We start from the raw sequence: 57,671 nt of genomic DNA, 5'->3' as shown, positions 1-57,671 counted from the left end.
TATGTTAAATGAAAATGAACTAAAACAATTCGATTGGATTTCTCTTTCATACAATCAAGCATGGTCACACTTAAGCAAACCAAATGGCTTGTTGGGCAGAATTAAATATTACTTCAAAAGCAAACGAAGACGCCTTGTTTGGTTGTTCATTGTTATCATTCTGAGTGCTATGTTCATTCGTGTACCACAAAGCGTTTTAGCACCTGCTTCTATTATTGCCAAGGATCCTGCAATTATTACTGTACCAATGGAAGGCGTAATTGAAAATATTGCTGTCATGCCTGAGCAATATGTGCGTAGAGGCGAAATTTTGTTTGATATGGATAAGCGTGATTTAGTCAATGCTAATGAGCTTGCTCAAAAAGAACTTGCCACTGCAACAGCAAAATACAAAACAGCTGTTCAAAGTAGTTACCAGGACATAGAAAAACGTGCTGAAATTCAAGTTTTACAAGCTCAAATGCAAGAAAAAGCATTAGAGGTTAATTATACGCGTCATTTGATTGAAGAATCTTATGTAAGAAGCACAATAGATGGTATCGCTATTATTGACACTCCCAATCAATGGATTGGTAAACCAGTTGTCACGGGTGAAAACGTTATGCAAGTTGCTATTCCTAATCAAATCGAAATCGAAATTTGGTTACCTGTATCTGATGCAATTAACTTTCAAAAGGGTGATAAAGTTAAGCTATTTTTAAATGCTGATCCACTTAACCCTGTTTATGGCATAATTGAATATTCAAGTTTCGAAGCTACTATTACACCTTCTCAAGTGCTTGCTTATCAAGTCATTGCTTACCTTGATTCCAATCAATCACTTCCTAAAATTGGTAGTCAAGGAACCGCCAAGTTGATGGGGGAAAATGTAAGTTTATTCTATTACTTATTTAGAAAACCGATCACAACGCTAAGACAATTCTTTGGGTGGTAACACTATGCAAATGCAAAATATGACAGAACTACCAGAAATACTTCCACCCCTTCGCTTAGGAGTTACCTTAGAGAAAGGAGGTATGGATTTTAATAACAGCCCAACTTGGATTGTTCAAGACACATTAAATAATCGCTTTTTTCATTTAGGTTGGAAAGAACATGAAATTTTACACTATTGGCAAAGCGTCCCACCTGCTGAGTTTATTAAAGATATAAAAAGTAAATCCTTAGCACAAATTTCTGAAGAAGATTTAAGTCAAATGCTTAAGTTTTTATCACAAAACTGCCTAATTGAGCAAAACTACCCCATATTAAAAAGTATCAATAAAATTCAATCTCTTAAAAAGAGTAACTGGTTTTTATGGCTTGTTAAAAATTATTTATTCTTTCGAGTTCCACTTGTTAAACCTAATAAGTTTTTAGATAGAATCTATCCTTATTTTCGCTTTATGCTTGGTAAAACGTTTGCTTTTATCATGACATTTCTTGGAATATTTGCACTTATCTTTACTTTGCGCGAATGGGATCAGTTTACCAATACTTTTTTTGCTTTATTTTCAATTGAATATATTTTACTTTATGCCATTGCGTTAATTTTTGCCAAAAGCTGCCATGAACTAGGTCATGCTTTAATGTGTAAAAAATTTGCTCTTAACGTGCCTGTAATGGGAGTTGCCTTTCTTGTTATGTTCCCTATGCTTTACACTGACACAGGGGAAAGCTGGAAAGTCAACGACCCGAAAGAACGTATTACGATTGCACTAGCTGGCGTTATTACAGAAACTTATATAGCTATTTTTGCTTTGTGGGCATGGCTTCTATTTCCAGAAGGCGCACTTAAAAGTATCTGTTTCTTTCTTGCAACATATAGCTTAATGACAACCTATTTGATCAATATCAGTCCTTTTTTAAGGTTTGATGGCTATCATGTTCTATCTGATATTTTGAGTATGCGAAACCTTCAAACCAGAAGTTTTGCTCTAACAAGATGGAAAATCAGAGAAATACTCTTTGGACTAAATGCACCGATGCCAGAATATTTTAATATCTCTAGGCAACACATCCTCATCACTTATGCAATTCTAAATTGGATTTATCGTTTTTTTCTATTTTTTGGTATTGCTTTAATGGTTTATCACCTATTTTTTAAAGCACTAGGGATTATCCTTTTTGCAATTGAAATCATTTATTTTATCTTACATCCTATTTATCGTGAATTAAAGGTTTGGTGGACCATTAAAAGCAGAATTAAACTTAATAAGCATACTATTATTTTAACTTCTATCCTATTGTTACTCATATTGATTTTTTTCACCCCTTGGCAAAGCCAAATTTCCTTACCTGCTACCATGTCATATCAAACACAAACCCTCTACACTGAGATAGGTGCAAAAGTCGTCAATATATACGTTAAAAAAGGACAAACAATCAAGAAAGGTGAGCTTTTAGCAGTTCTAGAATCTGATAAGTTAAATTTTAAAATTGTACAAACTAAACAAAAGCTTATACAACTTAAGTGGCAACAACGTAATATCGTCCATTTTCAAACTCAGCTTGAACAACAACAAGTTCTTATGACTCAAATCAGTCAAACTCAAACAGAGCTTAATCAATTACAAAAAGAACAGGAAAAATTGTACTTTTATGCACCATTCGATGGGGTTGTAGAGTCATTATCTGAAGATTTACAAATTGGAGCATGGCTAAAAGCCAAACAAGCACTAATGATGCTTGTCAATAAAGATCAAATTCAACTTCATGCTTATATCGATACCAAAAAATACGATAAACTCACCAATAATCAAAGCGGATATTTCGTACCTGAAAACATCGATTTTACTAAAACTCCTGTGATTATTACGCAAATCATAAGCTCCCATGCAAGTCTATTACTGTCACAAAATCAAAATAAGGCTAACCTTAGCTATATTCATAAAGCAGTTCCTCTTAGCACATATCACGCTTCAATCTTTGGTGGTAGCATTGCAGTAAAGCCTGACAATGAAGGAAAACTGACTCCTCAGGAAAGCATTTTCCTTTTATTATTAAAGCCAACGGCTTCACCTCAATATAATTTGTCCCACGTCATTCGAGGTAAAGTCTTTATTAATATTGCAAGAAAGTCTTTAGCTGCAAGTTTATGGCAACAAATCCTTATTTTATGGGTCAAAGAAAGTGGGTTTTAAGAGAATCACCACGATGGGATTAGTCTTATTTTATCTCGTTCTCTAGTTTTCTTGCTCAATAAAAACAGGTTGTCTATACGTTAAAATTCAAGTGCTTTTAATTGAATAGGGGCGTACTTAAAAACGTGTCTGAGTGCGAGTAAAGGATTGGACAGGGCGGCAGATACGTTATTGTTTAAATGACTTTTTTTACAATAACCAATTTCCACAGCAAGTTCATTTCTGATTTGATAGTTTGTACATTTTATAAAATATGTGACAAATACGTTACAACTATAAATTATAACACAGTCATATGTTAAGCTACTCTGTACACGAAGACAGAGCTCCCTCATTAAAAAAACCAAAGATTATAAGCAGGAAACCTCTTTGCCGTCATAGATATAAGTTAAATAAGAATCAAGTGTATAACCTTGAGAACGCACAGCCTTAATCGGTGAGCTTGAGTTGTGTCCTTGAGTCAGTTTATTACGTAAACGATGAACGTGGATATTAACATCACGTATCATGCTTTCTTTTATGTTAAGGTTCAAATATTTGGCAATTTCTTCGCGCATAAAAGTTTTGCTTGGATCAGAAAGTAATAACTTAAGCAGAGCACCTTCTTTATCAGTTAAGTAAATTTCATCTTGATCTGGATGGGTTACCAAAGATTTACGCGGATAGTAAGCCCATTTACCAAATTGAATTTGCATATAATCATTAATGTTAAGCTCATCAATTTTGACAGAACCAGTGATTGCATAAGGTGTATGATGTGTATTGCGGTCACGGAGTTTTGATTTAATGCGTGCCATAAGTATATGCTGATTATAAGGAGTTTCAATATAGTCATCAGCTCCTGCTTCAAAGCATAAAACAACTTCTGTAGCATCTGTTATTTTTGAAACAAAAATAATAGCCATATTAGGATTGCGTTCACGAATGTTTTTGCAAACTTCGATACCATACATATCTGGTAATAAGACGTCCAATATAACAAGTTTAATATTTTTGTGAGTGCTCAAGATTTCTAGGGCATTAGCGCCCGATGAGCATGCTATTGTTTGGAACAAATAACGTTGAAGTAAATTTTCTAGCGCTATTATATCATCTTGATTTGTACTAACTAATAAAATAACATTGTCTTCTTTCATTTTTCTCTCTCATCACCGTTTATTAATGGTTCTCCCAAAAAATCACAAAGCAATTTCATAAATGCTTAATGATCACTTTAAAGCCGATTATATTTAAAAAGTTGCAGTATTTCCATGCTAAAAACATATTTATCATAAAAAATGGTAATTAATTCTATATTTTAGCTTTAATGAAATTAATAAGTCGATGTTTTCTTATTTTGGCAATCCATTTTGTAGCCTTTAAAATTAGGATGAAATTAAAGCGTTTAAATTTTATTTAAAAATTAAAGATAGAATTAATAAGCAATACAGTTATTACCTCGAAAGGTTGTATTGACAATTTTTTTTGTTTTGTTATCAAATACAATCCACGTTGTACAGGATAAGGAATAGGTTTGACCTCCAATAATCGCACCAGGTGTTGAAATTATGGTTGTATTATTTCCATTTTGAACAGTTGTAATATTTGTTGGCATTTGGTTAAGAGGGGTACTGACAATTTGTTTGTCACTATAGACATAAGCTGTCTTATTATCCTCAAGTTTAAGTGTATTATTTGGATAACCCCACATGTGAACAAAATCATCAATAGACTGTTCATGCCATTGATCTAAAATGGCCCTGTATTTTGCAGTTGTAGCACAGCCTATAATAAGTAAAATCATACTGGCAACAAGAATACTTTTGATACTGAGTTTTATGTTTTGCCAGATCATTGTTTCTCCCTAGATAGTTGGTATGTCTTGTTTTTTTATGAAACCAAGTTTTTTCATGTAAATCGTTAACAGTGAAATTGCGGCTGGCGTTATACCTTGAATACGAGATGCTTCTCCTAAAGTGGATGGGCGTTGATTGTCTAGCTTTTGCCTGACTTCATTAGATAGACTTGAAACTTTTTGGTAGTCGAAATCTTTTGGAATATGTGCGTTTTCTAGTGCTTGCATTACTAGAATTTCTTCATTTTGTCTATCAATATAGCCTGCGTATTTAGCTGAAATTTCAATTTGCTCAATTGCTTGGGTGTGATCTATAAACTCACCTAACTCGGTAATATTAGTAAGACTTTGATAGTCAAGTTCAGGACGCTTTAATAAGTCAAATAAATTACTTTCTTTACTCATTGGCTTACCTAATAACACTTCTAGTTTTTCTGCTTTAGTACTCTTAGGCGAAATCCATACCGACTTTAAGCGTGCAGTTTCTACTTCAATTGTTTGTAACTTGGCTAAAAAATTACGCTTGTCTTCTTCACTTAATAAACCAAGCTCAATGGCTTTTAGACATAAACGTGCATCTGCATTATCCTCACGCAAAACCAAGCGATACTCGGCACGTGAAGTAAACATGCGATAAGGTTCTTGTGTCCCTTTTGTTATTAAATCATCAATTAGCACACCTATATAGGCATCATTTCTTTTTGGTGACCAGCTTGGTTTTTTTTGGACTTTTAATGCAGCATTTAATCCTGCGATTACGCCTTGAGCAGCAGCTTCTTCATAACCTGTTGTGCCATTAATTTGTCCTGCGAAAAATAAATTTTCAACACGTTTGGTTTCCAAACTTGGTAGGAGTCCACGAGGATCAAAAAAATCATATTCAATAGCATAACCTGGACGCGTGATATAAGCGTTCTCAAAGCCTTTAATACTTCGGATAAACTCAAGTTGCACATCAAATGGTAACGACGTTGACATTCCGTTTGGATAGAGCTCAATACTGTCTAAGCCTTCTGGCTCAACAAAGATTTGATGTCGATCTTTATCAGCAAAGCGCACCACCTTATCCTCAATAGAAGGGCAATAACGGGGTCCTATCCCATCGATCATTCCACCATACATTGCGGAGCGATCTAGGTTTTTAAGAATAATGTCATGCGTTTTAAGGTTAGTGTAGGTGATATGACAAGGCACCTGTATGGGGTGTTCATCACCTTTACTAAAAAATGAAAAATATGGAATAGGATCATCTCCAGCTTGAATCGCCATAACAGAAAAATCAACTGTGCGCTTATCAATTCTAGGAGGGGTGCCTGTTTTAAGACGCGCAACATTAAACGTTAAAGCACGCAATTTTTGTGCTAATGCGTTAGCTGGTTGGTCACCAGCGCGTCCACCTTGGTAATTATTAAATCCAATATGGATCTTTCCACCTAAAAACGTACCAACAGTTAGAATAACAGTTTTGGCTCGAAAGCTTAATCCCATTTGGGTAACAACACCTGTCACTTGATCATTTTCTATGATTAGGTCATCAACAGGTTGTTGGAAAATGGATAGGTTTTTTTGATTTTCAAGGATGTTGCGTATGGCTAACTTATAAAGTGTTCTATCAGCTTGAGCACGTGTTGCACGCACAGCAGGACCTTTACGGGCATTTAAGGTACGAAATTGAATACCAGATTTGTCAATTGCTTTAGCCATGATACCGCCTAAAGCATCGATTTCTTTGACAAGATGTCCTTTCCCAATGCCCCCAATTGCAGGATTACAGGACATTTGCCCTAGTGTTTCAATATTATGCGTTAGCAATAAAGTAGTTGCTCCCATACGAGCAGCAGCAGCAGCAGCTTCCGTTCCTGCATGTCCGCCACCAACGACGATGACATCAAAAGTGTGTGGATAAAACATCATAAGAATCTATTTTTCTTTCAATTTTGGTTGCTTGAAGTTTAAGCTATAAAGACATAAACGTTCATAAAATAATCTAGTGCACATCATATAAAAAAAGCAGAAGAAAGTCTATTAACTTTCCATTTTGGAATGCTCTATTATTGGAAGCTTGCTTATACCTAATGGTTAAAATGATTAATGGCACTTATAGAAAAACAGGTAACACCTGAAAGAGTTTTTCAATAGTGCGGATATGATCCATATCTGTGATGATCACAACCACATGATCACCTGATTTGATTACATAATGGTCATGGGCAATCAGGATATTATCCTCACGCACAATTCCACCAATAATAATCGACTTTGGTAAGTTCAGTTCATTAATAGCTTTGCCAACAATTGGTGAGCTATCTACTGTACCATGAACAACGATTTCCATTGCTTCAGCTTGACCGCCATAAAGTGAGTAAATATTGAGCATGTCTCCTTTACGCAAATAAGTTTGAATAACACCAATAGTGATGCGCTGGGGCGAGATGGCTCGATCAATCGTCTGTGTTTCATCAACCAATTCAGCATAACTTAGGCTATTGACTAATGCAATTGTGCTTTTAGCTCCCATTTTTTTTGCCAACATTGCAGACATAATATTTGCTTCATCATCATTGGTAACAGCACAAAACAAGTCAGTATCATCAATGCTTTCGGCATTTAAAAGTTCAGCGTCAGAAGCATCTCCTGCTAAAACGGTTGTATTATTTAAAGTCTCGGCAGCAAGATGGCATTTTTCATAATTGTTTTCAATAATTTTAACTAAATAATCATTTTCTAGTTTTTTTGCAAGTCCCATACCAATGTTTCCACCTCCTGCAATAAACAGCTTGCGGCAGGCAGTTTGGTGTGGTTGAAACTCACGCAAAATTGCAGGAATGTTAATACGTTCAGCAATGAAGAAAACGTCATCATACTTCTGTAATATAGTATCAGCTGAAATGAGAATATTCTGTTTTTTGCGATAAATGGCAACAATACGTGCGTCAATATCTGGCAGTTCTTGACGAAATTCTTTAATACTCATACCATGCAAAGGGGAGTCTTCAGAGATTTCACTACCTGCAAGTTGTATGCGCCCATTGGCAAAGTCAACGATCTGGAAGCTTCCAGGGTGTTCCACTAAACGTACTAAGCGTTGAGTAACGAGCTCAGAAGGATTGATGATCATATCTATAGGAATATTATCATTATTGAAAATTTGCGGATAACGTGCATAGTTTTTATTGCGAAGACGTGCGATTTTCGTTGGAATTTTAAATAAGCTATATGCAATTTGGCAAGCTACAATATTAACTTCATCATTATTGGTGACAGCAATAATCATATCTGCATCATTAGCACCTGCCTCTTCAAGGACGTTAGGATGAGAGGCAGAGCCGCATACGGTTTTAACATCAAAATGGTTTTGGATGTGGCGTAAGCGCTCAGGTCTATCATCAACCACACTGATATTGTGATCTTTTTGTAAGTTTTTTGCTAGAGAGCTTCCGACTTGTCCTGCACCTAAAATAATGATTTTCATTATTTGTCCTTTTTGACGTTTGATTGTGGAATTAACATAATTTCATTATCTACTTGTGGTTGACTTCTATGACTTTGCCATAGTATTTCGTTGTGATTATCCTTAAGGTTAAGAAAACGTGCAAGTACAAATAAATAATCCGATAGGCGGTTTAAAAATTGTAAAATCAATGGATTTGTAAATTTAGGTTCATTTCTACTAAGTGCAACATAACAACGCTCTACTCTTCTGGCAATAGTTCGTGCTTGATGACAAAGTGCAGAAGCCTTAGAGCCACCTGGTAGGATAAACTCTTTAAGTGGTGTGAGATGGCTGTTAAAGTTATCTATGTAGTGTTCAAGTATTGTTATATTCTCAGCCGCTAATTGGCTAAATTGAGGATGTGATAACTCACCACCAATATTAAAAAGCTGATGTTGAATGTTTTGTAATTGTATATTGATATCGTTGTGATGAGAGAAGGATACCACAACACCAATAGCGGCATTTAGTTCATCTAGTTGACCAATTACTTCAATAATAGGTGTACATTTATCAATCCGCTTATTATCTGATAAAGCGGTTTTTCCTTTGTCACCTGTTTTGGTATAGATTTTTGAAAGTCTGTAACCCATCTATATTTCTCTTAACATTTATTAAATCCAATTACATAAACTTCACGCGAGCGAGTCCGTGAAGCATCTGGTTTACGAATGACAACTTTTTGGTATTGTTGTTGGACGTTTTTGACAAACATTTCAAAACCCTCACCTTGAAAGACTTTAGCTAGAAAGTTACCTTTGGGTTTTAATACACTTTGTGCAAAATCTAATGCAAGTTCAACCAAATACATAGCATTAGCTTGATCGGTACTTCGATTACCACTCATATTAGGTGCCATATCTGAAACCACCCAATCGACAGTTTGCCCTTTAATTAAGTTCATAAGTTCTTCGTATGACTCATCTTGGGTGAAGTCTCCTTGAATAAACACTACATCTGGTAAAGGGTCCATTTCCAAAATATCAAGTGCAAATACTTTCCCTTTTTCACCGACAAAGCTTGTTAATACCTGTGACCAGCCTCCTGGTGCTGCACCTAGGTCAACAATTTGCATACCTAATTTAAAAAGTTTATCCTTTTCTTGTAATTCAATAAGTTTGTATGCTGCACGTGAGCGAAAACCTTCTTTTTTGGACTGGCTGACATAATAATCGTTATGATGTTCATCCAGCCAACGTTTACTACTTTTACTATGTTTATTTTTTGACATTATAACCATTATTAAGAAATAGTTGCTTATTCGTACGTTAGTATATACTGATACGTTTGACATGAATAGCTGAAATACTCCAATCAAAGTAAAGCGTATATAGTTTAAGCAAAGGGTTGAGCGGTATCAAAAATTAAAGCAAAATAAATGGCAAATACAGTTAATAGTACCACGCCGTTAAATACACTTGTTCTCCTTGAGGTAAAAGTGATAAGGCTAATAAAAAAAGTTAACATTAAGATAACGATGGATGTACTATTTAAACCTAATATAAGTGGGTGCCCTAGAATTAAATTTATGACAATTACAGATGGCACAGTTAAGCAAATAGTTGCAACAGCTGAACCCATACACAGGTTAATCGAGCGTTGTAGTTGATTCTTGTAGGCAGCTTGAATGGCACTGACACCTTCTGGTGTCAACACTAAAAGAGCGATGATAAAACCACCAAGTTTACTAGGGAGACCTGCTTCTTGAATGCTATATTCTAAAAAAGTTCCAAGATTTTTAGATAGTGCAATCATCACAATAAGACCGATCAAAAGTAAAGTAACGTGATAACATACCGATCTCATCGAGCTATGCTGCTCACCTTGTTGACTTTTATGATCAAGCGAAAATTGAAAATAATCACTGTGAGTAATCGTTTGCATCACCAAAAAATTAGCGTACAAAATAACACATACCACAATGACAATAATGGATTGACTTAAATTGAAGGTGCCTGCATCTGTAGCAACAGTATAATTGGGTAAAATTAGACAAATGCTAAGCAGTAAAATTAATAAAGATATATAGATACTTGCACCTTCAATATTATACATTTGAGTGTTGTGTTTGATTCCTCCAGTTAGTAGACTTAAGCCTGCAAACCCATTGACGGCAATCATGATAACAGCAAACATCGTATCCCTTGCAAGTGTAGAATCTCCTTTTCCTATGAGCATCATTGTAATAATAAGCGCTACTTCAATTGAGATGACCGAAAGCGTCAGAATAATCGTTCCATAAGGCTCACCAAATTTATGAGCAAGTCGATCAGCATGTTTAACGACGTTAAATGCACAAATTAGCATTACACAAAATATAGTAAACGTTGTAACTGCAGTTACAAAGTGACTAATATTTTGTGGATTGAACGTTGTAAAAATAAAATTGATCAAAATAAAAAGAATAATCGGTAGCACAACTCCGTATTCAGCTTTGATAAAAGCAGATATTTTTTGCATTATTTTCTCTTCTTATTCAGTTTATTCAGTTATTTTCAATATGAATGGATAAGGCATGGATTTGATCTTTCATCAGATCTCCTAAACAAGTGTAGATTTCCTGGTGTGCTTTAATGGTGCTAAGTGTAACAAATTTTAGGCTAGCTATCCGTAGTTTAAAATGAAATTTTCCGCTTTGAAAGTGTTTGTGTTTTTGGTGTTTGTGCGTTTCATCAATCAGTTCAAGTATAGAAGGGTCAAATGCTTTGGTAAGTCTGTCGATGATGAGCTTTTGTAAGTTAGAATTAGTGTTCATCAATTGATAATTTTAGTTGGAGTAATAATAGCATCCATTGTAATATCCCAAGAATTCATTGCAACACTATCATGCTGTTGTTCATCAAATGCAATACCAATAAATTGAACATTATTGAATTTTTTACAGTAGCGTAGTGTTGTGTCATAAAAACCGCCACCCATTCCAATACGTTGTTTGTGTTTATTAAAGCCAACCAAAGGAATAATAATAATATCAAGTTCCCAAGGTGCAAGTATGTTGTTAGCATAAAAAATAGGCTCTAATAGTTGATATTTATTTCTTGCATATTTTTGTGTATCCACACTAAACCATAAGTGACGAGTATGAAACGAGTGAAGGATAGGGTAGTAAAGTAGGTTATTTTTAGCCTTAAGCCTCTGATTAATATAATAAGGCGAAATCTCTTCGTCTGTGGCAAAATAGCTTGCGATGTTTTTGTTTGTAAGCTTTGGGAAGTATATTTCAAACTGCTTGGCAAGCGCTAATGCCAAGTGATTTTTTTGTATACTTGGAATAGATTTTCTGATCTGACGTAACACTTTACGGATAGAAGTTTGCATGTGCTTAAATAAAGATAAGTTATATATATTGTCATTATTGAATTTTAAATAGAATTAGTCGACAGTATAGCCTGCTAAATTAAACTTTATTCTCTTTAGTTTTAAAAGAAGTGCTAAATCGTAAACTAGTAAGGTAATTTATTTTTCATTGTATACAGAGGTTTTTTATATCAAATGATTGCTGCTATAAATCAAATTGTTAAAATGAACTTTCACATCTAACTAAGAGACTAGTACATGTCTGATAAAAAAGTTACAATAAAGACATTACAATATAAGCAAGACGTTTACGTTAGTAGATGTGGATATGGTGATGCAATTTTACAAGAAATGACACTTATGGGGCAGATATGCAAAGTTATCGAATAAGTGGTGCAAAAATTGTCACTAAATCTGAAATCATTGAAGGTGAGCTCGTTGTTGAGTATGGTAAAATCGTATCATTCGGGGAAATAAATACACGATTTAAATATTTACCAAAAGTTAATTACCATGCAAGTGATATAATCATGCCAGGTTTTATCGATATCCATATTCATGGCTCAAATGGTTGTGATGTAATGGATGCTGAAATAGAAGCACTTAAAGTCATAAGTTCATCACTTTATCGTCAAGGTGTGACAAGTTTTTTGGCAACTACGATGACACAAACTGAAGAAGCTATTGAAAATGCGTTATCGAATGTAGCTGATTTTGGTTATCAATATTCACATGAGCACCACTTTGCTAATGTTCTGGGGGTGCATTTAGAAGGACCATTTATCTCAGCTTTAAAAATTGGAGCACAAAATCCCGTATATTTACAACAAGCCTCATTAGAAAAATTAAATCATTGGCAAAACTTATCACGAAATGCGATTCGTAAGGTTACACTCGCACCTGAAGTTGAAGGTGCCAACAACATTATTGACTGGTGTAACACACATGGTGTGATTGCTTCAATTGGACATACTAATTGTAGTGTTGCATGTGCGCTTGATGCTATTGACAAAGGCGTTACTCAAGCAACTCATTTATTTAATGCAATGAGTGGAGTGGATCATCGGCAACCAGGTGCTGCAACTGCGATTTTGATGTCAAATAAAGTGATTGCTGAGCTTATTGTTGACGGAGTACATTTAGCACCTGAAATTGTCAAGATGACATTTTGTATTAAAGAGGCAGAGGGAATTATTTTAGTTACCGATGCCATGTCTGCCCAGGGATATGGTGAAGGTATTTTTGAACTTGGGGGACAAAAAGTCATTGTTAAAAATGGTGAAGCTCGTTTGGAGAATGGGGTGCTTGCGGGGAGTGTACTAACTATGAATATCGCTTTAAAAAATATGTTAAAGTTTAGTGCATGCAGTTTGCAAGAGCTTGTTAAGATGTCGAGTTTTAATGCAGCAAAAAGTTTAAATTTTGATAAACGGAAAGGCGACATTCAAGTTGGCATGGATGCGGATCTTGTTGTGCTGGATAAGTCGTTTCAAGTAAAGCAAGTTTTCAGAGCGTGATTATAGTAAATAGTTTTGAACAGGCGTTTATTAATGTCAGATAGCTAATGTGAAATAAGACAAGCTAAAAATCACGTCGTTTTTGTCTTTAAAACGTGTTAGGCTTCTGTTTATATAGTCAATATTAAGTATGATGTAGAAATATGATAGAAACAGATCGTATTATCTCTGGTAATAAGCAAATGGAAGATAATCAAATAGATCGTGCAATAAGACCAAAAACATTACCAGATTATCACGGTCAACCTGTTGTTAAAGAACAAATGGAGATATTTATTGCTGCTGCTAAAAAGCGCAAAGAAGCGTTAGATCATGTATTGATTTTTGGTCCTCCTGGCTTGGGCAAGACAACACTCTCACATATTATTGCCAATGAAATGAACGTTTCACTCAAACAAACCTCAGGTCCTGTGTTGGAGAAAGCAGGTGATTTGGCGGCACTGTTAACGAACTTAGAAGCAAACGATGTTCTTTTTATTGATGAAATTCATCGTTTAAGTCCTGTGATTGAAGAAGTGCTCTATCCTGCAATGGAAGATTATCAACTGGATATCATGATCGGAGAAGGACCAGCAGCACGTTCCATTAAAATTGACCTTCCACCTTTTACTTTGGTTGGTGCAACAACAAGGGCAGGACTTTTGACATCACCCTTAAGGGATCGCTTTGGGATTGTACAACGCTTAGAGTTTTACTCAGTTGATGATTTAACTGAAATTATTATGCGATCAGCCAAACTTATGCAAATAAGCATCAAAATAACAGGAGCTAAAGAAATTGCGAAACGTGCGCGTGGCACACCAAGAATTGCTAATAGGCTTTTACGTCGAGTTCGAGACTATGCAGAAGTGAAAGCGCATGGAGTTGTTGACCATAAAGTTGCCGATAAAGCTTTATTACTTATTAATGTTGACCCTGTTGGCTTTGATCAAATGGATAGGCGTTATTTATTAGCATTAATTGACAAGTTTTCAGGAGGACCAGTAGGTTTAGACACCATTGCAGCATCTATATCTGAAGAGCGAGGAACCATAGAAGATGTGATTGAGCCTTATTTGATTCAACAGGGTTATATTATGCGTACTGCAAGAGGGCGTGTAGCAACTTTGCACGCTTATCGTCATTTTGACATTGAAATGCCAGATAAATTAGAAGATTATCAACGTTTACCTGGCAACGATGAAGGTTAATCTAGGGGGGAGGTTTTGGGAATTATTATAGGAATTATTTCAGGTATGCTTTGGGGGTTAAATGATGTTTTAACCAATATTTACTCAGAGCAAGCTTTGTTTAGTACAGCTACTTTTGCAGTTTTAGTTTTTGCATTAGCGTTGTCGCTTATGCAAGATAGTTTTTCTTGTTTGGGTATTTTTGTTTATCATCATATACGTGGTAGCTTAATAAAAAATTGGCGTAAAACAACATTGCAAAACTTTTGGCCACTTGTGATTGCAGCAATGTGTGCAGGACCCTTAGGAATGGTCGCGGGTATTATGGGTATAGCATATGCAGGACCTGTTTACGCTGGTGTGGTCACATCTTGTTACCCTGTTATCGCCTTATTATTTGCCATGATTTTATTACGTGAAAAACCAACCAAAGTAAAAGTCGTTGGTATTATTTTATCTGTCATTGCTGTCATGTTTATCTCAATTACAGGTGTACGCTCAGGTGCAGAGCACATCCTAATTGGTTTAATCTTTGCAAGTTGTGCGATGATTGGTTGGGGTATGGAATCAATCTTATTTTCAATTGCACAAAAATCCTCAACTCAAGATGTTTCCTGGTTGTTAGCCATTCGTCAAAGTACTTCTGCTTTAAGTTATTTATTGATTTTGATCATATTATTGATTGTGGACTATGTACAGACGTGGCAAGTGATGAGTCATTTATTTTTACCATTACTTATGATTGGTTGTGTGTTGTCAGCTTCTAGCTCTTATTTGGCATATTATCATGCGATCAAACGCATTGGAGCAAGCTTGGGAACAACGTTTAATGCAAGCTTTATCTTTTGGGCAGGTATTTTCAGTGTAATCTTTAATATCACTCATGTTGAGCACTCATTTGTAGTGTGGAGTATTATGCTTATTATTGGTATTTACTTTGCATCTAAAGGTAATATTAAATACTCTTAAATTGCTTGTTAAAGACGATGTTTTTTATAGCAAACTGCTGAAACTTAAATTCAATATAAATAATTAAGAAGAGAGATTAATGATCAATTTAAGCCCGTTATTACAGGCATTTATTGCTGTTGAAAAAGCTGGTACGGTGCATAGTGCAGCAGATGTATTACACTTGACACAAACAGCGGTTACTCAACGTATAAAGTCATTAGAAGAAAAGCTTAATGTGTCACTTTTTGTTCGTTCACGCAAAGGCATGCAATTGACATCAGAGGGGCAAATATTATTACGTTATTGTCATGATATCCAAAAGCTTGAGAATACTTATTTACGTAGTCTAAATATGCACCAGAGTGAAAATATTATTCCGATTAAAATCGTATCGTCCTCCACACTTATGAAAACGCGTATTGTTGAGCCTGTTGCAAAAATTGCCAAAGCTTATCCACAACTTCGCTTTCACTTACAAATTCAAGATATTGAAAATAGACATGATTTATTAAAAACAGGAAAAGTTGACTTAGCAATCGTTAATAATAATTTTGTTTCAAAGGAGATGTGTATAAAAACATTGCAACCTGAGCGCTATGTGCTAATCGTGCCTAAAGAATGGCAATCAAGGACTGTGAGTGATATTATTGCAAGCGAAAATATCATCGATTTTGATCCCAGTGATACCATTACTTTTTGCTATTTGGAAAAGTATCAACTATTGACCTTAGCACGTAAAGATCGTCACTTTGTCAACTCTCCTGACCAGCTAGCACAATTAGTTGGATTGTCGTTAGGTTATACAGTTGTAACTAAGCAGTTTTATCAGCAATATTGTGATCCAGGAAGGATAATTGTTTTGAATCCTAATGACTACTACGATCATGAGGCATCATTATGTTGGTATGATAGAGGCATTTTGCCCAATTACTTTCGTCAATTGATTGATTTGATTTGTTAGTGAATTTAAGCATTTTTTAGTTCGCATTTCGTAAGAAATCATATAGAATAAGCCGAAATTTTCATAAATAAAATTTCACGTCAAATGCCACAAATCACACCTCATTTCATTAAAGAAGTTTTTGATGCTTCGAATGTAGTTGTTTCTAAAGAAGAACTTGAACTTGCATTTGGTAAGCTTGCAAATGGAATTACGCAAGCACATATTAAAGATAATCCAATTGCAGTGTGTGTAATGAATGGAGGATTGTTTATCACTTCTGAAATTGTTAAGCGTTTAAGGTTTCCTTTGCAGGTTGACTATATTCATGCCAGTCGTTATGGTAATGAATATACAGGAACTAGCATGCTTAATTGGGTAAAAACACCTAATATTGATCCATTAGGGCGTACGGTTATTTTGTTTGATGATATTTTAGATGGTGGTTTGACTTTGTCTGAAGTTAAGCGTTATTACGAGGATCGAGGTGCTGCACGTGTGCTGACTGCTGTTATGCTAGATAAGAAAGCTCCACGTGAGAAAGGAGGTCTTTTAAAAACAGATTATTGTGGTACAGAAGTTGAAAACGAATGGGTGTTTGGTTTTGGTTTAGACTATTATGGGTATATGCGTAATGTACCTGAAATTCGAGCCGTTGATAAAAAGCACATGATCTAATTTTCATATGCTTATTGATTCACATTGCCATTTAAACCACTTAAGGTTAGATGATGGTTTAACAATAGAGAAAGTCGTTCAAAATGCTAAATCTAAAGGCATTAATAAAATTATCTCAATTTCGACAACACTAGAAGAGGTTCAAACCATAGCAGATACGGCGTCTGCATTTCAAAATGTGTATTACTCTGTCGGTGTGCATCCTAGTGAAACAGAAGGTGTTCAGCCTGTAGACGCACAGACGATTATTGATTATATAGACGCAGATAAAGCCCATAAATGCGTAGCTATAGGTGAAACTGGGCTTGATTATTTTTACAATGAACCAAAGAGTTATCAGCTGCAAAAGCAAAAGTTCATTGCTCATGTAGAGGCTGCAAAAATACTCAAAAAACCTGTTATCGTTCATACACGTGCAGCTAAAGAAGATACTTTAAGCATTTTAAAAGACTACAATATTGAGTGTTGTGGTGGGGTGCTTCATTGTTTTACTGAGGATTGGGATATGGCAAACCAGGCACTTAATATGGGAATGTATATTTCAATATCAGGCATTGTCACCTTTAAGAATGCACAAGATGTCCAGGAAATGGCAAAGAAAATTCCGCTTGATCGATTGCTTGTCGAAACAGATGCACCATATCTAACACCTATCCCATATCGTGGTAAGCCAAATTACCCGGAGTATGTCTACTATGTAGCTGAATTTTTAGCAAAGTTGCGTGGTGAAGACTTTGAGGAATTTTGTATAGTGACAAAAGCCAATACAATGAAGTTATTTCAAATTTAGTCAACGTTTACTTAAACAGAAAGTAAAGATAATAGTTCGATTTGTAGAAAATGGAAGATGAGTATGGAAAAAATTAATAAACTAAAACTAATTGATGATTTTATTAAAATACTGAAGGAGTTATGGGTAATTAAGTTTATATGGTCTCTTTATAAGTGGCTATTACTATTATTTGTAGGTTGTTTTATTGGGTATTTAATTTTATCAGGCTATGGGTATATAAAACATTTCTTGAACTTGCTTGGTATTGATATGTTCGTTTTTCAAAGCACAACGATATCTGATATTCAATTTATATATAGAGGACTCATTTCTTTATTAAATATAGGACTCAGCGATTTATCTTTAAAAGTTTGGAATTTTTTCTGGGTCATGTTATTAGCAACGGTTGTATATATCGGTATTGGTTGTATTGCTATTTCATCATTTAGAAATTCCCGAAAAAACTTATCAGGTCACGAAAGCAATGTGCTACAACCTAATAACAGTAACCTATTCATCCCTGATAATGTAAGGGCTGTGAAAACAATGGAGAGCTTTCAGAGAAATAAATCATTAAATAAAATCTATGAAGAACTAACACAATCTATTCTTCTAATTGCTTTTCTTTTATCTGTGGTATATAGATTTTTAGTTGTCTTTTTTTTAGTTCCTCTATTAAGTAGTGAAATTCAGGCTGAAAAAAGAGTAACGGAGGAGGCGTATAACTTATTTGTTGATCAAAAAAAATATGATTTAATAGTAACCGACTCGCATTATAATTATGTTATTTATCCTGAGTTTGCAAAAACATGTCGAATTTTAATTGGTGAAAATTTTTACACACAAGACTTTGTTTACGCCAATTCAATTCAAGTTCAGCAAAATTGTTTTAATTTTAATAATAATCTTAAGAAAGGCTTATGTGAGCGAATACAAAAAAATAAAGCTCAGTCTCCATTTACAATAAACACCCCATATTTCCATGAGTTAGAGCATGTTTATTGTAATAAATAATCGTGAGTTATTTAATTTGTGCAATTTTCTGTCCCATTTTAATTTCGGAAAGGTTGTCATTAAAAGCAATTTTATTTTCAGGGAACAGTGTAATAATCGTTGAACCAAAGTTAAATAATCCAATTTCATCGCCTTTTCTAAAGTGGATATTTTGCCCTTGATAATCAAAGTGCTGAATACTGTTATAGTAGTTTGGTGCGACCATTTTATGCCAAACGGTTTCAATCCCTGCAACTAGCATGGCTCCAACAAAAATTACAGCAATTTCACCAATATCAGTATCAAAATAGCATATCAAGCGTTCATTTTTAGCAAATAAGTTATCAATGTTTTGAGCGGTAAGCTCGTTAACTGAAAACAGTTTGCCAGGAATATAGCTCATACGTGTGAGTGTGCCATCTATAGGCATATGCACACGATGATAATCTTTTGGTGCAAGATAAATGACGGCAAAATCAGTGTAATTGGTTGTGTGGGTTTTAGCAGTGAGTGCATCAACAGTAAAATATTTGCCTTTTGCTTGGATAACTCTGCCTAAGTCAATTTTCGCAGCTTGAGTTATCTTTCCATCAGCGGGGGAGATAATCGCCTTTGAATCGTGATTAATGGGACGAGATTCAGGCTTAAGCTTGCGTGTAAAAAAATCATTAAAACTCTTGTAATCTCTAATATTTTGTAGCAAAGCATCATCAAGATTAATTTGAAAGCGTTTAATTGCAAGTTTAATAAGAGTTTCTTTGATATGATGTTGTTGGCAATTAGCTAGCTTACCAACTAAACGTGATAATAAAGTTTGCGGCAGAATTTTTTGGCTATAGAGAAAAAATGTGTCTTTTAGCATGTAGGTTATATGTATTTTTTTGTTCGGCATTCTAAATTATTTTGATTCTGCTTGCTACTTTTTTTGTATAAAGGTTCTATGTTTAATCAATAACTTAAAATGGTAGTTAGTTATTTCAATTGTCAAGTCATGTTGCTGTTATTATGCAATAAATTTACATAATACAAATAAAGCTAGTTTTTCACTGTGTTTTGATGCAAACGTCGTTATGCTATGGTATGTTAGCCACCATGCAAGCAAACACCCGCTTGTCCATGTATAAAAACTGGGAAAGAATTTTTTAAGGAGGTTGCAATGGAATCAATGGAGGTTTTAGCTAATCCAGTCGGTACCAAAGGCTTTAGTTTTTTAGAATACGTTAGTAATGCACCGCAAAAGATTCGTGACCTATTTAAACTAATCGGTTTTACGCATGTTGCCAATCATAAAAATAAAACTATTGAGCTATGGCAGCAAAACGATATATTCTTTTTGCTCAATAGCGAAGATAAAGGGTTTGCTAAAACATTTAAAAATACACATAAGGCTGGTGCCTGTGGGATGGGTTTTAAGGTAGAAAACGTTGAAAAGGCACTAGTGCATTGTATCAAAAAAGGCGCCAAAGTTAAGGAAAAAAACGTCGATGATTGGAACGGTGATAGTATAGAAGTTATTTGTGGCATTGCCGATACTAAGCTTTACTTAACTCATTATGATTCAATTTTAGATAGTGGTTTATTTAAGTGCATTGCTGGTGCTGATGCACGGATGAAGCAAAATGAATGTGGTTTATTGTATATTGATCATCTTACTCACAATGTATATCGCGGTAACATGGATAAATGGGCACAGTATTATATCGATTTGTTTAATTTTAGACAGATTCGCTACTTTGATATAGAAGGGAAATTAACAGGATTATATAGTAGAGCGATGACAAGTCCTTGTTTAAAAATTAAAATTCCAATCAATGAATCAGCAGATGATCGTTCGCAAATTGAAGAGTTTTTACATGAATATAATGGTGAAGGCATTCAACATATCGCACTAGAGAGTAAAGATATTTTTGATACGGTGGAGCGTTTACGCGGTTTAGGTTTAGAGTTTATGCACACGCCTGATACATATTACACCAAAACTCATGCGCGCTTACCCTATCATCCTGAATCAGTAGATCGGATGAGAAAAAATCGGATCTTAATAGATGGTGCATCAACTAAAGATGGTGGTTATTTATTGCAAATTTTTACAAACACTGTGATTGGTCCTGTGTTTTTTGAAATCATTCAAAGAAAAGGCGATGATGGTTTTGGTGAAGGAAACTTTCAAGCTTTGTTTGACTCGATTGAGCTAGATCAAATTGAGCGTGGTGTACTAAGTGAGCAAATGCATAAATAGGAGTTAAAGATGATTTTATATGATTATTTTCGTTCCTCGGCAAGTTTTCGTGTACGTATTGTATTACAGCTTAAAAAACTAAATTATCAAACAAAACAAATTCATTTACTTAATAACGGCGGTGAGCAATTTTCTATTGAGTATAAAACGATTAATCCACAATCTCGCGTGCCAAGTTTAAAAGATGGCAATGTTGTGATTACCCAATCTTTGGCGATTATTGACTACTTGGAAGATAAATACCCACAAGATGGAATTTATCCAATAGATCCTATCGTTAAAGCACAAGTAAAAGCATTTGCGTTAACCATTGCTTGCGATATTCATCCACTTAATAATTCTAGTGTGATTAAGTATCTAAAAGAAACATTTGCCATCAGTGAGGAAAAAGCTCAGAAATGGTATGCGCATTGGATTATATCAGGCTTTCATGCCTTAGAAGAGAAGCTTAAAAAGTCAGCTGGAAAATACTGTTTTGGTGATGATATTACGCTGGCCGATATTTGTTTAATTCCACAAGTTTATAATGCTAAACGTTTTAATGTGGAGGAGATAAGTGCATTTCCGATTATTAATCGCATTTATTATATGGCAATGACACATCCTGCTTTTATAGCAGCATCACCTGAAAGTGTTGTTGCCATCGAACATGAATAGATAATTAAATTATGTTGTTATAAATTAATTAAAGAGATATGAAAATGAATACACATCATTATCAATCTGGTTTCCATAGCTATTTTGCAACTGAGGCAGTAAAAGGTGCTTTACCACAAGATCGTAATTCACCTCAAATTGCACCACTTGGACTATATACTGAACAAATTAACAATAGTGCTTTCACAGCACCAAGGGCACAAAATTTTAAAGCATGGCAATATCGTATTCGACCATCGGTTTTACATAGTCCTAAATTTAGCCTTGTGAATAGCAGCTTATTGAGGAATAATTTTTTTCAAGATAAAATATTGACTCCACCTGAGCAAATACGTTGGCGTGCAATCGATATTCCTAATAAACCAACTCATCTTGTTGAAGGTTTGGTGACCATGATGTTTAACGAGGTGGCAGCAGTTCACCTATATGCGATCAATGCGTCGATGGAGAATTGTTATTTTTATAGTGCAGATGGTGACTGGTTATACGTATTACAGCAAGGACACTTACGCTTTAAAACAGAGTTTGGGGTTATTGATGCAAAACCTCATGAGGTGGTCGTTATTCCAAGAGGCATACGCTATCAAATTGAGCTTATTGACAGTAATGCTCGTGGTTATATTTGTGAATCCAATACTGCGAGTTTTTATTTGCCAGAAAGAGGACCAATCGGTGCCAATGGTTTGGCAGAGGAGCGTCATTTTCTAGCGCCGTGTGCAAATTTTGAACATAAAACAGGTGATTTCACACTTTATAGTCAATATCAAGGTAGATTATGGCAAGGGAAAATAAAGCATTCACCTTTAGATGTTATTGCATGGCATGGCAATTTATATCCTTATAAGTATGACTTAGATTTGTTTTGTCCAGTTAATACCGTACTTAAAGATCATGCAGATCCAAGCATTTTTACTGTTCTTAGTGTACCTTCCTATCAAATGGGTACAGCAAATGTTGATTTTGTTATTTTTCCGCCACGCTGGGTTGTTGGTGAAGATACCTTTAGACCACCTTATTATCACCGTAACATTATGGCTGAGTGTATGGGGTTATTAACGGGGCAATATGATGCAAAAGGGGAAGGATTTCAACCGGGTGGGCTTAGCCTTCATAATCCGATGTCAGCACATGGCCCTGATTATAATACTTTTACTCAAGCTTCAAATGCTAAACTAAAGCCCGTTCGTTATCAAAATACGATGGCATTTATGTTTGAAACACGTTTAGCATGGCGCTTAACTGAGTTCGCTTTAGCCACGGATTTATTGCAAAGTAATTATTTATCATGTTGGTCAGAATTAAGAGCACAGTTTAATTGTGAGGTTTTAGAGTAATGTTAGAAATTAAAGCAAATGATCCTAAGCTTCAATCCTTTATTAAAGTGGATAAAGATAGTCATTTCCCAATTCAGAACTTGCCATTGGGTGTTTTTAGTGACATAGAGGAGGATTTCTCTAGAAGACGTATTGGTGTTGCAATTGGAGATTATATCCTTGACCTTAAGGCAGCTTATGAATGTAAACTGCTCCCAGATTTTGGATTAAATTTTAGTCAACTTAATAACTTGAATCCACTTATTGAGCATGGGCGTAGTAAAGTGCGCACTTTGCGTGAAGTAGTTAGTCACCTTTTAAATAAAAACACATCAACCTTGCGTGATGATGTAGTCCTTCAGAAAAAAGTCCTTATCAAGCAAAGCAATGCAAAATTGTATCTACCGATAGAAATTAAGGGTTATACTGATTTTTATTCCTCACGTGAGCATGCTGAAAACATTGGGCGCATGTTTCGTGATAAAGATAATCCTTTACTACCAAACTGGTTGCACTTACCTGTTGGATACGATGGGCGAGCGGGGAGCGTTGTTGTAAGTGGTACAATGATTCAACGCCCAAATGGTCAAATTAAGCCTAGTTCAAATGAACCACCTATTTTTAGTGCATCCCAGGCTCTGGATGTTGAAATTGAAATGGGTGCAATCATTGGCTTGTCATCTAAACATGGACAAGTAATAGACATTAAAAATGCACCTGAACATATCGTTGGGATGGTGCTTGTCAATGACTGGAGTGCACGCGATATTCAAAAATGGGAATATGTGCCACTAGGTCCATTTTTAGCGAAAAATTTTGCAACCTCAATTTCTCCTTGGATAGTGACTTTAGATGCACTTGAGCCATTTCGAGTGCCTTCACCCAAAGAAGAACTAAAGTTATTAGGTTACCTTAAACGAAGTGAAGACTGGGGTATCAATATTAACCTTCAATTTGCGATTAAAACACCAAAGTCGCAAACAGCACAGATTGTTTCAAGGACAAACTTTAAATATATGTATTGGGATATGATGCAACAACTTGCTCATCACACGGTTAATGGTTGTCCGATGGCAACAGGTGATTTGTTAGCATCTGGTACGATTAGCGGTAAAGAAAAAGATAGTTTTGGTAGTTTAATTGAGCTAACGGAAGGGGGTAAAAACCCACTTCAACTTAAAACAGGTGAAACACGTATTTTCCTACAAGATGGTGATATCGCAATAATCAGTGGTTTCTGTCAAGGACAAGGTTATAAAATAGGCTTTGGTGAAGTTTTAGGGGAAATTGTCAGTATGTCAACTAAATTTAAAGAGGGAAATGTGCAAAGGAAGACAGTAGATGAAAATGCAAAGTAAGTATGTTTCTAAAAAACCAGATCATAATGGTTTTGTTTGTTATGATGAGGTTGAAAATAACACATGGCATGCTTTGATTGAGCGCCAATTTAAAATTGTAGCTTCGCGTGCCTGTGAGGAATATTTACAAGGCTTAGAAATTTTATCATTTTCACGTGATCGAATCCCACAGATTCCTGATCTTAATTTACGTTTAAAGAAAGAAACTGGTTGGCAGGTTGAACCCGTGCCTGCGTTAATTGGTTTTGATCGTTTTTTCAAACTTTTATCAGAGCGTAAATTCCCTTGCGCAACTTTTATCCGTATACCAGAAGAACTAACTTACATACAAGAACCTGATATTTTTCATGAGTTATTTGGTCATTGTCCGATGTTAACTCATCCTGTGTATGCTGAGTTTATGCAGCGTTATGGGCAATTAGGCATTGGGCAGCCTCATGACATTCAAAGACTTTTAGCGCGTTTTTATTGGTTTACCATTGAGTTTGGGCTCATCAATACTAAAAAAGGACTTCGCTGTTATGGTGGAGGGATTTTATCTTCGATTGGGGAGACAGTGTATGCATTGGAGGATCCTATGGTGCGTTATGAAAAATTTGATGCGCTTAACATTTTAAGAACACCTTATAGAATCGATATTTATCAACCGTTGTATTATGTGATTAATTCTTATGAGAGTATTTATAACGTGCTTAAAGGTGATTTTATTAAACTTATTGTAAAATCACAGAGCTTACCTGAATTTGAACCTTTATATAAATAAAGATGAAGAATCAGTAATGCTGAAAACACAAAAGCAATGAGCCATTAAATAGTTTGAGGATAAAAAATGGAAAATTTATTAGATAAGAAATGCCAAGTTTGTGAGTATGGCGATTTAGTGCCTTTAAATCAGAAAGAGGCAAAGCAATATCTTATTAACTTACCAAAATGGCAATTAAGTCCATGTGGTAAAAAAATTACGTGTACATTTGAGTTTAAGGGTTTTTATAGAACCATGTCATTTGTTAATGCAGTGGCTTGGATTGCTAACAATGAAGGGCATCACCCTGATATGGAAGTTAGTTTTAATCGTTGTATTATCCATTTTACAACCCATTCAGTGGATGGGTTAACAGAAAATGACTTTATTTGTGCAGCAAAAATTGATGCTTTGTTATAAGGATTAAACTGTTCTAGTTTTTATATCGTTCTTGTAACGGATTGAACTATGTACGTAAATATTGCAAAGTAAGAAAGAGGTGAAAAACCAGAATATTAGTAGAAACTTTGTAGATTAAAGGGGTAAAGGAAAAAATGAATTTAATGGACTTTCAAAACAGTGTGGTGGATCGTTTGGAACAATTTTCACAACAAGAACCAGAAATTACATTTCAATGGAGAGATAAGAAGTCTTCTGCGCATGGTTTTTTAGTAATTAACTCTTTACGTGGCAATGCAGCAGGTGGTGGTACACGTGTGCATGAGCGTATCACGTTAGAAGAAGTAACAACCCTTGCTAAAATTATGGAAATAAAATTTGCATTATCTGGTCCTGCCATTGGTGGCGCTAAAACAGGTATTCGACTTGATCCTGATTGCCCAGATAAATATGGTGTGCTTGAGCGTTGGTATAAAGCTATTCGTCCACTTTTAGCTGAGTACTATGGAACAGGTAGTGACTTAAACACTGATATTCATAAAATTAATCAGATCTTACGTGGCTTAGGTCTTGATAACTCTCAACAAGGTATTATTCATGCGTTTTGTAAGGGTGATGAAATAAAAACTCAAACTGCTTACCAAAACATGTTGCTATTAAATTCAGTGGTTAAGGTTGCAGAAAGTGAAGTAAAGTTAGCAGAAATGGTTACGGGTTATGGCGTTGCACAGACGGTTATTGCTTATTATCAAGCAAAAAATGAGCATGTGAACAATAAGCGTATCTACGTACAAGGAGCAGGTAATGTTGGCGCTGCTGCTGCCTACTATTTGCATCAAGCGGGAGCGAAAATCATTGCGCTGACAGATCGTGATGCTGGTGTGATTATGAATGACGGTTTAAGTGCCAAACAAATTAATGATCTTGTGTGCGCAAGGCGTGTGTTAAAGGTTTTGCCAGATAATATGTCTCATGCTGAATTTAATAAAATCCTAGCGATAACAAAAATAGATGTCCTTATTCCTGCGGCAGGATCAAACATAATCGCGAAAAATTTAGTTGATAAAATGATAACAAATGGTTTGGAGCTCATTTCATGTGGAGCAAATCATCCATTTGTGGAAAGAGAATATTGCTATGGTTTATGTTCACAATCTTTAGATGCTAAACTTGCTGTTATTCCTGATTTTCTAGCAAATATGGGGATGGCACGCACATTTTATACTATGATGTCAACACCAAAGGATAGAATATCAGTTGAATATGTTTTTAAGGACATAAAAGAAATCATGCAAAATGCGATTTGTAAGGCGTTTTCAATGTATGAAGGACGACTTCTAACCGCATCGTTATATGATCTAGCACTTACTCATATTGATTTGTCAGATAAAACAAAGGGTGTTATACGTCAAAGCAAAATGAATAATCAGATGCCTATGACTATATCCGGGATTTGAATTTAAAAATATTTCTAGGCATGATAAAGAACTCTAATAAATATAAATCTGATAATACAAATTAATGTTGAATTTCACAATGAGTTTACTTGCTGATTTTACACTTAGATATACAAATTTTTGGACCGCCAAGAAAACGGTCGTTTTTCTTGTGGTTTGGGATTATCTAAGCTAGCTCTAGCCTAAAAATTCCAGGCATAGCTATAGCTATATTCCAATGTGACATTTATGTACTAATTCAATACAATCATTAATTATTTTTTCTCCAAATACAGTCAATTTCTTTGAGCTATTTAATACATTTACTGTCTGTCGAAATTTTTCCTTAAATTTCAGTGTATTATTGGCTTCATTATAATGGCTACTAATATCTTCGTAAGATAAGTTACTTATTTCTGCTTGGAGTAAATAATTAAATGTGTATATAGTTCTGGCTAATACAAACATCGCGTGAAAAACGCCACTAATTGGTCTGTAGTCCAGGCGAAAAGGAGTATAGAATAATCCATTGTCATCAATCAGAATTCTTTCCCTAAACCAAATATGATAGAGTAAGTTATGAGCGGCTTCATGAGTAATATGTTCTACAATTCTTGACCAATGCTCAGTTTTTTCTTTGTAAGCTCTAATATAAATTGCTCCCAAATGGTTAAGATAAGTAGCTGCATTTATGCCATTAGACTCAATCACAATAATTTCATTTACTACAGTATTAATCTCATCGTAATGAATAGGTTCAATTCTTTCTAGGATTGAAAATACTTGCTTTACTATATTGCTGGTCACTATAAATTGACTTTCAGTAGGAACATTTATGACAGTTTGTTCTCCTCTGTAATTATTTTTGTAAGTAGTTTTACGATCACGTCCAGTAATATTAATAACTGCACCCATTAACACTTTATTATATCCTGAACTATATCTTAATATTCTACATGAAGATTGTGACTTATCTTTAGTAGGTTTATTGATCAGGTTGATAAACGATGTAATGTAGTTTTTGGCTAAATTAAGCTCACCATCTTCAACTGCGGTTTTAACAGCTTCATGAGTAATATATAATTGAGGCATGTGTTTATATAACTTATTTTTAAAGCGATCTATGCTCAGAGTATTGAGTAGTTTAACATCTACTTCAATAAACTCTGACAGGTAAATTAGACTTTCTATAGCTTCTTGATTATTAAGATGAATTAGTTGACTGGCATTATAATTCGAAGGTTTTGCCCAATTTATTTCGGCTACATTGATCATTTCTTCACTCCCTCTTACTCTTAAATTATTAAAGGATATTTGGAAACCTTCTTTTGTAATAATTTTTAAGGTCTCTGTCTTTACATAATAAGGTTTTATATGTCAGTGGCGATAGCAGAATAAATAGTAATGAGAATAAAATCATGCTGCCCATAATAATCATAATGACAGTGATCTGTTGACTCTGCTTTGTTTGAGTGAATATCCCAAAGGTATAACTACCAGCGGGGATGGATAAAATACAAAAAAAATAGATAGCCGACTCAAGTCTTCCTCTAATATCATCCGGCACAGCTAATGCACGTAGAGAACTCGTTGAAATGTTATTCAGTGCGAGACCGCTTCCAATAAGAAAAAGCAAGAGCAGTTTCAAGTATAAAAAACTGACCACAGGGAATAACATGATGCTAATTGCTGTAAGGGTATTTCCAGTTAAAATTAAAGTTAGCCTCTTCACATCTTTTGAAAGCAGCTTCCCTACAAGCATGCTCGTTATCAATAAACCTAAGCCAAAGCAAATCTCCATGATTGCGAGATATATAATTGATAGGTTTAAGAATATCTGTATATATACAGGTAGTAGGATCATTAAAAGTGGCGTCACTACAAAATTACCCGTTATACCAATAAGACATAACGTACGCTCAGGAGTTAATTTGACTAAAACACTAAAACCTTTTAATAGCTGCTGATAAAATTCCTGCCCTTTAGCAATAGATGCATGTAGTAGTAATTTATTTTTCATTAAAATAAAACTAAAAATCAGAGCAACAAAATATAAACAAGCAATTATCAAGATTGATAATTTGTCACCAAACAGAGCCATTGTACTTCCACCAGCCAGTGCACCGATAATTGTTTGTAAAGAAGCAATACTGCCCCAAAAACCAGTAAACTTACTTATCTTCTCTTTTTCAACAATAAAGGGAATAATTGTGTTAGGCGCCGACAAAAGAATTGAATCTGCGACACTTAGTATTATGGTTATCAGAATAACAATCATCAAATTATAAGAAAAACATATCAAATTGATAAAAAACATTAAAATCAATATCAATGAAACAAAGTTAGCAAGAAAAATTACTAATCCCTTTTTATATCGATCTAAGCAGTAACCAGAAAATGGCAAAAATATAATATTCGCAATCCAGGATACAGTCACAACCACGCCCAAAAGATAACCAGAATGTGTCTGCGCTAATGTCACCCAAGCTAAAAGAAGCTGAAAAAATCTAAATGCAATGACCGAGAAATTTTGTGCGCATATAAAAATAATAAAATTATTCATCGACTTCATACTTTACTTCCTTTATTGAGCTCAAATACCTTTTAACAAGGTTAGATCCAATTCTGTTATCAATTATGGATAGACAATGTGCACTCAAGTCATAGGAAGAATAGACGTTATGTGCTATTTGAGAAAGCTTGTAAAGCTTTTCTTCTGATAGTTTTTTATAGCCTGTAATATCTTTAATAAAGACAGCATGCCCCCACATCCATTGATTAAATGCTTGAAACGGATTATCTACAAACAACATTGGTTTGAGCAGTCTTGACCCATAACCAGTAAAAGTATGAAACTTAACCCTCTTTTCTCTTAACACTTGTTCAATTTCTGAAATAACATACTGCTGAATAAATTCAACCTCTACCTCAATAACTAGAGCATGATCTGTATATTTTCCACCATATTGAATTGTCATTAGGTTAGAACCTTGTAAATCTGATTTAGTGTAATCTGGCAAATAAGATAAATGTAAATCTTTGAAGTTTTTGGTACTAACTTTGTGATATGAAATAACTGTGAGCCACTCTGAAATATTGTTATATAAATCCATAAGCTCAAAATTTGGTGAAAAAAGAGATGAGCAAGTCTCCAAATTACAGTTATAAAAAGTTTTTTCAGAACTATCTCCGATAATCACCGTTAGGGTTTCATCATTAACATTATTTCCATCAATTTTAACCACGTTTATGTTAGGTAAACTCTCATAACCAGATGGATCACCCTCTATCATCTTAGATCCCAAATTTAAAACATTTATTTTTTTACTGAATGGAATAATTTCTTCAAATTTCACAAGAGCTAAGAGCTCTTAAAAAACACATTAACCCTATGTCCAATACAGGGTTAATGTAATGATTATATTTTAGTTGATTACACTCCTAAGTACAGGAGAGCCCTTTCTTGTGATCGCAAATATTTTATTGTGATCAAGCTTTTTCTTTTTCTGAACAGGTTTCTCAGTTACATTTTTATCTTCCATCATCCTTTCTCCTAATTTTATTAACTTCATAAGAACAGTATTAACGGCTGCTCAGTAATGATAACACCATAAAAGATATAATTAATCAAGCATATCATCTGCATAAATAAATTTTAATTCTATTGATCACTATAGATGTTCAGAGATATTTCAAGTAAATTTAAAATTACTTCAAGTTGGAATGATGAATGGTATTATCAAAACACTGTTTGGGAAACAATAAATGAACAATAAACTTAAGATCAAAAATATAGAAACAGCTTCACCATTAATCAATTGCCAGCAGCTTTATCATAGCTTATCCGATACTAATACTAATATTTGTATTTTCGAAATAACCATAAAGTCTGTGAACCAATGCTCAAGCGGTATTGATGATCAATTGATTATTCCGAATGCTAAAAAAATGAGCATAGAAGAGTTTAGTAACCCTAATAGTGAACTGCCTCATATGATGCCTGATAGCAAGCAATTTGAGGAGCGCATATCAAATTATGGTATTACGAATAACACCTTGATTATCCTATATGAACAATCAGGCATTTACGCGAGTCCGAGAGTTTGGTGGATGTTTAAATCTATGGGGCATAAAAACGTATATATATTAAATGCAACAATATCACAATGGGTAAAACTAGGTCTTCCTGTTGAAAATGTGAAAAACTTAGCCCCTGATATTAAAAGTATTAGAAACCAAGGATACTCTGCTAATTACAACAAAGATTTTTTTTGCAATATCAATAAAGTGAAAGAAGCCATTGATAACCCAAATGAATACCAAATAGTTGATGCAAGATCTCTAGAAAGATTTCAAGGAAAACAGGCTGAACCAAGAAAGACGTTACGCTCAGGACACATTCCCAACTCAATAAACTTACCTTTTCAGCAACTTTTAAGCAATGGAAAATTTATTGAATTAGAGGCAATAAAGCAACAATTTATTGACCTTAATATAGATGGAAGTAAGAGCATTATTTTTACCTGTGGTTCAGGTGTTACGGCGTGTATCTTAGCTTTCGCTGGATATATGTTAAATTACACAAATTTATCCGTTTATGATGGCTCCTGGAGTGAGTGGGGATTAACTTCGTCAAATAATCCAATAGAGAAATAAAAGCTCATGAATATTTCAAACTATATAATCAAAAGGTGGAATTTTTTTCAGTCACTACCCTCAAGTCTCAAGATAATAACGTTTAGCTCATTCATTGAGTATTCTAGGCATAATAATATCTGATGAAAAAACATATGATATGTTAAGAACATATACTATACAATCAGGTCAATGTGCCGGCAATGAGGATGTTTATGCAGCAATTCAAGGGATTAGGAGTCTATCTGTTCGTTTAAAACACCACCAGATACAAGCAATGAAACTAGCTCAATGGCTGTCTAAAACACCTATAGTTTCCGAAGTGATATTTCCAGCATTAAAAACACATCCTCAGCATCATTTATGGAAAAGAGATTTTCAAGGCTCTTCTGGCGTTTTTTGCATTTACTTTATCAGATAAAATAGAAAAAAAGTCTTTAGATAAAATGTTAAATAGACTAAAAATTTTTGGTTTAGGACACAGTTGGGGTGGGCATGAAAGCTTATTAGTCCCCGTGGAAAGCCCCCAAAGTTATAGATTACCAAATAGTTGGGATAGATCAGGATGGTTAATGAGAGTAAGTCTCGGTTTTGAAGATATTGAGGATTTAAAAAATGATTTATCGCAAGCGTTTACTGAACTAAAATAACAGATCTTAGCAATTATTTTAGTCTGATTTAAAAATTTGTTTTGTTGTGAAAACTCTCAAAGCCTTGATATTAAATGGATTGCAAGCAATATGCTCACCAACTTTGACAAGAAGTGAAATGTCGCAAAGCCATATGGAATAAGCTTTAAGGCTCTCATCTGGGAAAACAGTGCTATCTGGGAAAAGGACATTTGTCATTCAAAATTGAGTTTAACGTTTTTTAGCTTATAATCTTTAAACCTTCCGACTACAGCAAGTAGCAAATATATGCTCAAGAACATTGGCATTCGTGGACGAATGATTTTATTGACGCTGTTACCAACTTTAACAGTGTCTATCTTACTTGGTTTTTATTTTATCAGCATGAGATTTTCTGATTTAGACCGCAACTTATATATCAGAGGGGAAGCAGTCACAACGGAACTCATTGCTGCTTCTGAATATGGACTTTATTTCGATAGCAAAATCATCCTACAAAATGTTACAGATAATATTCTAAATTATCCGGATGTACGCATGGCTGCTATTTATGATAAAAATGGTGATTTACTTACTTTTACTGGTCGCATTCCACAAGTAAATCCAAGTTTTTTTAAGGAGAATGCTGACCTTATAACTAAAAAAATCTTCATGCAGGAGGGCAGTAAAAATATCCAGTTTTTAGCACCTGTTATTTCAAGAGCCGTTAATCCTAAAGAAAATAACATTGATAAACTTTATACAGAGAAAGATCAACGTATTGGTTGGGTAGTAGTGACTTTAAGCCGGGAAAATACGATTGTTAATCAATATCAAGCGATTATTGCAACATTACTCATTGTGATTATTGGTCTAACAGTCAGTATTTTATTTGGACTACGTTTAGGTGGGGACTTGATTAATCCACTTTTTGATATTATCAATGCGGTAAAGCGTATTAAAGACGGTGCACTTGATACAAGATTAGATGGTAATCCTCCTGGTGAGCTTAAAACACTTGAAGAAGGGATTAACAGTATGGCGTTGTCATTAGCTAACTCACATGAAGAAATGCAAAGAAATATTAAAAAGGCAACAAGAGAACTAAGGCATACTTTAAAAATGATCGAACATCAGAACGTACAGCTTGATATAGCGCGCAAGCAAGCAATTGAAGCCAGTGAGGTCAAGAGTAAGTTTCTTGCAAATATGAGTCATGAGATTCGCACACCCATGAATGGCATTTTAGGCTTTGTGGGGTTACTTGAAAAAAGCAAATTAAATTCATTGCAGAAAGAATATGTCGAAACGATTACTCAATCATCAAAAAGCCTGTTAAGTATTATCAACGATATTTTGGACTTTTCAAAAATTGAGTCAGGTAATTTAGTGTTGGAGAATCACCCATTTGATTTACATGAGGAAATTCAAAATTGTGTGATGTTATTTAAGCCCAAGATTATTCAGCAGCAGATTGATTTTGGTGTGCGCATTGATTCTAGATTACCTAAAATGGTTTCTGGTGATGCACTGAGGTTCTGCCAAATTTTAACTAATTTAATTGGTAATGCAATTAAATTTACTGAAGAAGGAGGTGTTGAGATTTGTATTAACCTCAAGCGTATATTGAATCAGCAAGTTGAAGTATTTGTTTCTGTTTGTGATACTGGCATAGGTTTATCAAGGACTCAGATAAAAAAATTATTTAGTGCATTTTCTCAGGCTGATCTATCAACCAGTCGCAAGTATGGCGGAACAGGATTAGGACTAACTATTAGTAAGAACCTTGTTGAAAAAATGGGTGGCAAGATTCAAGTTAAAAGCGAAATAAACAAAGGTTCTTGTTTTAGCTTTACTGTTATTTTTGATTGTGAAAACAAGATAGATCTTTCCTATCCATATATACCGCTTAAAAACGTGATTGTTTATGATAGGACAATCTATGTTGGCAAAATGTTAGTCAATGATTTAGAGGCTGCTGGCGTCAAATGTATGACTCAATATTCGGAAACAGACTTACTTGATACTGTTGTCGAACATGATCAATTTGATCTTATTTTGGTTTTTAACGTATTACCCCCAATGCAAAAATTAAGACAATCCCTAATTATGGATTTACAATCGTTTAGCAAAGGGCGCATTTATTTAGTTGCAAATGGATCACTATTAGATTTATGCGATTATAGTAGCGACTTAGCCATTCAAAATTGCATAAATTACCCTTATAAAATTCAAAAATTGGCAGAGCTATTTTCAGGTCGTTTAGATCAGAATAAGGAAAACATAACTGCTAATGAAGAAATAGTGAATTATGATCTAAAGGATAGTAATAAGGATAAGCCTTTAATTTTAACGGTTGATGATAATCCGATTAACCTTAAGTTATTAACGATATTACTACAAGAAAAAGGTTTTTATCCTATTGAAGCAACAAGTGCAAAAGAAGCTCTTTTACTTGCTGATAAGCATGATTTTATAATGGTTTTAACCGATGTGCACATGCCTGAGGTTGATGGGGTTGAATTATGTCATCGGTTACGCAAAATTTCAAAGTACAAGCACGTACCAATTATTGCAGTTACTGCAGATATTGTAGATGGACGTAACGATGTGTTACTTAAAGAAGGCTTTGATGCCGTGCAAATTAAACCAATTGATGATTTATCTCTGAGTTTACTATTAGAGACTTATTTTAAAGATATAAACAATGTAAAAGCAGTGAGTCCTTGGGCAAAACAATTAAATGATAGCGATAGTTTAAATCACAATGGTCAAAACATAGAACAAAAATTAATTGACTTGACATTAGGCACAAAGCTTGCTGGTGGTAATGAAAATTTTGCTAAAGAGATGCTAAATGCGTTTATTAAGTCTCTACCTGACGCGATAACTGAAATTAATAAAGCATATATTGAGCAAAATGGAAAAGCTTTACGTGATGCAGTGCATAAACTTCATGGTGGAGCAAGTTACTGTGGTGTGCCTATGTTGAAAGAAAGGCTTTATGTGCTAGAGAGGTCATTGCATACAAGTGATTTCATTATTGATGAAACTGTGATAAAAAGCTATAAACAATTTCTTGAAATATATGATAAGACAGTCGTTGCATACGTTTTATAGAACGTATAGGAGGAAAAATGAGTGTAACAACAAATCAAAAGAATCGATTTAGCAAGCGCGTGCTAAATGTAGAAGGGTCAAAAGCAGCAGAAATGGCAGCTCGAGCTGGAGACTTAGTAAAAGCAGGTCATACAGATGTTATTTCGTTAGCCGTGGGAGAGCCTGGCTTTAACTCACCACAAAAAGTGAAAGAAGCAGCTAAGATGGCAATTGATCATAATTTAACACAATATACACCTGTTGACGGCATAGTGGAGCTTAAATACGCCATTATTCAACGTTATCAACGTGACTATGATTTGACATTTTTAAATCAAGAAGTCTGTGTTACAACTGGAGCTAAACACAGTTTATACAATCTATTTAATTGCATTTTAAATCCAGGTGATGAGGTTATTTTCTTTTCACCATTTTGGACATCTTATCCTGATATGATTAAACTTGCTCATGGTGTACCTGTTTGTGTTGAAACCACACATCATAATTATTTCCAACCGCAAAAAGAACAGTTGGAAGCTAAGCTTAGTCCGCGCACACGCATCTTTATCTTAAATACTCCACATAATCCAACAGGTGCTACTTATAGCAAAGAAACGTTAGAAATGATTGCTTCTGTATTAAAGGATTATCCTGATGTATGGGTCTTGAGTGATGATATTTATGATATGCTATATTGGAGTGTGCGCCCTCAAATGTTAATTGAAGTTGCTCCCGAGTTAAAATCACGTTATGCAATTGTTAATGGTGTGTCCAAAAGTTATGCGATGGCAGGTTGGCGCATTGGCTATATCATTGCGCCACAGGATATGATTACTATGCTTAAGCGTTATCAATCGCAATCGATGTCGTGTGCATGTTCGATTTCACAATATGCGGCAATTCAAGCACTGGCTTTACCTAGAAATGGATTATTAACGCAGTTAGACATCTATCAAAAACGTGTTGATTTTTGTTATCAAGAGTTAATAAAAATAAAGGGAGTCAGCTGTCTGTTACCACAAAGTACATTTTATCTTTTTCCTTATGTTCAGCCTATTATAGAGCGAATGGGTTTTGAAAGTGATATGGATTTTTGCTTGCATTTGTTAGAAAGCAAGCATTTGGCTGTAATGCCTGGATCTGCCTTTGGTGCCGAAGGTTATATAAGGTTAAGTTGTGCAGATGAAATAAGTGTATTAGGTGAGGCTATTTGGCGCTTAGCTGCTTTTACTAACACAAGTGCTAAAAGTACTGAAAGTACGAAAATCATTTAGTTCAGTGAAAACTAATCAACCACTACCCGCTCAAATAGGTAGTTTATTTTTGATTTAGTACGATCTATTTAGGCTGATAATTAAGATTGTGCTCGTATAGAATAAAATAGTGATTTAGGATTATCGCCTAAAAATCGTTGGATTGATTTTAAGTTTTGTCATAACTACATATACGAGTACAATGTTCCAAAAAATCATAGCAACAGCAGAAGCAATTGCAACTCCATAAGCATCAAGGCTTGGAGTTAGAATAATACCTAATAGGATATTAATACTAAGTGCGATGTAAAAAACAGTACAGGTTGTCTTTTCATGTCCTGCCATATTGAGAATGGTAAAAACGCTGCCACATAAAACATTAACCACTTGCCCAACCATGAGAACACAGAAAATATAATAGGCTTTGCTATAATTTGTGCCATAGAGCATAGTAATCCAATAACCGCAAGTAATCAGTAACACCATTCCAATTGCTGACAAACTAAAAATAATATGTGTGTAATCTGTAATTTTGCTTTGGAACGTTTTATGATCAAGTGTTTTATAGTCATTTGCAACTTGTGCAGTGATGTTGGAGCTAACGGCATTTAATACAAAAACTACAAGTGCACCTAGCTGTAGCGCAACTGCATAATAAGCGATATTCTCATTGGATGAAAAAAACTTAAGTAATACAATACCAATTTGGCTTAATAGCAGGTTACCCCATTTCAATAGCATGAAAGAGAGGTTACTGCCCCGTGGTTTGAGTGATTGAAAACCATAATTTAGGCTAATTTTAGACCATAACAGCAGCATATATAATGCAGTTGCACTAAACATGATACTAACAAGAAAGGTAGTTTGTTGAATGCGCATTATGATAAAGACTCCAATAATGGCTAGCATAATCAGACGCATAAAGAGCTGAATCAAATTAGCATAAATTACTTTTTTATTGGCAATATAAAAAGATTGTAATAGGTTAGCAATAAAAAAGGGTAAGGCAAATAAAAAAGCAAATACTTCAATAAAGTTCGCATTGAGATTAAATAGATAAATATAGCTAAAGCAGCCCACAAATGTAATTATTAAAATAACAATACCACGGCGCCAAAACCAGTTATGTAAATGAAAGACTTCTATATTACGTGTTTTACCTGTTTTCTCAGACCAACCCCAACTGCGTGCTAAAATACCATCAGCACCAAGTGTTGCAATAACAGCTAAGATGGTTGCAATGGTCACTCCAAACATATATTGACCATATTCAGCAACAGCAAAGTAGTGAGCAAGTAAAATGGCTGAACCAAAAGCAGTAAGCTGTCCTAATCCTTGAATAAACATTGTGCCGATTGATTTAATTAGGATTTCATTATGTAAAAGGTTTTTAGTACGTATCCTTATACTCATTAAATACACCTTTTAGGCTTAGGTAATCCTGCAATTCTAGCAGATTGGACTGCAGGTGAAATTGGAAAGAGTGATTGCAGATAAAGGCTATTGCCAATTTCAGACCCATGTTTTTCTTTAAGTGATTTTACCAGTAAACGGATGGCAGGTGAGTTTTGATGACATTGATAGTAGTCACGTAGAAAATAAATAACTTTCCAATGTGATGGTGTTAATAAAATGTCTTCTTGTTTTGCAAAGTATTCCGCAAGCTCAATAGACCATTGTGTATAATTTTTTAAAAAGCCATTATCATCTAAAAGCATATGAAAATTTGACATGGTTAAAGTATATATTGAAATGGGTGCTTAATTTTCATAAGGTTATTCGTGTTGTTTGCTTGTGAAAACAAAAAAGCAGCCTTAAGGCTGCTTTGAGTTAAAGTTTATTTATTTAACTTTTCTTTAATTAGATCTCCAATTGTAGTTGGAGTCATTTGTTCAGCTTTATAGTTTAACTTTGCTGCTTTTTCGATGTCTTCATCTAAGCCTTTGATTGAAAGGTTAATGCTACGACGTTTAGTATCAATATTGCTAATACGCGCCTCAACTTCTTGACCTACTTTAAGTTCATGACGTGCATCTTCCACATGATTACGAGAAATATCAGCGACACGGATAAAACCTTCAATTTCAGGTGCTAATTCAACAGTAGCACCATTTTGTTGAACAGATGTTACCTTACCAGTTACTTTTACGCCTTTGTCATTAGCAGTTGTGTATTGAGTAAATGGATCCTCAGAAAGCTGCTTAATACCTAAAGCAATGCGCTCACGCTCAATATCTACAGACAGCATAACAGCTTCGATTTCTTCTCCCTTTTTAAACTGTTTTACGGTATCTTCTGGTTTATTCCATGCAACGTCAGAAATATGAACAAGCCCATCGATATTACCATCTAAACCAATAAAAATACCAAAATCAGTGATGGAACGGATCTTACCTTTGACTTTGTCACCTGGTTTGTGAGCATTGGCAAAGGCTTGCCATGGGTTGATGATACATTGCTTCATACCAAGTGAAATACGATGACGAGAAGCATCTACTTCAAGGACCATAACTTCAACTTCTTGACCTAAAGAGATAATCTTGTGAGGGTTAGCATTTTTGTTTGTCCAATCCATTTCTGAAGTATGCACCAAGCCCTCAATACCTTCTTTAAGCTTAACAAAGCAACCATAATCAGTGATGTTAGTAATTTTACCCATAAGTTTGGTCCCAACAGCAAGCTCTTCAGCAACACTGGCCCAAGGATCTTCACCTAATTGTTTAATGCCTAGGGAAATACGACCTTTATCATTGTCAAATTTAATGATCTTGACATCAATTTCATCACCTAATTTAAGCATATCACTTGGGTGTTTAATGCGACTCCAAGACATATCAGTAATGTGTAATAAACCATCTACACCGCCAAGATCAATAAATGCACCAAAGTCTGTGATGTTTTTAACTACACCTTTAACAACAGCGCCTTCACTTAATTTTTCAAATAGTGCATTGCGGTCTTCTTGGGTTTCAGCTTCGATAACAGCGCGACGTGAAACAACAATGTTGTTACGTTTAGTATCAAGTTTGACAATTTTAAGTTCAATTTCTCTATCTTCTAAGTGAGAAGTATCACGAAGTGGACGAACATCTACCAAAGAACCTGGTAAGAATGCGCGCAAACCTTTAACTTCAACAGTATAGCCACCACGGACATGATTGGTAATGCGACCAAGGATAGTTTCTTGTTCATCACAGGCTTTCTCAAGGTCATTCCACACTTCGATTCGTTTTGCTTTTTCGCGTGATAGACGAGTTTCACCGAAGCTATTATCAAGTGCATCAAGCACTACGTCTATTTTATCCCCTATTTGAACTTCAATTTCACCTTGATCGCTTTTGAATTGATCAAGAGACACGATTGATTCAGATTTTAAGCCGGCGTCAATCCATGCAAACTCGCGATCAATCGCAACAACGGTTGCTTTAATAATCTTACCAACACGCATTTCAGTTTCTTTTAGTGAGGCTTCAAAGAGGTCTTTAAAATTTTCAGTCATGGTTTATTTCCAAATATGTCTTAAGCCAGTGGTTAGTTATACATTGAATTTACGCATTCACTGGTAATTTGCATAAACCCAGCCAAAAAGGTGGACAGATTCTAATGGATTAGGACTAAATTTTCAATGTTGTTGTTTTTGTTTTATGTAAAAAGATGATGTTTTAAAATGATTATCCTTAACAAGGAGTAGCATTTTTATGTTAAATAAGGGAAGAATCTATTGCGGGTGCAATGTACTTTAGTCAATATGACACGCATGATATTACATATTCTTTGAAAGAAAATTAAAGGAAATTATGGAATCAAAAAAACTGTGCTATTTATGTTTCGACTTAGGGGGAAGTTATACCAAATATGGTATCATAACCAATAACGGTAGAGTTTTATACTTTGACCAATATCAAACTGGAGAAATACACTCACCAGAGTCACTTATTTCCCGATTTGTTGAAATATACAATATGCAAAAAGCAAATTATTCAATAAAGGGAATAGGGATTTCCACACATGGTGTTGTTGATATGAAACGTGGTTGTATTAGTTATGGTTCGAATTATGTCAAGTCTCTTGTTAATTATCCTTTAGTATCAGCTTTAACGGCGCTTACACATTTACCTGTTGTGATGGAAAATGATGTTAAAGCTGCTGCATTAAGTGAGCTTGCTTTTGGAAAGAATGGCTTTAAAGATTACATATTTATTACATTGGGAACGAGCATTGGTGGAGCGCTTATACTAAATGGGCAGTTATATCGTGGACAAAATAATGCAGCAGGTGAGGTAGGTTATATTATTACAAAACTTAATGAAGAAAATAAAAATAGTTTGATTAAAGGTGCCTGGGAGTCATATGCTTCTGCAAAAGCATTACTAAAATTATATTGCGATGCGGTACATAATGATAAAGCAACTTACCTTATGTTTAAACAACAACTTGCAAAAGCAGACGATCTGGCTGAAAAAACCTTGAATGCCTATCTTAATCAGCTTGTTCCTGGGCTTGCATCATTAACACATGTGTTAGCTCCACAAGCCATTATTATTGGTGGTGCAATTTCTGAGGATAAAGCTTTGATTAAGAGAGTTGAAGTGAGTTTTCAGTCATATGTTTTAGATATATATCGACAAACTAAAATCTTACCAGCGAGATTTGGTAATAAGTCAGGCATTATTGGAATTGTGTGTTTATTGAACAAAAATCAATTAAATTGCTAAGAAAAAACGGAAGTGCTTGACGAATGGCAGGGCTTTAGATATTTATAAAAGATTAAAGTTAAATTAACGCAAAGTTAGATTACGATAGTGAATTTTAAACATCCAAGAAATTATTAAGTTAGTTTTGAATCAAATTGATGGATATGATGTTTATGAAGGAAGTAGGAGAATTAACGCTATGGCAAATCAATATTCACAAAGTTTTGAGATTATTTTATCTAGAAAATATGGTCGCTCAGCAGAAGATGTGTTAAGAGATTATTCAGCAGAGGGTTTAAGCTATGAAGATGTAGCAGGTCGTTTTGGCTTTAAAAGTACAACAGTCAGAAAGTGGTGCCGAAAATACAACATTGAATTATTAGGACCTACTGAAATAAGTTCAGCCAAAGCCTATGAGACTTTATACCAATCGAGTTTAAATGCAGTATCAGTTAATACTTATAATGTATTGTATCGTTCGTGGTCAATTGACCATCAATATTTTAAAATTGATACTAGAAATTAATTTGTTTTTAATAACTCAATAAACAGCATTACAATCATGGTGAATAAGAATGCTAGTGATAACAAAAACGAAAACAATCTGAGACTTAAGTCGTTAATAGTCAGATGGATGATTGAGTTGATAATCCGAAAGGAAACAAATAACCACCCTAACACAAGAAAGTAAGTAATTTGCATAAGCTCAGCGTTAGTCATGATAATAATAAAGCAAATGTAAAACAGAATAGGCATTTGAAATAGATTATCTAAGTGTCTGGATGTAATTTCAAGCCACGGATTTTCTTTTTTGCAAAAGTCCATTGTCCGAAAATCATTCATGGGAATTTGATTTTTGCGTAATGCTTGTACTCTGCTAAATATGGTAATGAGCACGCTGATGATCGTGAAGATCATCATGACAATAACTGGAATAGACCACGTAACTTTTGACATAGATTGGCTCCAAATTAGTTTAAATTAAGTGTTTTGTGCTTGCGCCCATTTTTCTGGAGTGTAGGTTTTCATAGCAATAGCATGCAATTCACCTGATTTGATATATTGATCTATTGCAGTATAAACAATCTGTTGCTGTTTGACTTTGCTTAATACAGTATTAAATAATTCGCTAATAATAGTAGCACTGAAATGGACATTATCATCGCTTTCAACGATTGCGATTGTATTGTGACCAAGTTTTTGTTCGATACATGTTTTGAGTTCATTGGTAGTCATAAAGCCTCTCTTGAATTTATATAGGTTGTGCTAAAAAAGGTTGGAATAATTTATCCAAATTATGGACTTTAATGAGTGATTGTGCATTTTCAAGCATAAAATTCTTAAATAGAAGTTTAATGTTTTTTTTGCGACAAAGATGGATAATTTTTAAAAGTAATGCAATACCTGCACTGTCAATCTGGGTGATATTAGCTAGATCAATAATCAATACATTGGAAACAAAGTTCTTAAAAGTGCACGTAATTTTTTTTTCAATTTCACTAACATTAGTCACAGTTAGAATTCCTGATAGTTGCCAACTATCAGGACTTTTTATCAATAAGCTCATTATTCTTTTTCTCTATTGCTAAGTTAATATCTTTTAAATTTTTGTGGTCTTTAAATTGTGCTCTAAAGTTATCCAATATACTGACACCTGCTACGGATAGGTCGTAGATCTTCCATTGAGGTATATCTTCTTCTTTATTTGATTTATTGCTAACCTTTAACAACTTAATTAATAAATCAGATGAGGCATGATTTTGCAAATTAATAATTTTACCTGTTACAATGATTAGGCGTTGCCCTTGCCAAGAGTCATTGCTAAATGGAAGAATTTGAATGTCATAATTTTCAGCTTGAGCGATATTTTCAGCATAAGAATAAGCGAGCATTTGAGTAATTTTAGTGATAAATTGTTGCTGCTCTTCTTTGCTTGCAGATTGCCAGCGTTCGCGTCCAATTAAAAGCTGCGCAATCACATCTATGGCTAACAATGGTATGATCTTATTGTCAATTAGTTTGATTAGCGCTTCGGGATCTTGGCTTAGTGTGTTCTTTGAGTCAATCAAAATTTTTTGAGTGCTGACAATCGAGTTTTGAAGGAGGTCAACGGGATTTTGAATTTGATTTACTTGTGAATTTGTTGAGGGTATATGATTGGCAAAGCTAGGATGAATGTGTATTAATAGTATTGTACTGCACAGTAAAAAAATATTTTTTTTAAACATTATTTTTTATCTCCTGAAGCTGAAATAAAGGTGTTAATCAATGAGTTTAGATTAATGGCTGATGAAGTATTAGACAATTCTATTGTGCTACCGTTTTGTAGATATTTACTTTCATAAAAATCTGGTAAATCAAGCTGAGAAGGTTGGAGTGAAATAAAACTCTCACCTAATATCCCACTGGTATCAATTGAAGCAGAATAACTACTTGGAATTTGATTGTGTTGTTTATTAATGCTTAGTATTACATTGGCGATAAATCCGCTATAGCTAGGTTTAAGGCTAATTGATTCGACTTTGCCAATTTCGACTCCAGCAATCCGTACAGCAGCACCTGACCTTAAACTGCCTATATTTTGAAACTGAGCATTAATTCTATAAACATTCTTATTAAGTTCTGTCAAAGATAAACCACTGACTTTGAGCGCCATAAATACAAGCGTGATGATGCCGCACAGCACAAAAATACCAACCAGTAGTTCGTATGATTTTTTATACATCTTGTTAAACTCCTTTGAACATAAGAACAGTCATTAAAAAGTCTAATCCTAAGACTGTTAAGGAGGAATAGACAACAGTTTTTGTCGTAGCTTTAGCGATACCAGCTGAATTGGCATGACAAGCATAGCCTTGATAAAGTGAGACAATTGCAATGGCGACTCCAAAAACAATACTTTTTGCAATACCATTTAAGACATCATCGTAAAATAAAACAGATGCTTGCATATTGCTCCAAAAAGTGCCGCTGAAAAGCCCAAGTAGTTTTACACCAATTAAGTAGCCACCCCAAATTGAGATTGTACAAAAAAATAGATTTAAAATGGGCACACTAATCACACATGCCCAAAATCTAGGTGTTAACACAAAACGCACAGGATCAACACCCATCATATTTAAACTGGCTAATTGTTCAGTTGCTTTCATAAGTCCAACCTCAGATGTCAATGCACTACCTGCGCGTCCTGCAAATAAAAGGGCGGTAACGACAGGACCAAGCTCACGAATAATACTTAGTGCAACCATAGGACCTAATGCAGATTCAGCACTGAATTTTGCTAATGTATAAAAACCTTGTAGTCCTAAAACAAAACCGATAAACAAGGCAGAAACCAGGATAATTAAAACAGAGCTTACACCAACGTAATAAGTTTGCGTGATGATGTTACGAATATTGCTGCGTCCACAAATTATTTCAATTGTAAGTAAAATTGATTGCCCAATTTTTGCTGTTATATTTAAAGACGTTCGACCAAGTGCTTGGATGAGTTTAAGCATAGTTTTTTCCCATCATTTTAACGTTGCAAGGAAGTCAGGTGCAGGATAATCAAAGGCAACAGGGCCATTGATGTTACCCGTTAAGAATTGTGATACAAAACGATCATTACTATTACGAATAGATAATGACGAACCTTCGATTGCAACTTTCTGATTAGCAACAATAATAACATGATCAGCAATACTCATGACTTCATCAATATCGTGTGAGACAATGACCGATGTCATACGAAGCGCATCATTTAACCTTTTAATAAGTCTGAGGATGACCTTAAGGGAAATGGGATCCTGACCAGTAAATGGTTCATCATATAACATAAGCTCAGGATCAAGTGCAATAGCGCGTGCCAGTGCCACTCGTCTTGCCATGCCGCCTGATAATTCGCTTGGCATCATATCAATTGTTCCTCTTAACCCAACAGATTGTAGTTTCATAAGCACTAGATTATGAATTAAATCCTCACTTAAATTGCTGTTTTGTCTTAATGGGAAGGCCACATTATCGAAAACTGATAACTGAGTGAATAAAGCACCTGATTGGAATAAAACGCCCATTTTTTTACGAAGCGCTAGCAGTTCTTTTTTATTAAGGGTTTTTACAGTTTGATTTAAAACTTGGATGTTACCGCTATTGGCTTTTATTAATCGTCCAATAAGATGTAAAAGTGTTGTTTTTCCTGTACCAGATGGACCAAGTATAGCCGTAATTTTACCTTTTGGAATCGTGCACGATAAGTCCTTATAAATACATTTATCACCGCGATAAAAAGAAACGTGCTCAAAAGAAACGGCGTAGTTTTGATGAGTTGACATTATGTGTTTATTTGCTGTTTCAACTGTTTGCTTTCTTCAGGAATAGTAACGTTTAATTCCAGTACTGAGCAATCCCCTTGATCATCGACCTCAATTTTGATGTCTTTGGGGTCAACATGAACATACTTTTTGAGCACTTCCAGAATTTCCTCTTGAAGTTTGGTAATGAATGCGGGTTTATTGCTTTTACCACTTAGCTCATTGCGTTGGTGGGCAACAATAATTTGTAGGCGCTCTTTGGCAATATGTGCGCTATTTTTTTCAACGCGCTTATTTTTGAAATAATTTAAAAACCCCATGTTATTTTCCTCCAAATAAACGCTTTAAAAAGTTTTGCTTTTCAGGAGTAATAAAGCGAAGTGGTTTGTCGTGACCCAAAAAACGATCAATGGCATCTAAGTAAGCTTGACCTGCTTCACTGTCTTGATAAGCAGTGACAGGTACTCCAGAATTAGAAGCTTGAAGCACAGTTTTAGACTCAGGGATTACGCCAAGTAATGGAATTGATAACACATCTTTAACGTCATCAAGTGATAACATTTCGCCTTGACTTACACGTTGAGGATCATAGCGTGTGATCAAAAGCTTTGCTTCAACAGATTCCCCTTTTTCTTTGGCTTTTTTGGTTTTACTGGCAAGTACACCAATAATTCGATCTGAGTCACGCACTGAAGAAACCTCTGGATTTGTGACAACGATCGCCTTATCAGCATAGTACATAGCCATTAATGCACCTTTTTCAATACCTGCGGGTGAATCACAAATAACGTAATCAAATGTTTCATGTAACTCATTCATGATTTCTTCCAGCCCTGACTCAGTCAAGGCATCTTTGTCTCGCGTTTGTGAAGCAGGTAATATAAATAAATTCTCTGAGCGCTTATCCTTAATCAAGGTTTGATTAATATTAGATTCTTTATTGATAAGGCTAATTAAATCGTAAACTACTCGGCGCTCACACCCCATAACAAGATCTAAATTGCGTAGTCCAACGTCAAAGTCGATTACGACTGTTTTAAAGCCTTTCATTGCGAGTCCTAATGAAATTGCTGCACTTGTTGTAGTTTTGCCGACACCACCTTTACCAGAGGTGATAACAACAGTAGTGGCGCGCTTTTTATCTTTTGTTTCTTTTATGCCCGTTTGTTTGGATTCTTTGCTCACAATATTTAATCCTTGATTCAATTACACTTTGATTTGGGAAGACCCATCTTCTAAATCTGGCTGACCATGATTGTACCGTCTTTTAACTGGATTTGATAGCCATTATTATTGTTATTAAGGGGCGCAACCGGTTCCTCAAATATTTTATATTGCCCTGCTATAGAAACAAGATCTGCTTCTAATTTGTGACAAAAGATACGCGCATTGGTATTTCCTTCTAAGCCTGCAATTGCACGTCCCCGTAATGTACCATAAACGTGAATATTACCACTAGCTAGCAACTCAGCACCAGGGCTCACCGAGGATAAGACGATTAAATCACCGTTTTGAGAGATCACTTGCTGACCTGATCGAATTCTTGTCTCAACGATTTTATGCTGTAGTACATGGGATTTATTGGCTGAAACAATCGGAGCAGGGACATTTTTTCCTTCTTTAAAAACAGGAAAGCCATATGCTTGCAGGGCTTCATTAAGTGTATTATCTGGCAACCTAAATCCAACTGGCAGAAGTGTGTGTTTTTTGAGCATATCGGTTAAGGATTGAATAAACTCAAGTTTTACAGTTTGTGGTAAAGCAGTTAGCTCAATGACCATGGGCGTATTGTTAAAAAATTGTGGTGCCTGTTTTATTTTTGTCGTAATCTGTTTTTCAATTTCATCAAGATCGGTACTGAGTATTTGCAAAACACTAAGCGTAAAAAGACTTCCCTTGATTTGAAAAGTTGCAGGCATGGTTTTTATCCTTGTTAAATTAAAATAATAGTCACTATGATAAAACGTATCGATTTTATAACGAATCTTATACCAATTATCAAGATAATTGATGATATTTGTACAAAGTTAGCGAGAGGGTAAATAAGGTGTGTCAAGCTTTTGATCAAAATAAGTCACATTGGGTTAATTGGGGATTAGCGATTTTATTATCGTTACTATTTAGTACTTTAAGTCTTAGTTGGTGGTTATTTAATACAAAGGTCATTGATATAGCGTTAGCAAAAGAGATATTTTGGCAATATCAGCTTATTATTTGGTGTGCCGCTGTTATAGTTGGTGGTGCGCTTGGGATGAGTGGAGCTGTTTTACAAGTGGTATTAAGAAATCCACTTGCAGATGTAAGTATTTTAGGTATCTTATCAGGTAGCCAGTTTGTAGGGCTCTTGCTGCTTTTTATACTACCAAGTTACATCAGCCGTTTGAGTTATTACTCTTATGCTTTGTTTCTAACTGCTTGTGTTATTGGTGCCATGTTAGTTCTATTATTATTTATGTTGGTAATTTTCACTCAAAAGAGCTTAACAAATATAACTGTTATCATTTTTCTAGGAGTTGGAATTTCTGCTGTTTTTAGTGCTTTAACAGCACTTATTATGAGTTTTAGCCGTGCCGAAACCTTGCAACAAATAACCTTATGGCAGTTTGGTGGTTTTCTAAATGTATCGTGGTTACAGCTAACGTTACTTATTTTAGTTAGCTGTGTGTTCTTTGCTTTTGCAATCAAAAATCATCAGGCTTTTGATATGTTAAGTTTAGGAGAGACTGAAGCGATGTTAATGGGAGTAGACGTTAAGCGTTTACTCGTTTGGTTAGTAATTACATTAGCTTTTTTAGTTGCCTGTATTGTATCAATTGCAGGTCCAATTGCTTTTTTAGGTTTAGCGGCACCCCATATTGCAAGGTTTTTGCTATCAACCAATAAAATGAAAGTCTTACTTATAGCGAGTTTTTTATGTGGTGCTAGTTTGATGTTGATCAGTCAATGGTTGTCACAAAGCATTGCTTATCCCATGATTATTCCAGTTGGTATTATCACTGCGTTACTTGGAGCACCATTTTTAGTTTTTTTAGTTATTCGTGAGCTAAAGACAAATGGTGTATAAAACATAATAGATTGTATTAATAATCTTATGTTATGATATGCGCAAATTAAGAGATGAACGTGATTTAAATTTTTTTATGAGTCGGTTGCAGCAAAATATTATTTATGCAGGGATTGTGATTGCCGTTATTGGATTTTTTTGGGCAGTTGTACCTAAAAAGCAATATGAGTCGCAGGGGGTATATTTGCCACAAACAACGGAAATTTATAGTACAGTTGATGCAAAGATCGTGCAATTTTACGCATCAGAGAGCATGAATTTACGGAAAGCCGTTCCAGTTGTAACAGGCTTTAACGAATCGCCAATTGGTATTATCCGGGTGGACACACATTATACAAGTAAAAAAGAAATCCAATCGTCTTGTGAGCAAAACGTACAAAAAGCTAAAATGCTTGCCGCACAGCATGGTGTAACCAAAGTGATTGGAAATTGTGTGGTTTCTGGCAATACAGGACCTTTGGATGGTGCTAACCTTTATGCTTATGCCTATCATTAACTATGAATCCACAAAATAAAGGTAAAAATTTACGGATTGTATTTGCTGGTACGCCTGAAATCTCAGCAACCGTTCTAAATAACTTAATTGGTCAAAACTATAATATTGTTGGAGTGTTTACCCAGCCAGATCGTGTTAAAGGTCGTGGTAAAAAGTTGCAAGCTTCAGCTGTAAAAGAACTGGCTTTAACACATAATATTCCTGTTTTCCAACCTATCTCATTTAATAAAGAACCTCAAGCGATTGATGATTTGCAAAATTTACAAGCCGATGTGATGGTAGTTATTGCTTATGGATTACTGCTGCCTAGGGTGGTTTTAGATGTTCCAAAGTATGGCTGTATAAATATTCACGTTTCATTGCTGCCTAAATGGCGGGGAGCTGCTCCTATTCAGCGAGCAATTGAAGCAGGTGATACAAAGACAGGTATTACGATTATGCAAATGGATGAGGGCTTAGATACGGGTGATATTTTGCATGTGGTTGAAACCCCCATCTTAAAAGAAGATGATAGTCAAACCTTGCATGATCGATTAGCAAAACTTTCAGTTCCAGCGATTTATGAAGTGTTTTCTCAAATTGCCAGTGGAACACTCCACTCACAAAAACAGCCTGAGGATGCAACGTATGCACGTAAACTCACAAAAGAGGAAGGATTAATTGACTTTAATAACACCGTTCAACAAATTGATTGTAAAGTTCGTGCATTTAGCCCTTGGCCAAGTGCATATATTAAGCTTGATAATGAACAAGTGAAAATTTCGGATATTCAAGTGTTTAAAGAAAAAGCAAGTAGTGCCATAGGTACTATTTTAAGTGTAGATAAGTCTGGCTTAAAAGTGCAGGCTTGTAATGGTGTAATCAACATTGGCTCACTCCAATTTCCGGGAAAGAAAATGTTGTCAATTGCAAGTATATTAAATGGTAAAGATTTAGGCTTTCTTATTGGCAAAAAATTATGAGTCACTTTATTTATTAATAAATAGATTAATTATTTTTTTGATCTGCCAACGTACGTCTAATAGTGGGAAAAAACGTGATCATCTTGTGCTTGTTATTCACCTGAAAATAATACTAACACTTATTGTAAAAATATTACCCTTGATTTCCACCACTTTTAAAGTGAAACTACTTTTTAAAATAACGCAATAGGTGAATGTTACAGTGCCTGTCAATATGAACATAACTTGCATTTTTAAACCAATCACCAAGCACATAACGTATATAGTTTTGTTGATGATGAATGTTGAATAAGTGCGTGTGTCCATGAATGAGAGTTTTATGTTTACCAAGGTATTTTTGAATGCCTTTTTCAGTGACATCAATAACTTTATACTTTGCGTTTTTTTTGTGGCTTGTTATGCGTATGCCTTTTGCAAGTTTTTCCCTTAATCGAAGTGGTAATCGTAGATAAAGCCACTGGATGAGTTTGTTGCGTACAATTTTGCGAAAAATTTGATAGCTTTTATCATCAGTACATAGCAAATCACCATGCATCAATAAAATAGTTATTTTGGAGAGTACAAGGACATGTGGATCACTTACAAGTGTTATTTTGGCACGTTTTGCAAAACGTTGACCAATTAAAAAATCGCGATTACCAGACATGAAATAAATTTGAAGTCCACTGTCATGTGCATGAGCCAATAGATCAGCAATATGCAGATTAAAAGGTGAGATAGCATCATCTCCAATCCAATAATCAAAAAAATCTCCGAGGATATATAGGGAATTGTCCTTATTTGTGATATCTGCTAAAAAGCGTTCAAATAGAGCAGTAGCTTGCACTCTAACCTCACTTAAGTGCAAGTCAGCAATAATATAGTAATTTTTTTTATTTTCTTTATTCATCTTTGCACTTTACGGTAACAAGGCTGTGCTTTTGATGGGATTTAGTATAACATCTAACATATTAAGAAGACGATAAAAACAAGATGAATGCAAAGTAATTTACAAAAAGCACGTGTGCTTGTTGTGGGGGATGCGATGCTTGATCGCTATTATTATGGAACAACTGAGCGCATTTCTCCTGAAGCGCCTGTACCAGTTGTCCATGTAAAAACCATTCAAGATCGAGCAGGTGGAGCAGGAAATGTGGCACTCAACATCTCAGCATTATCAGGGATGGCTGGAATTTGTGCGATCGTGGGTAAAGACGAACCAGCACGCATTTTGTGTGATTTTTTAACAAAGAAATCTATTAAGACACATCTTATTGAAACCCATTTGCCAACGATTACTAAGTTACGCATACTTTCACAAAAACAACAGTTATTAAGGCTGGACTTTGAAGAAGGATTTTCAAAAATCGATGAAACATTGTTATTAGATGCTGTAGAAAAAGCTGCTGATCAATACAATGTAATGATTTTATCAGATTATGGTAAAGGGACGTTATACAATACAAAAGCCTTAATTGAACTTGCTAAAAGAAAAAATATGGCGGTTTTAGTTGACCCTAAAGGTCATGACTTTAGCATTTATGAAGGAGCAACATTGATCACCCCTAATCGCAAAGAATTTGAAGCTGTGGTAGGAAAGTGTATAACTGAGGATGAATTGATTTCAAAAGCGTATGCACTTATTAAGCGATGTAAGCTTGATGGGCTTTTAATTACTCGTAGTGAAGAAGGTATGACGCTTGTGCTTAATAGTGGTGCAGCCAAAAGCATTCCAACCGTGGCACGAGAAGTTTTTGATGTAACAGGTGCGGGAGATACCGTTATTGCAGTAATGGCGATGGGCTTATCGTGTGGTTATGATTTTGAGTCATCAATGCGTTTGGCAAATGCCGCAGCAGGTGTGGTTGTTGGTAAAGTTGGTACAGCAACACTAAGCGCACAAGAGCTTCATGATTCACTTCATGCTCAAACAACTGTTAATAAAGGTATTATCACTCAAGATGCGCTCAAACAAGCTATGCGTGAAGTACGCTTACAAGGTGAGAAAGTAGTCATGACCAATGGTTGTTTTGATATCTTACATGCAGGGCATGTTGAGTATTTACAAAAAGCGCGTGCTTTAGGAGATCGATTAATCGTTGCTGTCAATAGTGATGAGTCAGTTAAACGTTTAAAAGGTGAGAATCGCCCTGTCGTTAATTTACAATTTCGTATGGAAGTATTGGCGGCGCTATCTTGTGTAGATTGGGTAGTGGCGTTTAATGAAGATACCCCTGAGCGTATTATTAGTGAGCTACTGCCAGATATTTTAGTCAAAGGCGCAGACTATGAAATACATGAAATAGCAGGCGCCAAAGAAGTATTGGCTGTAGGTGGAGAAGTAAAGACCATCACACTTAAGCCAAATCACTCTAGTTCATCAATTATTCATAAAATTCAATCATCAAAAGTTTAAGGTAATATAACAGTATGAAGCATGTTCATATTTTAGGAATTTGCGGGACGTTTATGGGTGCCTTAGCGGTCTTGGCACGCCAAAAAGGTTATCATGTAACAGGTAGTGATCACAACGTTTACCCTCCTATGAGCACTTATCTTGAATTGCAAGGCATTCAAATTATGCAAGGTTATGATTATGATATCACTTCGCTTAAGTTAGACGAGGTAATCGTTGGTAATACCATGCGTCGTGGTATGCCAATTGTTGAGACGCTATTAAACAGTGAGCTGCAATATTATTCAGCACCTAGTTGGCTTTATAATGAAGTTCTTAAAACGAAAAAGGTCATCGCTGTGTCAGGTACTCATGGCAAAACCACAACCACGTCATTAATTGTTAAATTATTAGATGATGCGGATCTTAACCCTGGTTTTCTAATTGGTGGGATCAGTCAGGATTTTGGTGTGTCATCCCGTTTAACTGATTCTGAAATTTTTGTAATAGAGGCTGATGAATACGACACAACTTTTTTTGATAAGCGCTCTAAATTCATACATTATCATCCTGATATTCTAACGATTAATAACCTTGAGTTTGACCATGCGGATATTTTCAATAGCATGGATGACATATATCGGCAATTTCATTATCTATTTAGAATGATGCCAGGTAAGGCAAGCATTATCTATCCACAGGATGATCAGAATATTGCTCATTTATTAACGATGGGCGTATGGTCAAATAAATTACCAATAAAAAATCAAATTTTAGATATTAAACCCATTAATGCTGATTATAGTGAGTTTGTATTGAGTGATAATGATAAATGTCATTTAATCAAGTGGTCAATGTTGGGTGAACATAATGCAAAAAATGCGCTTATGGCTTATACAGTTGCAAAGTGTATTGACATTTCATTTGATAAAATACAAGCTAGTTTTGCGAACTTTAAAGGTGTTAAAAGACGTTTAGAATGTATTTATCAAGACCATTATTGTGCTATTTATGATGATTTTGCCCATCATCCAACAGCAGTGAAACATACTTTACAAGCGCTAAAAGCCAAAGCTTCAGATGCGCAAAAGGTAGTGGCTATTTTAGAAGCTAGATCCAATACAATGAAAATGGGTGCTCAAGAAAAAGACCTAATTCAAGCATTAAAATTTGCTGATGAAGTATGGTTCTATCAAAATACTAACATGCAGTGGCAGGCAAGATCCCATCAAAGTGAGACTTTTTTAGTATTTGACCAAATCGAAGATATCGTTAAGGTCTTTGAAAAAAGTTATAAAAGTCCTTTATTTAAGCATTTTGTGATTATGAGTAATGGGGGATTTGAAAATTTGCATCAACGCTTATTGCAAAAAGCAGTAGTAGTTGTTACTCACTCAAATTCATTTTGAAACGTTGCATGGTTTTACAAAACAACTGATTTTGCAACTGGTATTGGCTATAATTTCATAAGCTTTGCCATTTTAGCCAACAATACCTTTTTTCCCTCTCCAGCTTTAAAGTCCACATGGTAGCAAAGGTTATCACCTTCACCTTCAAGCTTAAGTATCACCCCAATTCCAAATTTTGTGTGATTGATAAATTCACCTATTTTAAATTCTGCTTCTGTATTTTGCTCTTTGACAAAATCAAACGGTGAAATGCCAAAGCCCATTGTTTTTTCCAATTTTTCTGGTTTGCGATTTCGAACATATTGTAAATATTCTTTGGGAATTTCCTGTAAAAAACGCGACTTGATCTGATAACTCATGTCACCATATTGATGACGTATCTTACAATAGCTTAATGTTAGATGACGCATGGCTCGCGTGATTCCCACATAACAAAGCCTACGTTCTTCTGCTAGTTTATCAACGACTTCAACTGAACGTGATGATGGAAATAAGCCGTCTTCTAATCCTGAAATGAATACATAAGGAAACTCTAATCCTTTTGCCATGTGTAGTGTCATCATTTGTACACTATCGTCATGTTCTGCAGCTTGCATTTCACCTGATTCCAAAACAGCAAAGTTTAAAAACTCCACCAATAGATCTTCTTCTGCCACATCTTCTATAGGAGGTATAAACTCAGCCGCAGCATTAACCAGCTCTTTGAGGTTTTCACATTTTTGCTGTGATTTTTCGGCTTTGCTTTGTTCATGCATAAGCATCAATCCACTGAAATCTATCACATGACGCATTAATGCTCCAAGTTTCATAAGGTTTTTAACAGCAGCCATGTCTTCAATTAAATCTATAAATTTTTGAATTGACGCAGCAGATCGTGTGGGAAGCAACTTACGCTCAATCATTTCACAACTTGCATGCCATAATGACAAATCATGTACGGTTGAGTATTTACGAATACTTTCTATTGTTTTTTGACCAATGCCTCTAGCTGGTAAATTAATCACCCGTTCAAATGCAAGATTATCTACACGCAAAGCAATTAGTCGCATATAGGCCAAAGCATCTTTAATTTCCGCACGATCAAAAAAGCGCATTCCTCCATAAATACGATAGGCAATTCCGGTTTTTAACAGCGCTTCTTCAAGGACACGCGATTGTGCGTTTGAGCGATACAAAACTGAAATATCCGATAACGAAACGTGATGTGTATGATATAAATCATAAATTTTAGCACTAATGTAATCAGCTTCGTCACGCTCATTAAATGCCTCATAAACGGAAATTTTTTCTCCCTTTTCTTTCTCAGACCACAGCATTTTGCCCATCCGTTTAGGATTATTTGCAATCACTGCGTTTGCTGCATCTAATATGATTTGAGTAGAGCGATAATTCTGCTCTAGACGTACGATGCGCACACTTGCCAAATCATCAATAAAGTGTTTGATATTTTCAACCCTAGCTCCTCGCCAACCATAGATAGACTGGTCATCATCTCCAACTGCCATAATGCTATTTGTATCGGATTTCAAAGCCATTAGCCATTTGTATTGAACACTATTAGTGTCTTGAAACTCATCCACTAAAATGTGTTGAAAACGCCGTTGATAATATTGGCTTAATACCATATTTTCTTTAAACAATTCATAAGCATAAAGTAGTAAGTCTGCAAAATCTAATGCATTATTTGCTCTTAAGCGCACTTCATAGACTTGATAAATTTTAATAATTTCGTTATTAAACTCCTCTGTAGGTAAATCAATTGCACGAATACCTTCATCTTTTTTGCCGTTAATAAAGCTTTGTAGATATTTAGGCGGATAAAACTTTTCATCTAAATTTAAACTATGGATAACTTTTTTTATAATTTGCAATTGGTCATCTTGATCTAATACTTTAAATCGTCTGTCAAAACCAAGCTCTGAAGCATGTTGACGTAAGAGTCTATGAGCAATTCCGTGAAATGTGCCAATCCACATACCAACGGTAGAAAAACCAAGTAAATTTTCAATACGTTCTTTCATTTCCCTTGCGGCTTTATTGGTAAAAGTAACTGCCAAAATATTTAATGGTGAAATATTTTTTTCCTGACATAAATAAGCAATTCTATGTGTCAGGACACGTGTTTTTCCACTTCCTGCTCCTGCAAGTATTAAGGCGTTTTCTTGATCAATTAAAACGGCTTCACGCTGTTTTGCATTTAGGGATTGAAGATTTCTGATAAACTCTGACATAACTTAAGCGTGGTAATAATGTTTTTCAATAATTGTAACGTTTGGTTGATAAGCAATTGCTAAAATTAAGCACACTATCCAAATAATGAAAGTAAATCCAAATAGTAAATTCACAACAAAAATTATTATACTGTTTGGATGTTGTTTTTTAAACGCAATGTAGCTAGGTAAAAAATATAAAAGCAATGCTAAAACACCTAATAACACTACTGTTGATAACGGGAAAAAGAATAACACTGCGATAACAATTCCAGCGATGAAAAGTAAATTAAGCAATAAGTGCATAATTATAGCATTCCTTGATTTGTGGAAGATAATCTGATGATATCAAACAAAAGCTTATGATCACAAATTATTTTTGATTTAGCTTTGGAATAATTTTAATAAACTCGCTACACTAAGAGCAGGAAAAAGGTGGTGGGTCGTGCAGGATTCGAACCTGCGACCAACTGGTTAAAAGCCAGCTGCTCTACCGACTGAGCTAACGACCCAAAGCAAAGCACATTATAGGGAATATGGAGCCAATTGCAACATGAAGCATAAAAAAAAGAATAAAAATTTTGGGTTTAGTTTAATTGAGGGGTTAGTGGTAATTATTTTAATTGGAATTATAGTGACTATTGCAATTCCAATGAGTATTGGATCGTTTGGTAGGGCTCACTCAGAAATGTATTTAGATCGTGTTAGAGCGGCGTTAGAATTGGGTCGCATTACAGCAATGTCGGAATCCATGTCCATTTTTTTATGTCCAACTTCAAATGGGACAAACTGTAATACAACTGTGCCAGCAAATAATTGGGGTGCAAATAGATTACTATTATTCACAAGCTCAAGTGGAGAAATTACAACTGTTACGCGTATTGTATCCATACTTGAAGCACCAGGAGCAGGCGATTATCTTTCAAGCAATAAGTCAAATCGCATTGAAATTCAACCAAATGGCCTAACATCAACGGCTTTGAGATTATATTATTGTAGTATTGTTGATGATCAAGGTGCAAATCGTTATACACGTGAATTAATTATTAATTTTGTAGGTAGGGTCAATTTAAATATTTTACCAACTGCACAAAACTGTTGAACATCATCTGAGTTAAGCTACTGTGCTTTACACACGAAGGAAAATTTGCAAAATATTGACTGAACATTATTTTTCTTGATTTCCACAATGTGAGCAAATAGTTTAGTAAAAAAATATTATATTTGATTGGCACAAACAAAGAGTTTTTAAGGATGATTGCGTTAAAATTAAAGCCATTAAGTATGAAAGCATGGCAGGTTGAAATTTAGCTATTTTAGCTTAAGGTTTAGATATAATTGCAAATGCCTACCAAAAAACAGTCATCATCATTTAGATGACTTTAACTTAAATTTATGTTTTAAAATTCTACAAAAACCAATTCTGGCCCTATTTAAATCAAAGAAATCATCGTGTACAGAGAAAAAAGTTAAAAAAGCGATTGACAGTTATTTTTGAGTCCATATAATTACCAGATACCCGCTAAGGAATGTCTAGTAGGGTTTTAAAGGATGTTTGAAAGAGATATGAAGTGTAGATACTTGAATACTTTGAGCGATAGATTTTGTGGATTGTAGTTAGTGTAATGGAGATGGAGTTAGGATGTAGATTTTAATTTCATTGAG

58 protein-coding genes and 1 tRNA gene (1 of these 59 running past the window's edge) are annotated in these 57,671 nt (G+C 34.9%); 29 read left to right on the top strand and 30 right to left on the bottom strand.

Going from position 1 to position 57,671, the window contains the following annotated elements:
- Together DNJ77_RS06160 and DNJ77_RS06155 are read left to right on the top strand one after the other, a co-directional pair.
- Positions 1 to 934 carry the 3' portion of an efflux RND transporter periplasmic adaptor subunit gene (locus DNJ77_RS06160; protein WP_116964119.1) on the top strand. Its footprint begins 407 nt before the window's first position, so 934 of the gene's 1,341 nt are visible here — the last part of the coding sequence; its start codon lies off the left edge, out of view; its stop codon occupies positions 932 to 934.
- Positions 935 to 938: 4 nt separating this feature from the next.
- Positions 939 to 3,122, top strand: coding sequence for a biotin/lipoyl-containing protein (locus DNJ77_RS06155; RefSeq protein ID WP_116964118.1), 2,184 nt, complete (start codon positions 939 to 941; stop codon positions 3,120 to 3,122).
- Between the two features lie 350 nt (positions 3,123 to 3,472).
- On the opposite strand, the gene DNJ77_RS06150 is transcribed toward DNJ77_RS06155, so the two are convergent.
- The 9 genes from DNJ77_RS06150 to DNJ77_RS06110 all read right to left on the bottom strand — a co-directional run bounded on the left by DNJ77_RS06150 (position 3,473) and on the right by DNJ77_RS06110 (position 11,767).
- A complete protein-coding gene (locus DNJ77_RS06150; protein WP_116964117.1) occupies positions 3,473 to 4,258 on the bottom strand; it encodes a response regulator transcription factor in 786 nt (261 codons plus the stop codon).
- A 278-nt stretch (positions 4,259 to 4,536) separates the two neighbouring features.
- The gene (locus DNJ77_RS06145) at positions 4,537 to 4,956 is read right to left on the bottom strand and encodes a hypothetical protein (RefSeq protein WP_116964116.1); all 420 of its coding nucleotides are present in this window, start codon (positions 4,954 to 4,956) and stop codon (positions 4,537 to 4,539) included.
- 9 nt (positions 4,957 to 4,965) lie between these two features.
- Positions 4,966 to 6,867 carry a tRNA uridine-5-carboxymethylaminomethyl(34) synthesis enzyme MnmG gene (mnmG, locus tag DNJ77_RS06140; protein ID WP_116964115.1) on the bottom strand — a complete coding sequence of 634 codons (1,902 nt, stop codon included), beginning with the start codon at positions 6,865 to 6,867 and terminating at the stop codon, positions 4,966 to 4,968.
- Positions 6,868 to 7,054: 187 nt separating this feature from the next.
- Positions 7,055 to 8,428 (bottom strand): Trk system potassium transporter TrkA, encoded by a 1,374-nt coding sequence (gene trkA, locus DNJ77_RS06135; protein WP_116964114.1) that lies wholly within the window; start codon positions 8,426 to 8,428, stop codon positions 7,055 to 7,057.
- On the bottom strand, positions 8,428 to 9,042 hold the full coding sequence (locus tag DNJ77_RS06130) for a cob(I)yrinic acid a,c-diamide adenosyltransferase (RefSeq protein WP_116964113.1): 615 nt from the start codon (positions 9,040 to 9,042) through the stop codon (positions 8,428 to 8,430). Before DNJ77_RS06130 ends, trkA begins: the two co-directional genes overlap by 1 nt.
- A gap of 11 nt (positions 9,043 to 9,053) precedes the next feature.
- Entirely contained in the window at positions 9,054 to 9,680 is a 627-nt protein-coding gene (gene rlmE / locus DNJ77_RS06125) for a 23S rRNA (uridine(2552)-2'-O)-methyltransferase RlmE (protein WP_116964112.1), read from the bottom strand.
- A 104-nt stretch (positions 9,681 to 9,784) separates the two neighbouring features.
- On the bottom strand, positions 9,785 to 10,909 hold the full coding sequence (locus tag DNJ77_RS06120; RefSeq protein WP_116964111.1) for a calcium:cation antiporter: 1,125 nt from the start codon (positions 10,907 to 10,909) through the stop codon (positions 9,785 to 9,787).
- Positions 10,910 to 10,934: 25 nt separating this feature from the next.
- A complete protein-coding gene (locus DNJ77_RS06115; protein ID WP_116964110.1) occupies positions 10,935 to 11,204 on the bottom strand; it encodes a BolA family protein in 270 nt (89 codons plus the stop codon).
- On the bottom strand, positions 11,204 to 11,767 hold the full coding sequence (locus tag DNJ77_RS06110) for a 5-formyltetrahydrofolate cyclo-ligase (protein WP_116964109.1): 564 nt from the start codon (positions 11,765 to 11,767) through the stop codon (positions 11,204 to 11,206). The genes DNJ77_RS06115 and DNJ77_RS06110 overlap by 1 nt, the downstream gene beginning before the upstream one ends.
- A gap of 350 nt (positions 11,768 to 12,117) precedes the next feature.
- Between DNJ77_RS06110 and nagA the strand changes: the two genes are divergently transcribed.
- The 7 genes from nagA (at position 12,118) to DNJ77_RS06075 (ending at position 18,787) form a co-directional block, all read left to right on the top strand.
- Positions 12,118 to 13,263, top strand: coding sequence for an N-acetylglucosamine-6-phosphate deacetylase (nagA, locus tag DNJ77_RS06105; protein ID WP_116964108.1), 1,146 nt, complete (start codon positions 12,118 to 12,120; stop codon positions 13,261 to 13,263).
- 143 nt (positions 13,264 to 13,406) lie between these two features.
- Positions 13,407 to 14,453: a Holliday junction branch migration DNA helicase RuvB gene (ruvB, locus tag DNJ77_RS06100; RefSeq protein ID WP_116964107.1), complete on the top strand. Its 1,047-nt coding sequence runs from the start codon at positions 13,407 to 13,409 to the stop codon at positions 14,451 to 14,453.
- 15 nt (positions 14,454 to 14,468) lie between these two features.
- Positions 14,469 to 15,401, top strand: a complete 933-nt coding sequence (locus DNJ77_RS06095) for a DMT family transporter (RefSeq protein WP_157966618.1) — start codon at positions 14,469 to 14,471, stop codon at positions 15,399 to 15,401.
- Between the two features lie 79 nt (positions 15,402 to 15,480).
- Complete coding sequence (locus DNJ77_RS06090) at positions 15,481 to 16,344, top strand: LysR family transcriptional regulator (RefSeq protein WP_116964105.1); 864 nt, start codon at positions 15,481 to 15,483, stop codon at positions 16,342 to 16,344.
- 84 nt (positions 16,345 to 16,428) lie between these two features.
- Positions 16,429 to 17,001 (top strand): hypoxanthine-guanine phosphoribosyltransferase, encoded by a 573-nt coding sequence (locus tag DNJ77_RS06085; RefSeq protein WP_116964104.1) that lies wholly within the window; start codon positions 16,429 to 16,431, stop codon positions 16,999 to 17,001.
- A gap of 7 nt (positions 17,002 to 17,008) precedes the next feature.
- Complete coding sequence (locus DNJ77_RS06080) at positions 17,009 to 17,791, top strand: TatD family hydrolase (protein ID WP_116964103.1); 783 nt, start codon at positions 17,009 to 17,011, stop codon at positions 17,789 to 17,791.
- Positions 17,792 to 17,854: 63 nt separating this feature from the next.
- Entirely contained in the window at positions 17,855 to 18,787 is a 933-nt protein-coding gene (locus DNJ77_RS06075) for a hypothetical protein (protein WP_116964102.1), read from the top strand.
- A gap of 7 nt (positions 18,788 to 18,794) precedes the next feature.
- Here DNJ77_RS06075 and asd read toward each other — a convergent pair whose 3' ends face one another.
- Positions 18,795 to 19,658 (bottom strand): archaetidylserine decarboxylase, encoded by an 864-nt coding sequence (gene asd / locus DNJ77_RS06070; RefSeq protein WP_239986760.1) that lies wholly within the window; start codon positions 19,656 to 19,658, stop codon positions 18,795 to 18,797.
- A 264-nt stretch (positions 19,659 to 19,922) separates the two neighbouring features.
- Between asd and hppD the strand changes: the two genes are divergently transcribed.
- From hppD to DNJ77_RS06035, 7 genes are all read left to right on the top strand, one after another.
- On the top strand, positions 19,923 to 21,005 hold the full coding sequence (gene hppD / locus DNJ77_RS06065) for a 4-hydroxyphenylpyruvate dioxygenase (protein WP_204723369.1): 1,083 nt from the start codon (positions 19,923 to 19,925) through the stop codon (positions 21,003 to 21,005).
- Between the two features lie 9 nt (positions 21,006 to 21,014).
- On the top strand, positions 21,015 to 21,662 hold the full coding sequence (gene maiA, locus DNJ77_RS06060) for a maleylacetoacetate isomerase (RefSeq protein WP_116964101.1): 648 nt from the start codon (positions 21,015 to 21,017) through the stop codon (positions 21,660 to 21,662).
- A 44-nt stretch (positions 21,663 to 21,706) separates the two neighbouring features.
- Positions 21,707 to 22,996, top strand: a complete 1,290-nt coding sequence (gene hmgA / locus DNJ77_RS06055; RefSeq protein ID WP_116964100.1) for a homogentisate 1,2-dioxygenase — start codon at positions 21,707 to 21,709, stop codon at positions 22,994 to 22,996.
- Entirely contained in the window at positions 22,996 to 24,333 is a 1,338-nt protein-coding gene (gene fahA, locus DNJ77_RS06050) for a fumarylacetoacetase (protein WP_192877942.1), read from the top strand. The genes hmgA and fahA overlap by 1 nt, the downstream gene beginning before the upstream one ends.
- Positions 24,317 to 25,096 (top strand): phenylalanine 4-monooxygenase, encoded by a 780-nt coding sequence (gene phhA, locus DNJ77_RS06045; protein ID WP_116964099.1) that lies wholly within the window; start codon positions 24,317 to 24,319, stop codon positions 25,094 to 25,096. Before fahA ends, phhA begins: the two co-directional genes overlap by 17 nt.
- Before the next feature lie 66 nt (positions 25,097 to 25,162).
- Positions 25,163 to 25,495, top strand: coding sequence for a 4a-hydroxytetrahydrobiopterin dehydratase (locus DNJ77_RS06040; RefSeq protein ID WP_116964098.1), 333 nt, complete (start codon positions 25,163 to 25,165; stop codon positions 25,493 to 25,495).
- A gap of 134 nt (positions 25,496 to 25,629) precedes the next feature.
- Entirely contained in the window at positions 25,630 to 26,931 is a 1,302-nt protein-coding gene (locus tag DNJ77_RS06035) for a Glu/Leu/Phe/Val dehydrogenase dimerization domain-containing protein (protein ID WP_116964097.1), read from the top strand.
- A 207-nt stretch (positions 26,932 to 27,138) separates the two neighbouring features.
- On the opposite strand, the gene DNJ77_RS06030 is transcribed toward DNJ77_RS06035, so the two are convergent.
- The 3 genes from DNJ77_RS06030 to DNJ77_RS06020 are packed head-to-tail and all read right to left on the bottom strand — an operon-like array spanning position 27,139 to position 30,203.
- Complete coding sequence (locus DNJ77_RS06030) at positions 27,139 to 28,185, bottom strand: HEXXH motif-containing putative peptide modification protein (RefSeq protein WP_116964096.1); 1,047 nt, start codon at positions 28,183 to 28,185, stop codon at positions 27,139 to 27,141.
- Between the two features lie 28 nt (positions 28,186 to 28,213).
- Positions 28,214 to 29,482, bottom strand: a complete 1,269-nt coding sequence (locus DNJ77_RS06025) for an MFS transporter (RefSeq protein ID WP_116964095.1) — start codon at positions 29,480 to 29,482, stop codon at positions 28,214 to 28,216.
- Positions 29,466 to 30,203 (bottom strand): hypothetical protein, encoded by a 738-nt coding sequence (locus tag DNJ77_RS06020; protein WP_157966617.1) that lies wholly within the window; start codon positions 30,201 to 30,203, stop codon positions 29,466 to 29,468. The genes DNJ77_RS06025 and DNJ77_RS06020 overlap by 17 nt, the downstream gene beginning before the upstream one ends.
- A 472-nt stretch (positions 30,204 to 30,675) precedes the next feature.
- Between DNJ77_RS06020 and DNJ77_RS06015 the strand changes: the two genes are divergently transcribed.
- From DNJ77_RS06015 to DNJ77_RS05990, 5 genes are all read left to right on the top strand, one after another.
- The gene (locus DNJ77_RS06015) at positions 30,676 to 31,566 is read left to right on the top strand and encodes a sulfurtransferase (protein WP_116964093.1); all 891 of its coding nucleotides are present in this window, start codon (positions 30,676 to 30,678) and stop codon (positions 31,564 to 31,566) included.
- Between the two features lie 94 nt (positions 31,567 to 31,660).
- Positions 31,661 to 31,966, top strand: coding sequence for a PLP-dependent transferase (locus DNJ77_RS06010; RefSeq protein ID WP_116964092.1), 306 nt, complete (start codon positions 31,661 to 31,663; stop codon positions 31,964 to 31,966).
- A gap of 25 nt (positions 31,967 to 31,991) precedes the next feature.
- Positions 31,992 to 32,195 carry a PLP-dependent transferase gene (locus DNJ77_RS06005; RefSeq protein WP_420810620.1) on the top strand — a complete coding sequence of 68 codons (204 nt, stop codon included), beginning with the start codon at positions 31,992 to 31,994 and terminating at the stop codon, positions 32,193 to 32,195.
- A 267-nt stretch (positions 32,196 to 32,462) separates the two neighbouring features.
- On the top strand, positions 32,463 to 35,273 hold the full coding sequence (locus DNJ77_RS05995; protein WP_116964089.1) for an ATP-binding protein: 2,811 nt from the start codon (positions 32,463 to 32,465) through the stop codon (positions 35,271 to 35,273).
- A gap of 17 nt (positions 35,274 to 35,290) precedes the next feature.
- Positions 35,291 to 36,526, top strand: a complete 1,236-nt coding sequence (locus DNJ77_RS05990) for a pyridoxal phosphate-dependent aminotransferase (protein WP_116964088.1) — start codon at positions 35,291 to 35,293, stop codon at positions 36,524 to 36,526.
- Between the two features lie 120 nt (positions 36,527 to 36,646).
- Here the strand turns inward: DNJ77_RS05990 and DNJ77_RS05985 are convergent, their stop codons facing one another.
- The 3 genes from DNJ77_RS05985 to rpsA all read right to left on the bottom strand — a co-directional run bounded on the left by DNJ77_RS05985 (position 36,647) and on the right by rpsA (position 40,004).
- On the bottom strand, positions 36,647 to 37,918 hold the full coding sequence (locus DNJ77_RS05985; RefSeq protein WP_239986758.1) for a lipopolysaccharide biosynthesis protein: 1,272 nt from the start codon (positions 37,916 to 37,918) through the stop codon (positions 36,647 to 36,649).
- Complete coding sequence (locus DNJ77_RS05980; RefSeq protein WP_116964087.1) at positions 37,918 to 38,238, bottom strand: TusE/DsrC/DsvC family sulfur relay protein; 321 nt, start codon at positions 38,236 to 38,238, stop codon at positions 37,918 to 37,920. The genes DNJ77_RS05985 and DNJ77_RS05980 overlap by 1 nt, the downstream gene beginning before the upstream one ends.
- 104 nt (positions 38,239 to 38,342) lie before the next feature.
- Positions 38,343 to 40,004: a 30S ribosomal protein S1 gene (rpsA, locus tag DNJ77_RS05975; protein ID WP_116964086.1), complete on the bottom strand. Its 1,662-nt coding sequence runs from the start codon at positions 40,002 to 40,004 to the stop codon at positions 38,343 to 38,345.
- 298 nt (positions 40,005 to 40,302) lie between these two features.
- On the opposite strand from rpsA, the gene DNJ77_RS05970 reads away from it, so the two are divergent.
- Positions 40,303 to 41,220 carry an ROK family protein gene (locus tag DNJ77_RS05970; RefSeq protein WP_116964085.1) on the top strand — a complete coding sequence of 306 codons (918 nt, stop codon included), beginning with the start codon at positions 40,303 to 40,305 and terminating at the stop codon, positions 41,218 to 41,220.
- A 178-nt stretch (positions 41,221 to 41,398) separates the two neighbouring features.
- Positions 41,399 to 41,725 carry a helix-turn-helix domain-containing protein gene (locus tag DNJ77_RS05965; RefSeq protein ID WP_116964084.1) on the top strand — a complete coding sequence of 109 codons (327 nt, stop codon included), beginning with the start codon at positions 41,399 to 41,401 and terminating at the stop codon, positions 41,723 to 41,725.
- On the opposite strand, the gene DNJ77_RS05960 is transcribed toward DNJ77_RS05965, so the two are convergent.
- Genes DNJ77_RS05960 through minC form a run of 10 tightly spaced genes read right to left on the bottom strand, consistent with a single transcriptional unit; the run spans position 41,722 to position 47,410 of the window.
- Positions 41,722 to 42,156, bottom strand: coding sequence for an MAPEG family protein (locus DNJ77_RS05960; protein WP_116964083.1), 435 nt, complete (start codon positions 42,154 to 42,156; stop codon positions 41,722 to 41,724). The genes DNJ77_RS05965 and DNJ77_RS05960 overlap by 4 nt on opposite strands.
- Before the next feature lie 24 nt (positions 42,157 to 42,180).
- A complete protein-coding gene (locus tag DNJ77_RS05955; RefSeq protein WP_116964082.1) occupies positions 42,181 to 42,435 on the bottom strand; it encodes a BolA family protein in 255 nt (84 codons plus the stop codon).
- 16 nt (positions 42,436 to 42,451) lie between these two features.
- Positions 42,452 to 42,766: an STAS domain-containing protein gene (locus tag DNJ77_RS05950; protein ID WP_116964081.1), complete on the bottom strand. Its 315-nt coding sequence runs from the start codon at positions 42,764 to 42,766 to the stop codon at positions 42,452 to 42,454.
- On the bottom strand, positions 42,741 to 43,427 hold the full coding sequence (locus DNJ77_RS05945; protein ID WP_116964080.1) for an MlaC/ttg2D family ABC transporter substrate-binding protein: 687 nt from the start codon (positions 43,425 to 43,427) through the stop codon (positions 42,741 to 42,743). The genes DNJ77_RS05950 and DNJ77_RS05945 overlap by 26 nt, the downstream gene beginning before the upstream one ends.
- On the bottom strand, positions 43,427 to 43,924 hold the full coding sequence (gene mlaD, locus DNJ77_RS05940; protein WP_116964079.1) for an outer membrane lipid asymmetry maintenance protein MlaD: 498 nt from the start codon (positions 43,922 to 43,924) through the stop codon (positions 43,427 to 43,429). Before mlaD ends, DNJ77_RS05945 begins: the two co-directional genes overlap by 1 nt.
- A gap of 4 nt (positions 43,925 to 43,928) precedes the next feature.
- Positions 43,929 to 44,699 carry a lipid asymmetry maintenance ABC transporter permease subunit MlaE gene (gene mlaE, locus DNJ77_RS05935; RefSeq protein WP_116964078.1) on the bottom strand — a complete coding sequence of 257 codons (771 nt, stop codon included), beginning with the start codon at positions 44,697 to 44,699 and terminating at the stop codon, positions 43,929 to 43,931.
- A gap of 12 nt (positions 44,700 to 44,711) precedes the next feature.
- Complete coding sequence (locus tag DNJ77_RS05930; RefSeq protein WP_116964077.1) at positions 44,712 to 45,512, bottom strand: ABC transporter ATP-binding protein; 801 nt, start codon at positions 45,510 to 45,512, stop codon at positions 44,712 to 44,714.
- On the bottom strand, positions 45,512 to 45,811 hold the full coding sequence (minE, locus tag DNJ77_RS05925; RefSeq protein ID WP_116964076.1) for a cell division topological specificity factor MinE: 300 nt from the start codon (positions 45,809 to 45,811) through the stop codon (positions 45,512 to 45,514). The genes DNJ77_RS05930 and minE overlap by 1 nt, the downstream gene beginning before the upstream one ends.
- A 1-nt stretch (position 45,812) precedes the next feature.
- Positions 45,813 to 46,676 carry a septum site-determining protein MinD gene (minD, locus tag DNJ77_RS05920; protein ID WP_476702589.1) on the bottom strand — a complete coding sequence of 288 codons (864 nt, stop codon included), beginning with the start codon at positions 46,674 to 46,676 and terminating at the stop codon, positions 45,813 to 45,815.
- 50 nt (positions 46,677 to 46,726) lie between these two features.
- The gene (minC, locus tag DNJ77_RS05915) at positions 46,727 to 47,410 is read right to left on the bottom strand and encodes a septum site-determining protein MinC (protein ID WP_116964075.1); all 684 of its coding nucleotides are present in this window, start codon (positions 47,408 to 47,410) and stop codon (positions 46,727 to 46,729) included.
- A 128-nt stretch (positions 47,411 to 47,538) separates the two neighbouring features.
- Here minC and DNJ77_RS05910 point away from each other — a divergent pair, with 128 nt between their 5' ends.
- From DNJ77_RS05910 to fmt, 3 genes are read left to right on the top strand one after another with little or no spacing between them, the layout of a single operon-like run.
- Positions 47,539 to 48,555, top strand: a complete 1,017-nt coding sequence (locus DNJ77_RS05910) for a FecCD family ABC transporter permease (protein WP_157966615.1) — start codon at positions 47,539 to 47,541, stop codon at positions 48,553 to 48,555.
- A 37-nt stretch (positions 48,556 to 48,592) separates the two neighbouring features.
- A complete protein-coding gene (gene fvfA / locus DNJ77_RS05905; RefSeq protein WP_116964073.1) occupies positions 48,593 to 49,051 on the top strand; it encodes a Francisella virulence factor A in 459 nt (152 codons plus the stop codon).
- Between the two features lie 2 nt (positions 49,052 to 49,053).
- Positions 49,054 to 50,013: a methionyl-tRNA formyltransferase gene (gene fmt, locus DNJ77_RS05900; protein ID WP_116964072.1), complete on the top strand. Its 960-nt coding sequence runs from the start codon at positions 49,054 to 49,056 to the stop codon at positions 50,011 to 50,013.
- Between the two features lie 166 nt (positions 50,014 to 50,179).
- On the opposite strand, the gene DNJ77_RS05895 is transcribed toward fmt, so the two are convergent.
- Entirely contained in the window at positions 50,180 to 50,902 is a 723-nt protein-coding gene (locus tag DNJ77_RS05895) for a UDP-2,3-diacylglucosamine diphosphatase (RefSeq protein WP_116964071.1), read from the bottom strand.
- A gap of 87 nt (positions 50,903 to 50,989) precedes the next feature.
- On the opposite strand from DNJ77_RS05895, the gene hldE reads away from it, so the two are divergent.
- Entirely contained in the window at positions 50,990 to 52,408 is a 1,419-nt protein-coding gene (hldE, locus tag DNJ77_RS05890) for a bifunctional D-glycero-beta-D-manno-heptose-7-phosphate kinase/D-glycero-beta-D-manno-heptose 1-phosphate adenylyltransferase HldE (protein WP_116964070.1), read from the top strand.
- A 14-nt stretch (positions 52,409 to 52,422) separates the two neighbouring features.
- On the top strand, positions 52,423 to 53,796 hold the full coding sequence (gene mpl, locus DNJ77_RS05885) for a UDP-N-acetylmuramate:L-alanyl-gamma-D-glutamyl-meso-diaminopimelate ligase (protein ID WP_116964069.1): 1,374 nt from the start codon (positions 52,423 to 52,425) through the stop codon (positions 53,794 to 53,796).
- 47 nt (positions 53,797 to 53,843) lie between these two features.
- Here the strand turns inward: mpl and DNJ77_RS05880 are convergent, their stop codons facing one another.
- The 3 genes from DNJ77_RS05880 to DNJ77_RS05870 form a co-directional block, all read right to left on the bottom strand.
- Positions 53,844 to 56,027 (bottom strand): UvrD-helicase domain-containing protein, encoded by a 2,184-nt coding sequence (locus tag DNJ77_RS05880; RefSeq protein WP_116964068.1) that lies wholly within the window; start codon positions 56,025 to 56,027, stop codon positions 53,844 to 53,846.
- 3 nt (positions 56,028 to 56,030) lie between these two features.
- On the bottom strand, positions 56,031 to 56,312 hold the full coding sequence (locus DNJ77_RS05875; protein WP_116964067.1) for a superinfection immunity protein: 282 nt from the start codon (positions 56,310 to 56,312) through the stop codon (positions 56,031 to 56,033).
- Positions 56,313 to 56,442: 130 nt separating this feature from the next.
- Positions 56,443 to 56,518: transfer RNA gene (locus DNJ77_RS05870), tRNA-Lys, on the bottom strand.
- Positions 56,519 to 56,559: 41 nt separating this feature from the next.
- Between DNJ77_RS05870 and DNJ77_RS05865 the strand changes: the two genes are divergently transcribed.
- Positions 56,560 to 57,108, top strand: a complete 549-nt coding sequence (locus DNJ77_RS05865; RefSeq protein WP_116964066.1) for a GspH/FimT family protein — start codon at positions 56,560 to 56,562, stop codon at positions 57,106 to 57,108.
- Positions 57,109 to 57,671: the final 563 nt, after the last annotated feature.

It is taken from the genome of Fastidiosibacter lacustris, assembly GCF_003428155.1.
Classification (GTDB): domain Bacteria; phylum Pseudomonadota; class Gammaproteobacteria; order Francisellales; family Francisellaceae; genus Caedibacter; species Caedibacter lacustris.
Note: the sequence above shows the minus strand (reverse complement) of the source record. Positions and strands in the feature narration are given on the sequence as shown.

Coding starts and splice junctions, on each gene's coding strand:
- DNJ77_RS06120 (WP_116964111.1), bottom strand. CDS start 10,909: ATGCAAAAAATATCTGCTTTTATCAAAGCTGAATACGGAGTTGTGCTA.
- DNJ77_RS06005 (WP_420810620.1), top strand. CDS start 31,992: ATGTTAAATAGACTAAAAATTTTTGGTTTAGGACACAGTTGGGGTGGG.
- minC (WP_116964075.1), bottom strand. CDS start 47,410: ATGCCTGCAACTTTTCAAATCAAGGGAAGTCTTTTTACGCTTAGTGTT.
- mnmG (WP_116964115.1), bottom strand. CDS start 6,867: ATGTTTTATCCACACACTTTTGATGTCATCGTCGTTGGTGGCGGACAT.
- DNJ77_RS05995 (WP_116964089.1), top strand. CDS start 32,463: ATGCTCAAGAACATTGGCATTCGTGGACGAATGATTTTATTGACGCTG.
- minE (WP_116964076.1), bottom strand. CDS start 45,811: ATGGGGTTTTTAAATTATTTCAAAAATAAGCGCGTTGAAAAAAATAGC.
- ruvB (WP_116964107.1), top strand. CDS start 13,407: ATGATAGAAACAGATCGTATTATCTCTGGTAATAAGCAAATGGAAGAT.
- DNJ77_RS05965 (WP_116964084.1), top strand. CDS start 41,399: ATGGCAAATCAATATTCACAAAGTTTTGAGATTATTTTATCTAGAAAA.
- mlaD (WP_116964079.1), bottom strand. CDS start 43,924: ATGTATAAAAAATCATACGAACTACTGGTTGGTATTTTTGTGCTGTGC.
- asd (WP_239986760.1), bottom strand. CDS start 19,658: ATGCCGAACAAAAAAATACATATAACCTACATGCTAAAAGACACATTT.
- nagA (WP_116964108.1), top strand. CDS start 12,118: ATGCAAAGTTATCGAATAAGTGGTGCAAAAATTGTCACTAAATCTGAA.
- rpsA (WP_116964086.1), bottom strand. CDS start 40,004: ATGACTGAAAATTTTAAAGACCTCTTTGAAGCCTCACTAAAAGAAACT.
- hppD (WP_204723369.1), top strand. CDS start 19,923: ATGGAATCAATGGAGGTTTTAGCTAATCCAGTCGGTACCAAAGGCTTT.
- DNJ77_RS06085 (WP_116964104.1), top strand. CDS start 16,429: ATGCCACAAATCACACCTCATTTCATTAAAGAAGTTTTTGATGCTTCG.
- DNJ77_RS05955 (WP_116964082.1), bottom strand. CDS start 42,435: ATGACTACCAATGAACTCAAAACATGTATCGAACAAAAACTTGGTCAC.
- DNJ77_RS05960 (WP_116964083.1), bottom strand. CDS start 42,156: ATGTCAAAAGTTACGTGGTCTATTCCAGTTATTGTCATGATGATCTTC.
- DNJ77_RS06015 (WP_116964093.1), top strand. CDS start 30,676: ATGAACAATAAACTTAAGATCAAAAATATAGAAACAGCTTCACCATTA.
- DNJ77_RS05930 (WP_116964077.1), bottom strand. CDS start 45,512: ATGTCAACTCATCAAAACTACGCCGTTTCTTTTGAGCACGTTTCTTTT.
- mpl (WP_116964069.1), top strand. CDS start 52,423: ATGAAGCATGTTCATATTTTAGGAATTTGCGGGACGTTTATGGGTGCC.
- hldE (WP_116964070.1), top strand. CDS start 50,990: ATGCAAAGTAATTTACAAAAAGCACGTGTGCTTGTTGTGGGGGATGCG.
- DNJ77_RS05980 (WP_116964087.1), bottom strand. CDS start 38,238: ATGTCAAATTTTCATATGCTTTTAGATGATAATGGCTTTTTAAAAAAT.
- fmt (WP_116964072.1), top strand. CDS start 49,054: ATGAATCCACAAAATAAAGGTAAAAATTTACGGATTGTATTTGCTGGT.
- DNJ77_RS06025 (WP_116964095.1), bottom strand. CDS start 29,482: ATGAAGTCGATGAATAATTTTATTATTTTTATATGCGCACAAAATTTC.
- DNJ77_RS06150 (WP_116964117.1), bottom strand. CDS start 4,258: ATGAAAGAAGACAATGTTATTTTATTAGTTAGTACAAATCAAGATGAT.
- DNJ77_RS05990 (WP_116964088.1), top strand. CDS start 35,291: ATGAGTGTAACAACAAATCAAAAGAATCGATTTAGCAAGCGCGTGCTA.
- DNJ77_RS06130 (WP_116964113.1), bottom strand. CDS start 9,042: ATGGGTTACAGACTTTCAAAAATCTATACCAAAACAGGTGACAAAGGA.
- DNJ77_RS06155 (WP_116964118.1), top strand. CDS start 939: ATGCAAATGCAAAATATGACAGAACTACCAGAAATACTTCCACCCCTT.
- DNJ77_RS05985 (WP_239986758.1), bottom strand. CDS start 37,918: ATGAGTATAAGGATACGTACTAAAAACCTTTTACATAATGAAATCCTA.
- DNJ77_RS05950 (WP_116964081.1), bottom strand. CDS start 42,766: ATGAGCTTATTGATAAAAAGTCCTGATAGTTGGCAACTATCAGGAATT.
- DNJ77_RS06035 (WP_116964097.1), top strand. CDS start 25,630: ATGAATTTAATGGACTTTCAAAACAGTGTGGTGGATCGTTTGGAACAA.
- hmgA (WP_116964100.1), top strand. CDS start 21,707: ATGAATACACATCATTATCAATCTGGTTTCCATAGCTATTTTGCAACT.
- fahA (WP_192877942.1), top strand. CDS start 22,996: ATGTTAGAAATTAAAGCAAATGATCCTAAGCTTCAATCCTTTATTAAA.
- DNJ77_RS05865 (WP_116964066.1), top strand. CDS start 56,560: ATGAAGCATAAAAAAAAGAATAAAAATTTTGGGTTTAGTTTAATTGAG.
- trkA (WP_116964114.1), bottom strand. CDS start 8,428: ATGAAAATCATTATTTTAGGTGCAGGACAAGTCGGAAGCTCTCTAGCA.
- DNJ77_RS05895 (WP_116964071.1), bottom strand. CDS start 50,902: ATGAATAAAGAAAATAAAAAAAATTACTATATTATTGCTGACTTGCAC.
- DNJ77_RS06080 (WP_116964103.1), top strand. CDS start 17,009: ATGCTTATTGATTCACATTGCCATTTAAACCACTTAAGGTTAGATGAT.
- DNJ77_RS06075 (WP_116964102.1), top strand. CDS start 17,855: ATGGAAAAAATTAATAAACTAAAACTAATTGATGATTTTATTAAAATA.
- maiA (WP_116964101.1), top strand. CDS start 21,015: ATGATTTTATATGATTATTTTCGTTCCTCGGCAAGTTTTCGTGTACGT.
- DNJ77_RS05875 (WP_116964067.1), bottom strand. CDS start 56,312: ATGCACTTATTGCTTAATTTACTTTTCATCGCTGGAATTGTTATCGCA.
- DNJ77_RS06020 (WP_157966617.1), bottom strand. CDS start 30,203: ATGATAGAGGGTGATCCATCTGGTTATGAGAGTTTACCTAACATAAAC.
- DNJ77_RS05970 (WP_116964085.1), top strand. CDS start 40,303: ATGGAATCAAAAAAACTGTGCTATTTATGTTTCGACTTAGGGGGAAGT.
- rlmE (WP_116964112.1), bottom strand. CDS start 9,680: ATGTCAAAAAATAAACATAGTAAAAGTAGTAAACGTTGGCTGGATGAA.
- DNJ77_RS06040 (WP_116964098.1), top strand. CDS start 25,163: ATGGAAAATTTATTAGATAAGAAATGCCAAGTTTGTGAGTATGGCGAT.
- DNJ77_RS06090 (WP_116964105.1), top strand. CDS start 15,481: ATGATCAATTTAAGCCCGTTATTACAGGCATTTATTGCTGTTGAAAAA.
- DNJ77_RS06145 (WP_116964116.1), bottom strand. CDS start 4,956: ATGATCTGGCAAAACATAAAACTCAGTATCAAAAGTATTCTTGTTGCC.
- DNJ77_RS06030 (WP_116964096.1), bottom strand. CDS start 28,185: ATGATCAATGTAGCCGAAATAAATTGGGCAAAACCTTCGAATTATAAT.
- fvfA (WP_116964073.1), top strand. CDS start 48,593: ATGCGCAAATTAAGAGATGAACGTGATTTAAATTTTTTTATGAGTCGG.
- DNJ77_RS06115 (WP_116964110.1), bottom strand. CDS start 11,204: ATGAACACTAATTCTAACTTACAAAAGCTCATCATCGACAGACTTACC.
- mlaE (WP_116964078.1), bottom strand. CDS start 44,699: ATGCTTAAACTCATCCAAGCACTTGGTCGAACGTCTTTAAATATAACA.
- DNJ77_RS05880 (WP_116964068.1), bottom strand. CDS start 56,027: ATGTCAGAGTTTATCAGAAATCTTCAATCCCTAAATGCAAAACAGCGT.
- DNJ77_RS05945 (WP_116964080.1), bottom strand. CDS start 43,427: ATGTTTAAAAAAAATATTTTTTTACTGTGCAGTACAATACTATTAATA.
- DNJ77_RS06110 (WP_116964109.1), bottom strand. CDS start 11,767: ATGCAAACTTCTATCCGTAAAGTGTTACGTCAGATCAGAAAATCTATT.
- phhA (WP_116964099.1), top strand. CDS start 24,317: ATGAAAATGCAAAGTAAGTATGTTTCTAAAAAACCAGATCATAATGGT.